The 57,671-nt window shown below is 35.4% G+C and carries 46 protein-coding genes (2 of these 46 cut by a window edge); 13 read left to right on the top strand and 33 right to left on the bottom strand.

Annotated features, from left to right (window positions below; genetic code table 11):
- A protein-coding gene (locus tag ACODSI_RS09465) for an aminopeptidase P family protein (RefSeq protein WP_488916602.1) crosses the window boundary here: on the top strand, positions 1-308 show its end. 985 nt of this gene lie to the left of the window's left edge; 308 of the gene's 1,293 nt are visible here — the last part of the coding sequence; the start codon falls outside the window, past its left edge; its stop codon occupies positions 306-308.
- A 127-nt stretch (positions 309-435) separates the two neighbouring features.
- Here the strand turns inward: ACODSI_RS09465 and ACODSI_RS09460 are convergent, their stop codons facing one another.
- Positions 436-828 (bottom strand): DUF1398 domain-containing protein, encoded by a 393-nt coding sequence (locus ACODSI_RS09460; protein WP_488916601.1) that lies wholly within the window; start codon positions 826-828, stop codon positions 436-438.
- Between the two features lie 194 nt (positions 829-1,022).
- Between ACODSI_RS09460 and ACODSI_RS09455 the strand changes: the two genes are divergently transcribed.
- Positions 1,023-1,805 (top strand): alpha/beta fold hydrolase, encoded by a 783-nt coding sequence (locus ACODSI_RS09455; protein ID WP_488916600.1) that lies wholly within the window; start codon positions 1,023-1,025, stop codon positions 1,803-1,805.
- Positions 1,806-1,913: 108 nt separating this feature from the next.
- Here ACODSI_RS09455 and ACODSI_RS09450 read toward each other — a convergent pair whose 3' ends face one another.
- The 5 genes from ACODSI_RS09450 to ACODSI_RS09430 form a co-directional block, all read right to left on the bottom strand.
- A complete protein-coding gene (locus ACODSI_RS09450) occupies positions 1,914-4,670 on the bottom strand; it encodes a PD-(D/E)XK nuclease family protein (RefSeq protein ID WP_488916599.1) in 2,757 nt (918 codons plus the stop codon).
- Positions 4,671-4,733: 63 nt separating this feature from the next.
- Positions 4,734-6,149, bottom strand: coding sequence for an OmpA family protein (locus ACODSI_RS09445; protein WP_488916598.1), 1,416 nt, complete (start codon positions 6,147-6,149; stop codon positions 4,734-4,736).
- 88 nt (positions 6,150-6,237) lie between these two features.
- Entirely contained in the window at positions 6,238-7,428 is a 1,191-nt protein-coding gene (kbl, locus tag ACODSI_RS09440; RefSeq protein WP_488916597.1) for a glycine C-acetyltransferase, read from the bottom strand.
- A gap of 33 nt (positions 7,429-7,461) precedes the next feature.
- Positions 7,462-10,605, bottom strand: a complete 3,144-nt coding sequence (locus tag ACODSI_RS09435; protein WP_488916596.1) for a UvrD-helicase domain-containing protein — start codon at positions 10,603-10,605, stop codon at positions 7,462-7,464.
- Positions 10,606-11,127: a GNAT family N-acetyltransferase gene (locus ACODSI_RS09430; protein WP_488916595.1), complete on the bottom strand. Its 522-nt coding sequence runs from the start codon at positions 11,125-11,127 to the stop codon at positions 10,606-10,608.
- 113 nt (positions 11,128-11,240) lie between these two features.
- Here ACODSI_RS09430 and ACODSI_RS09425 point away from each other — a divergent pair, with 113 nt between their 5' ends.
- Complete coding sequence (locus tag ACODSI_RS09425; RefSeq protein WP_488916594.1) at positions 11,241-11,846, top strand: superoxide dismutase; 606 nt, start codon at positions 11,241-11,243, stop codon at positions 11,844-11,846.
- 411 nt (positions 11,847-12,257) lie between these two features.
- Here ACODSI_RS09425 and ACODSI_RS09420 read toward each other — a convergent pair whose 3' ends face one another.
- The 5 genes from ACODSI_RS09420 to purN all read right to left on the bottom strand — a co-directional run bounded on the left by ACODSI_RS09420 (position 12,258) and on the right by purN (position 17,236).
- On the bottom strand, positions 12,258-14,156 hold the full coding sequence (locus ACODSI_RS09420) for an amidophosphoribosyltransferase (RefSeq protein ID WP_488916593.1): 1,899 nt from the start codon (positions 14,154-14,156) through the stop codon (positions 12,258-12,260).
- Positions 14,157-14,288: 132 nt separating this feature from the next.
- Positions 14,289-15,212: a PfkB family carbohydrate kinase gene (locus ACODSI_RS09415; protein ID WP_488916592.1), complete on the bottom strand. Its 924-nt coding sequence runs from the start codon at positions 15,210-15,212 to the stop codon at positions 14,289-14,291.
- Positions 15,213-15,300: 88 nt separating this feature from the next.
- Entirely contained in the window at positions 15,301-16,059 is a 759-nt protein-coding gene (locus ACODSI_RS09410) for a polysaccharide deacetylase family protein (RefSeq protein ID WP_488916591.1), read from the bottom strand.
- Between the two features lie 95 nt (positions 16,060-16,154).
- Entirely contained in the window at positions 16,155-16,634 is a 480-nt protein-coding gene (gene rnhA / locus ACODSI_RS09405) for a ribonuclease HI (protein ID WP_488916590.1), read from the bottom strand.
- Between the two features lie 41 nt (positions 16,635-16,675).
- A complete protein-coding gene (gene purN, locus ACODSI_RS09400) occupies positions 16,676-17,236 on the bottom strand; it encodes a phosphoribosylglycinamide formyltransferase (RefSeq protein ID WP_488916589.1) in 561 nt (186 codons plus the stop codon).
- Positions 17,237-17,402: 166 nt separating this feature from the next.
- Here purN and ACODSI_RS09395 point away from each other — a divergent pair, with 166 nt between their 5' ends.
- The 7 genes from ACODSI_RS09395 (at position 17,403) to ACODSI_RS09365 (ending at position 24,058) form a co-directional block, all read left to right on the top strand.
- A complete protein-coding gene (locus tag ACODSI_RS09395; protein ID WP_007137004.1) occupies positions 17,403-17,639 on the top strand; it encodes an acyl carrier protein in 237 nt (78 codons plus the stop codon).
- A 177-nt stretch (positions 17,640-17,816) separates the two neighbouring features.
- Positions 17,817-19,070 carry a beta-ketoacyl-ACP synthase II gene (gene fabF / locus ACODSI_RS09390; RefSeq protein WP_488916588.1) on the top strand — a complete coding sequence of 418 codons (1,254 nt, stop codon included), beginning with the start codon at positions 17,817-17,819 and terminating at the stop codon, positions 19,068-19,070.
- Between the two features lie 6 nt (positions 19,071-19,076).
- Positions 19,077-19,820, top strand: coding sequence for a ribonuclease III family protein (locus ACODSI_RS09385; RefSeq protein WP_488916587.1), 744 nt, complete (start codon positions 19,077-19,079; stop codon positions 19,818-19,820).
- A gap of 113 nt (positions 19,821-19,933) precedes the next feature.
- Positions 19,934-20,422 carry an IPExxxVDY family protein gene (locus ACODSI_RS09380; protein ID WP_488916586.1) on the top strand — a complete coding sequence of 163 codons (489 nt, stop codon included), beginning with the start codon at positions 19,934-19,936 and terminating at the stop codon, positions 20,420-20,422.
- Between the two features lie 5 nt (positions 20,423-20,427).
- Positions 20,428-21,858: a pyruvate kinase gene (gene pyk, locus ACODSI_RS09375; RefSeq protein WP_488916585.1), complete on the top strand. Its 1,431-nt coding sequence runs from the start codon at positions 20,428-20,430 to the stop codon at positions 21,856-21,858.
- A 111-nt stretch (positions 21,859-21,969) separates the two neighbouring features.
- Complete coding sequence (locus ACODSI_RS09370; protein ID WP_488916584.1) at positions 21,970-22,656, top strand: Bax inhibitor-1/YccA family protein; 687 nt, start codon at positions 21,970-21,972, stop codon at positions 22,654-22,656.
- 169 nt (positions 22,657-22,825) lie between these two features.
- Positions 22,826-24,058, top strand: coding sequence for a GDSL-type esterase/lipase family protein (locus tag ACODSI_RS09365; RefSeq protein WP_488916583.1), 1,233 nt, complete (start codon positions 22,826-22,828; stop codon positions 24,056-24,058).
- Between the two features lie 59 nt (positions 24,059-24,117).
- Here the strand turns inward: ACODSI_RS09365 and ACODSI_RS09360 are convergent, their stop codons facing one another.
- The 3 genes from ACODSI_RS09360 to dinB all read right to left on the bottom strand — a co-directional run bounded on the left by ACODSI_RS09360 (position 24,118) and on the right by dinB (position 28,477).
- The gene (locus ACODSI_RS09360) at positions 24,118-25,596 is read right to left on the bottom strand and encodes an MBOAT family O-acyltransferase (protein ID WP_488916582.1); all 1,479 of its coding nucleotides are present in this window, start codon (positions 25,594-25,596) and stop codon (positions 24,118-24,120) included.
- A complete protein-coding gene (locus tag ACODSI_RS09355) occupies positions 25,593-27,149 on the bottom strand; it encodes a hypothetical protein (protein ID WP_488916581.1) in 1,557 nt (518 codons plus the stop codon). Before ACODSI_RS09355 ends, ACODSI_RS09360 begins: the two co-directional genes overlap by 4 nt.
- A gap of 245 nt (positions 27,150-27,394) precedes the next feature.
- On the bottom strand, positions 27,395-28,477 hold the full coding sequence (gene dinB, locus ACODSI_RS09350) for a DNA polymerase IV (RefSeq protein ID WP_488916580.1): 1,083 nt from the start codon (positions 28,475-28,477) through the stop codon (positions 27,395-27,397).
- 63 nt (positions 28,478-28,540) lie between these two features.
- Here dinB and ACODSI_RS09345 point away from each other — a divergent pair, with 63 nt between their 5' ends.
- Positions 28,541-29,008: a CYTH domain-containing protein gene (locus ACODSI_RS09345; protein WP_488916648.1), complete on the top strand. Its 468-nt coding sequence runs from the start codon at positions 28,541-28,543 to the stop codon at positions 29,006-29,008.
- A gap of 1 nt (position 29,009) precedes the next feature.
- On the opposite strand, the gene ACODSI_RS09340 is transcribed toward ACODSI_RS09345, so the two are convergent.
- From ACODSI_RS09340 to uvrC, 13 genes are all read right to left on the bottom strand, one after another.
- Positions 29,010-29,501, bottom strand: coding sequence for a septal ring lytic transglycosylase RlpA family protein (locus tag ACODSI_RS09340; RefSeq protein WP_488916579.1), 492 nt, complete (start codon positions 29,499-29,501; stop codon positions 29,010-29,012).
- 112 nt (positions 29,502-29,613) lie between these two features.
- Positions 29,614-30,036 carry a hypothetical protein gene (locus tag ACODSI_RS09335; protein WP_488916578.1) on the bottom strand — a complete coding sequence of 141 codons (423 nt, stop codon included), beginning with the start codon at positions 30,034-30,036 and terminating at the stop codon, positions 29,614-29,616.
- 104 nt (positions 30,037-30,140) lie between these two features.
- A complete protein-coding gene (locus ACODSI_RS09330; protein WP_488916577.1) occupies positions 30,141-32,990 on the bottom strand; it encodes a TonB-dependent receptor in 2,850 nt (949 codons plus the stop codon).
- Between the two features lie 216 nt (positions 32,991-33,206).
- A complete protein-coding gene (gene pgi / locus ACODSI_RS09325; protein ID WP_488916576.1) occupies positions 33,207-34,850 on the bottom strand; it encodes a glucose-6-phosphate isomerase in 1,644 nt (547 codons plus the stop codon).
- A 120-nt stretch (positions 34,851-34,970) separates the two neighbouring features.
- Positions 34,971-36,194, bottom strand: a complete 1,224-nt coding sequence (locus ACODSI_RS09320; protein ID WP_488916575.1) for a peptidoglycan DD-metalloendopeptidase family protein — start codon at positions 36,192-36,194, stop codon at positions 34,971-34,973.
- A 16-nt stretch (positions 36,195-36,210) separates the two neighbouring features.
- Positions 36,211-37,137: a tryptophan 2,3-dioxygenase family protein gene (locus tag ACODSI_RS09315; RefSeq protein WP_488916574.1), complete on the bottom strand. Its 927-nt coding sequence runs from the start codon at positions 37,135-37,137 to the stop codon at positions 36,211-36,213.
- On the bottom strand, positions 37,138-37,911 hold the full coding sequence (locus tag ACODSI_RS09310; protein WP_488916573.1) for a DUF3108 domain-containing protein: 774 nt from the start codon (positions 37,909-37,911) through the stop codon (positions 37,138-37,140).
- 300 nt (positions 37,912-38,211) lie between these two features.
- Positions 38,212-39,372, bottom strand: a complete 1,161-nt coding sequence (gene hppD / locus ACODSI_RS09305; RefSeq protein WP_488916572.1) for a 4-hydroxyphenylpyruvate dioxygenase — start codon at positions 39,370-39,372, stop codon at positions 38,212-38,214.
- 14 nt (positions 39,373-39,386) lie between these two features.
- Positions 39,387-39,821: a CCC motif membrane protein gene (locus ACODSI_RS09300; protein ID WP_488916571.1), complete on the bottom strand. Its 435-nt coding sequence runs from the start codon at positions 39,819-39,821 to the stop codon at positions 39,387-39,389.
- Between the two features lie 16 nt (positions 39,822-39,837).
- The gene (locus ACODSI_RS09295; RefSeq protein ID WP_488916570.1) at positions 39,838-40,995 is read right to left on the bottom strand and encodes a homogentisate 1,2-dioxygenase; all 1,158 of its coding nucleotides are present in this window, start codon (positions 40,993-40,995) and stop codon (positions 39,838-39,840) included.
- Positions 40,996-41,220: 225 nt separating this feature from the next.
- Positions 41,221-42,684, bottom strand: a complete 1,464-nt coding sequence (locus ACODSI_RS09290) for an APC family permease (RefSeq protein WP_488916569.1) — start codon at positions 42,682-42,684, stop codon at positions 41,221-41,223.
- Between the two features lie 81 nt (positions 42,685-42,765).
- On the bottom strand, positions 42,766-45,081 hold the full coding sequence (locus tag ACODSI_RS09285; RefSeq protein WP_488916568.1) for a patatin-like phospholipase family protein: 2,316 nt from the start codon (positions 45,079-45,081) through the stop codon (positions 42,766-42,768).
- Positions 45,082-45,093: 12 nt separating this feature from the next.
- Complete coding sequence (uvrC, locus tag ACODSI_RS09280; RefSeq protein WP_488916567.1) at positions 45,094-46,893, bottom strand: excinuclease ABC subunit UvrC; 1,800 nt, start codon at positions 46,891-46,893, stop codon at positions 45,094-45,096.
- Positions 46,894-46,998: 105 nt separating this feature from the next.
- On the opposite strand from uvrC, the gene ACODSI_RS09275 reads away from it, so the two are divergent.
- A complete protein-coding gene (locus ACODSI_RS09275; RefSeq protein ID WP_488916566.1) occupies positions 46,999-47,586 on the top strand; it encodes a 5-formyltetrahydrofolate cyclo-ligase in 588 nt (195 codons plus the stop codon).
- Here the strand turns inward: ACODSI_RS09275 and ACODSI_RS09270 are convergent.
- From ACODSI_RS09270 to gdhA, 6 genes are all read right to left on the bottom strand, one after another.
- Positions 47,558-48,208 (bottom strand): lipoprotein signal peptidase, encoded by a 651-nt coding sequence (locus ACODSI_RS09270; RefSeq protein WP_488916565.1) that lies wholly within the window; start codon positions 48,206-48,208, stop codon positions 47,558-47,560. The two genes, ACODSI_RS09275 and ACODSI_RS09270, sit on opposite strands and share 29 nt — an antisense overlap.
- A gap of 89 nt (positions 48,209-48,297) precedes the next feature.
- Positions 48,298-48,678, bottom strand: coding sequence for a TraR/DksA family transcriptional regulator (locus ACODSI_RS09265; RefSeq protein WP_488916564.1), 381 nt, complete (start codon positions 48,676-48,678; stop codon positions 48,298-48,300).
- A gap of 7 nt (positions 48,679-48,685) precedes the next feature.
- Positions 48,686-52,087: an isoleucine--tRNA ligase gene (gene ileS, locus ACODSI_RS09260; protein ID WP_488916563.1), complete on the bottom strand. Its 3,402-nt coding sequence runs from the start codon at positions 52,085-52,087 to the stop codon at positions 48,686-48,688.
- A gap of 121 nt (positions 52,088-52,208) precedes the next feature.
- Positions 52,209-52,922: a DNA repair protein RecO gene (gene recO, locus ACODSI_RS09255; RefSeq protein ID WP_488916562.1), complete on the bottom strand. Its 714-nt coding sequence runs from the start codon at positions 52,920-52,922 to the stop codon at positions 52,209-52,211.
- Positions 52,923-52,945: 23 nt separating this feature from the next.
- A complete protein-coding gene (gene porZ / locus ACODSI_RS09250; RefSeq protein ID WP_488916561.1) occupies positions 52,946-55,282 on the bottom strand; it encodes a type IX secretion system anionic LPS delivery protein PorZ in 2,337 nt (778 codons plus the stop codon).
- A gap of 125 nt (positions 55,283-55,407) precedes the next feature.
- Positions 55,408-56,751 carry an NADP-specific glutamate dehydrogenase gene (gene gdhA, locus ACODSI_RS09245; protein WP_488916560.1) on the bottom strand — a complete coding sequence of 448 codons (1,344 nt, stop codon included), beginning with the start codon at positions 56,749-56,751 and terminating at the stop codon, positions 55,408-55,410.
- A 262-nt stretch (positions 56,752-57,013) separates the two neighbouring features.
- Here gdhA and ACODSI_RS09240 point away from each other — a divergent pair, with 262 nt between their 5' ends.
- Positions 57,014-57,671: the 5' portion of a THC0290_0291 family protein gene (locus tag ACODSI_RS09240; RefSeq protein ID WP_488916647.1), read on the top strand. Its footprint extends 131 nt past the window's final position; the window shows 658 of its 789 coding nt (coding positions 1-658); its start codon is at positions 57,014-57,016; its stop codon lies beyond the right edge, outside the window.

The raw sequence follows: 57,671 nt of genomic DNA, 5'->3' as shown, positions 1-57,671 counted from the left end.
TAGGTTTGGGATTGATTGATAAAGCCGATGTTCAAAACGAGAATCCGGATTGGCCAGCCTACAAAAAATATTTTATGCACGGCACGTCGCACCACATGGGATTGGACACGCACGATTACGGATTGCTACACGAACCAATGCAAGCCAATATGGTATTTACCGTTGAACCTGGAATTTACATTCCGGCAGAAGGTTTCGGAATTCGTATTGAAGATGATATGGTGATTCAAGAAAAGGGAGAAGCGTTCAACTTGATGCGCAATATTCCGATTGAAGTGGAGGAAATTGAATCGATTATGAATTCTTAGTTTAGAAAAAAGATACAAGAAGAAAGAGAAAAGACGGTTTACGAAAGTGAGCCGTTTTTTTTATTAAAACACAGATTCAAGAAATTATAATAATTTTTAAAATTTCTAGAATCTGTGTTCCTGAAAATTATACAGAAGGTATCGTTTCAACAACCATTTCATTTCCAGCTTTGTCGTAATAACTGCAAGTCATTGTATCCATTACCACAATCCATTTTTCTACACCTGATTTGGCACAGTCGTTAAGGAAAGTCATGTAATCGGTTTTGCCTTGTTGGTGAATCTTTAAATCAGATTTGAATTGCTCGATGTTACTTTCGTTTGCAATCACTAACGTTTCAGAAAAACCTTCAGAGGAAATTTTAAAATTGCCTTTCCCGAAATAATTGGTGTGATTATCAAATACAAAAGTTTCAAAAGATGCAACACCAAGCGCCATAATATCTTGCATGTATTGTGGGAAATCGGCACCGCTTTTTACTTTGGAATGGGCGTCGTGGATTTGTTGGAGGGTAAACATAATTTAAGAGAATAGAAAATTGATACTTGACAATAGACTTCGCAAAAGTAATTTGTTTTTTGAACAACAATATGAGAAATTTTAAAAATTATTATAATTTATTGTATTAGCGTTTGCTGTTTATAATAGCATTACAAAGAAGATTGTGAAAAAAATAATTCGTGAATTCGTGGTTTAAATCTATTTTTGCAACCATGAAAACCACCATCTTCAAAAACACCAAAATATCCTACAGCGAGCAAGGCAAAGGGACGGCTGTAGTGCTCTTGCATGGCTTTTTAGAAAACCAATTGATGTGGGAGGCCTTTGTGCCTGAGTTTTCAAAGAAGTATCGCGTAATTACCATCGATTTATTGGGTCATGGGCAAACCGAGTGTTTGGGCTATGTGCATTCGATGGAAGACCAAGCTGATATGGTGTATCAGGTGTTGCATGAATTGAAAATTAGAAAAGCCATTTTGGTTGGGCATTCGATGGGTGGCTATGTGGCGTTGGCTTTCGCCGAATTGTATCCAGACAATATGAAGGGTTTGGTGTTGCTGAACTCTACTTCTCGTGCCGACAGTGACGAGCGCAAACTCAATCGCGATCGTGCCATAGTAGCTGTAAAGCAAAATTATTCGGCGTTTGTGCGCATGAGTATTGCCAATTTATTCAGTGAAGACAACCGCGAACGCTTAGCGGAACAAATAGAACTCGTAAAATTAGAAGCCCTAAAAACACCGTTACAAGGTGTCGTTGCTGCTTTAGAAGGTATGAAAATTAGAAACGATAGGGAAGTGATTTTGCACTTTGCACCCTATCCGATTCAACTAATTTTAGGTAAAAAAGACGGCGTTTTAATTTATGAAGACAACCTCGAACAAATTGAAGGCACCAAGGTAAAACTTACGTCATTCCCTGACGGACACATGAGTCATCTTGAAAACAAAAAGCAATTGATGAAGGTGTTGTTGGAGTTTTTTAAGACAATTTAACCGCAAGGATGCAAAGAAAAGCGCAAAGTTCACAATGATTTTCTTTATTTTTTTAAAGTTCTATTATTTCCTTTGCGGACTTTGCGAAAAAACCTAACGCCTTTGCGGTTAGGCCTTTTCTTCAAAAGCCATATCCACATCAAGTATTTCACTCAATAAAACCACAATTTCTTCTAGATAATGCTCCATAATTTCACTCGAAATGACATTAGTTTCTTCTTTATCTACTTTAAAAGTAAACGGTAAAAATCCGTTTTTTAAGTTTTTAAACGAAATGATTCCGGCTTCAATTTCTAACCCTTTTGCTTCAGGTTCGTACATAAATGCGTAAGCAAGAATTTGTATGATTTTGTCGTTTTTGATGTCTTCTGTTAAACCGTTCCACGATTTTAAAGTAACACTTGGTTTATCTACTTTACCCGTTTTGTAATCGATGATTCTGATTTTGCCGTTTCGGTTTTCAATACGATCCACATTTCCTGCAATTTTTACTGGAAAGGGCAAATTGGGATGTTCTAGTGTGCGTTCCAAATGGTGTTCAAGTGCAATAATCTGAATTTGATCACCGTTTTGAATCGAATCTAATTCCAATTTCAAAAAGTTAAGTACGTTTCGTTTGGCTACTTCATAGGCTAACAGATTTCTTCCTTTTTTGATATCTCCTTCTTTGTATACTTCTTTGAATTGTTTCAACACTTCTTCATCGATGTTTTTGATAGCAATTTTTAAATCATTTTCTATTAAAATTTTATCAATAAAAGGCTTGTATAATTCCTCTAAAGCACCATGAATAATGGTTCCGAGTGTATTCACTGCAATATTTTCCTCGACTTCATCGGTTTCTGAAATGCGTAAAATACGTTGAAAATAAAACTGAATCGGATTTCGGATATAGGTTGTTAATGACGAAGGCGAAAATCCTTTTTCGGCAATTTCTTTCAATCGCAACAAAACACTTTCCGATTTTGGGACTAGAATAGGTTGGTGTGCAATTTCAGGCACATCGGCATTATACGTTTGAAAGTTCAAGTGGTGTTTGGGTTGTTTTTCAACTTCCAATTGCGTGATAAATCGGCTTTTCTCGCCAGCATCTAAACCTTCACTATCCGAATTATACAGCAAATACACGTTTTTAGCCCGTTGCAATAAATGATAGAAATGATAGGTATAAATGGCGTCTTTTTCTTTATAAGTAGGCAATCCCAATTCGCGTTTCACATCATACGGAATGAAAGAATTCATGCTTTTACCTGCTGGAAACTTCCCTTCGTTTACCGATGTGATGATTACCGTTTCAAAATCGAGCACACGGCTTTCGAGAACTCCCATGATTTGTAATCCGTTCAGCGGTTCTCCTTCAAAAGAAACCTCAGCCACGTCAATTACTTGTTTGTATATAGCATATAGCGTATCGATAGAATCAATATTTTCGTGTGAAGAAAAATAAGAATTCAACTGATTAATGACTTTGAAAATAGAATATACAAAGGCGTTTGTGATTTTTTCTTCTTCATTGTCACGACTCAAATTCGACTTAATAATCAATAAAATATGTGATAAATTTTCAAGAACTTGCACCGAATTAGTATCCCATTTTTGAAACAACAATTGGAATAGTTCATTCTGATTTTCTTGCAATTCCAGTATTCGTTTTTGAAGAATAAAGGTGTAATTATTTTGGTTGATGCGATTGACTAATTGTGAGGCATTGACGAAAGGTTCTATGAGTGGATGTGTCAAAATATCCAACACATCTTTGTAATACAGCACATAATTTGAAGCATTTCTTGACAAAGCGTTGGTGTGCATTTTGAACAATTTGGCCATTAAAAGTTGGGCAGGATTGTTTTTACTTGAAAATCCCATCGTGATGTTTAAGGCATCAACATTGTTGGGAAGCGAATACAAAATAGGCAACAGCAAGCTTTCTTCACCCAACACGACTGCTACATTTTGAAGTTGGCCATTATGGTCGTTACTGTGTTTTTCTACAATATCACCCACTATTTTGGCTTGACCAATAGATTTTGGTGTACCAATAACTTGAATGTTTTTCTCTTGTTGGTACTCGGTTGTAATCCACTCGTAGGGATGTGTTTTATAATAAGGCCACGTTGACTTAAATCGGCGTTGAAAAAGCCCTGCATCGTGAAAGGTATCGTTTAAAAACGTTTCATCGATATCCCAATATATTTTGGCTTTATCGATAGCTAAAAGGTGTTGTACTATTTTTTCTTCCGCTTGATTAAGGGCATTAAATCCGGCAAAGACAAAGCTTTTTTCTTTTACTGATTCGGAAAAATGATTCAAATTATTAACAGCTTCTCTATAAATTAAGCCTTGATAACCCATCCCTTTTTCTAACAAATAATTGTACAATGAATAATAATATGATGGCAGTTTTTTCCAAAAAACTAGATAGTTTTCTATGAGTTCGGTTCGTTGATCAATATCGACCGCCCAATGTTCAATTTCTTTAATATTTTCTAAATATTTTAAGACTTTATCGGGTTCTAATAAATAACGGTCAATTTCGTTAAAGTCTTGAAGTAAGGTTTTGGCCCAATTGGCAAAGGTTTCAAACGATTCCGCATCCTTCTCCGTAATTTCTAAATAAATGGTATAGAATTCAAACAAAAGTTCGACATTATCTATGGAACGAATTCTGGAAATATTCTGAACAAAATCTTCTATACTGATAATTTCGGGAGCTAATATGGTTTTTTGAGATTGCTGTTTTAAAGCATCCAAAAGAAAAACTTTAGCTCTTCTATTAGGTAAAATAATTACCGTATCAAACAATGAATCGGAATACTCATTTAAAATAACGGTTGCAATTTTTTGAAGAAACGTTGGATTTGCCATAGTATAAAAATAAAAAAACGTCCCGATAAATCGGGACGTTTCTTGAAAATATTTTAGAAGAAATTATTTTACTAATTTCACTTCAACTCTTCTGTTGTTAGCTTTACCAGCTTTAGTTTTGTTAGTATCAATTGGTTTAGATTCACCATAACCTACTGAAGATAATCTTGAAGCTGCAATTCCGTGCTCAACTAAGTAAGCTTTAACTGCACCTGCTCTGTCTTCAGACAATTTTTGATTAGCTGCATCTTTACCATCAGAATCTGTGTGACCTTCGATAGAGAAGTTAGCAGTTGGATACTCTTTTAAGATAGCTGTGATAGCTTCTAATACTGGGTAAGTTTGTTTTTGGAAAGAAGCTTTAGCCGTATCAAACAAGATTGTTTTAGCGTAATCATTTAATTTTTTGATAGCTTCTTCAGTAACTTCTGGACAACCTTGATTAGCTACAGTTCCAGCAACATCTGGACATTTGTCATCTTTGTCAAGAACTTTATCGCCATCTCTATCTGGCCAAGGACAACCACCGTTTTCTTTTGGACCTTTAACTTCTGGACATTTGTCAGCTTTATCAGCAATACCGTCACCGTCAGCATCTGGACAACCATTCAATGATTTTAAACCAGCTACGTCAACACAAGCGTCGTCTTTATCTTGAACTCCGTCACCGTCTGTATCAGGACATCCATTGAATTGAGCTAAACCAGCTTCTGTAGGACAAGAATCATCTTTGTCAATAATTTTATCACCATCTGTATCTGGACAACCTTTAAATTCTAAAGTTCCTTTATCATTTGGACAAGCATCATCATTATCATAGATTCCATCATCGTCAGAATCTTTAGCACCAAATTTGAATGTTAAACCTGCAAAGTGTTGCATATGAGAAGCAACATCTACATTAGCAACTCTAGCGTCGTCGAAAGAATGTTTGTAAGTTGAAGAGAATGATAAACCAACTTGTTTAGTTAACCAAAAAGTCAATCCTAAACCACCATTAATAGTACCAGCTGAAGCATCACCAACCCAAGTGTAACCTCCACCAATATGAGCAGATGGATCAAACACTTTAGATTTGATTAAGTTCATGAAGCTGTATTTCACTACTCCATCAACACTGTAATACATTAAATCACCAGGATTTGTAACTGGATAATCACTTGTATTTGTTGTAGCGTCGTATACTCTTTCACCAACAAATTTGTTGATTTTGTTAACAGATCCTGTAACACCGAAAGAGAAATTGTCTCCTACATATCTTGAAATATTCAAAGAAGATACTGAAGGAATGATACTCCAATATTTTTTTGCATCAAAATATTGAGAAAATTGTTCTTTTACACTAGAAGCAGCACTAACTCTACCTCCGTCTATTGCGTTTGCACCAAACGAAATAGCCCATTTGTTGTTGCTGTCTTGTGCTTGAGAACTTAATCCGATAAGCATCAATAAAGCAAATAATTTGTTAAGATGTTTCATACTTAATTTTGTTAGATTATAAAGATATAATGGTGCAAAAGTAACACCAATAAATGAATTATCAAAATCTTGTAGTTAAAATTCTACATTATATGATTTTAAGGGACTTACCTACTTCCGTAAAGGCTTCAATTGCTTTATCCAAATGCTCTTTTGTATGAGCTGCAGAAAGTTGCACTCTAATCCTTGCTTTATCTTTTGGAACCACTGGATAAAAGAATCCGATTACGTAGATTCCTTTTTTCAAAAGTTCATCGGCCATGATCTGAGAAAGTTTGGCATCATACAACATAACTGGTACAATAGCCGAATCACCATCAATAATATCAAGCCCTGCCGCTTTCATACCTGCTTTAAAATAGTTGGTATTCCACTCTAACTTGTCTCGAAGCGTGGTATCTTTTTCTAATAATTCAAACACTTTAATTGAAGCCCCAACAATGGCTGGCGCTAACGAATTGGAAAACAAATACGGACGCGAACGTTGACGTAAGATTTCAATCACTTCTTTTTTTGCTGTAGTATATCCACCCATAGCGCCTCCCAAAGCTTTTCCTAAAGTTCCAGTAATGATATCTACACGTCCCATAACACCTTTAGCTTCCAGGGTTCCTTTTCCAGTTGCACCAATGAATCCAGCCGCATGACATTCGTCTACCATCACTAAAGCATCATATTTATCGGCTAAATCACAAATTTTATCCAATGGAGCTACCAATCCATCCATTGAGAAAACGCCATCGGTTACAATTAATTTAAAACGATGACCTGCTTCGGTTGCTTTAATCAATTGTTGTTCTAAATCTTCCATATTGGAATTTTCATAACGATAACGCGCCGCTTTACACAATCGAACACCGTCAATAATGGAAGCATGATTCAAACTATCGGATATAATGCAATCTTCTTCGCCCAATAAAGGTTCAAAAACACCACCATTAGCATCAAAGGCTGCAGCATATAAAATGGTATCTTCTGTTCCGTAAAAATCGGCTATCTTTTTTTCTAAGGTTTTGTGAATGTCTTGAGTTCCACAAATAAATCGCACCGACGACATTCCGAAACCATGCGAATCTAAAGCATCTTTGGCCGCTTGAATCACTTCGGGATGTGACGATAATCCTAAATAATTGTTTGCACAAAAATTTAAAACCGTTTCGCCGTTAACCGTAATTTCGGCACCTTGTGGCGAGGTAATGATGCGTTCTTTTTTAAAAATACCGTTTTGTTCAATGGTATTCAATTCGTTTTGCAGGTGTTGTTGAATTTTTCCGTACATGTTTATTTTAGTTTGTTTTGTTCTTGTTTGCGTCTACAAATTTACAATTTCAATTCCTTCTCCAATATAAACCAATGTTTTTTTAACTACTTTATATCCCATATCCTCAATCGCAATTTGATACTGTTCTAATTGTTGCTGGTATTTAGGCAAATGCGAACCTGTTTTGTAATCTAACAAATAGATTTCGTTTTTTTTATAAAGCACCATTCTATCGGGCTTTACCAAATTGCCTTCTTTTTGAATGATGGTTTGCTCATTCAGCACTTTGGTTCCGAGGGCAAAAAAATCAGATAAATCATTGTGACCGACTATTTCGTTAATCGTTTTTGCGACTTCTTCTTTTTGCGAAACCACAATTAATCCGTTTTCAATGGCTTTTGTAATGGCCAAATCGATATCGTTTTTAGTTTTTACAAACGACAAAATTTCGTGAATGGTATTTCCGTATTCAATGGCGTTTTGTTGTTTGGTATTCCACATCACACTTTCTCGTTGGGCAATTTTGATGTTTTTCGGATTTAATGTTGAAGCCACTTGTGGAATAACTTCGGTGTTTTTTTCTGTTTGTTCGTCGGTCGATAGTTTTGCAGTTTGACCAAATTCGTACAGGAATTTTGTTTCTTCAAATCCTTTATCGTGCAAAAATTCTATAAAAAATGACGATAAGTTGTTAGGCAAACTTCCGTCTTTTTTGATATTCATACTAGAAATAATGTGCAATTGTTCTTCGGCACGCGTCAAAGCCACATACAACACATTAATACTGTCTAATAAATCTTCTTGTTTTTTCTGACTGTAAACTTTTGAAGCTTCTTCGCCATAACTTTCCACTTTACTGCTTTTGTCTACCAATGCTTTGGGCAATCCTATTACATCTTCGTCGGCGTTGAGCCATATTTTTTCTTTCGGACTTCGACTAAAATCTTCTTCCGCAAACGGAAAAATCACCACCGGAAATTCCAATCCCTTCGATTTGTGAATGGTCATAATACGCACGGCATCGTTTCCTTCGGGCGACGGAATGCTGAGTTTTTCACCGTTTTTATCCCAATACGAAAGAAAATCGGATATTCCTGCTTGATTTTTAATATCGCGCTCCAAAACAATATCCAAGAAATATTGCACATAAGCATTGCGTTTTTTTATCGGAATTACTTTAGAAATAATAATTTCAGCAGCTTCGTACAACGATTTTTTCCGATTGTTTTCAAACGAAAATTCCAATCCAAATTGAGTCAGCCACACTTGGAAATCCTTTTCGTTTTTTTGTTCAATTCCTTGAAAAATAAAATCGTGAACAGGTAATGTATCTTGCTGGTTATTGGCTAAATAATACAAAAAATTAGCTTTAGCCTCAAGATCGTTGTTATTTTTCAAATAACGTAAAATTTGAATGATGCACTGCACTTCCGACGACGCACCAATCAACAAACTTTCGGATGACAAAATCGGAATGCCGTTTTCAGTCAAATAATTAGCAATGTCGGTTCCTTGCGATTTTTTTCGGGTTAAAATCACAATGTCTTTGTTCTTGAAACCATTCGATTTAGCTTTTTCAATGATGCGAAGTGTGGCTTCTAAATACAATTCGTTTTTATCGACATTTTCTTCTTCATTTTCAACCACCTCAACTTTGGGAAGAAAAGAAATCGATACCAATCCGCCTTTTTTATTGTTGGTTTTTTGACGGCTGTGATTCAGATACAAATCTTGATAGTCTTTATTCTCAAATTCTTTGGATAAAAACTGAAAGAAGTCGTTGTTGAACTCAATTACTTCCGAGTAACTTCTCCAGTTGGTGTCTAATTGTTCCAATTTTTTGGCAACATTAAACGGATTTTGATCTTTACTCAATTCGATAAACTGTTCAGCTTTTCCGCCACGCCATCGATAAATGGATTGTTTGGGATCGCCAACCAACAGCAACGAACCTCTTTCGCCTTGCAAATCTTCACTTACCAGCGCATTGTCAATTAGCGGAATCAAGTTTTGCCATTGCATTTCCGACGTATCTTGAAATTCGTCAATAAAAAAATGCTTGTAACGTTCGCCCAATCGCTCGTAGATAAACGGTGCCGGTTGGTTCTGAATTTGTTCGTTAATCAACTTATTGAATTCTGCTATCGAAAGAATGTTTTGGTCTTTTTGGATTTTCGTCAATTCATTACTAACCGTATTCAATAGCGAAAGCGGCGTGATATTTTTTAAAAATGCGTCGTAAAAATTGCGTTTTTCAAATTTGTTGTAAATCGATTGTAATAGTGACAATAATTCGGGAATAACACTTTCTATTATAGCACCATCTTTAGCCGTTTTGTTGATTTTGACATCTTCAAATTCGTGGTAGGTTTTATTGTTTGGATTAAATTTTCCTTCTTGAATGCTGATTAAATGTTTTGGAAAATATCCGCCAGAAAACGATTTTACATCGATACCGTTTTTTTCAATGAGCAACAAGGCTTCGGTAGCCAATTCAATCGTTTCAGAAGCTATTTGTTCTGAAAGTTCGGTCAGTTTGTTTTTGATTTCAACAAATTCGGCGATGGTTTTGTTGTTAAAATGAGTAATTTCTTCCCGATTGTTTTCATTTAAAATCAATCGACCAGTATCCATAATTTCGCGCGAAACATCCCAACTTTTATCGTCATCGGTTTTTTCCATCGTGAAATCAACCAGTAAATTGGTCAGCGTCTCATCTTCGCCAGCTTGCGCAATAATAGCATCTACGGCTTCGGTTAACAAATTTTCGGTATCTAGCGAAACTTCAAAAGTAATGGGCAAATTCAAATCGTGTGCAAAAGCACGAATGACTTTATGCGTAAATTTATCGATGGTAGAAATGTCAAAAGCAGCATAATTGTGAATGATGTTCTTGATGATGCTTTTAGCTTTGACTTGAATATCGTGCAGACTCAATTGGGTTTCTGCATTGATAACTTGCATCAACTCTAACGCTTTATTGGAAGGGTCTTCTTGGGCAAACTCCGATAAATTTTCCACCACACGACTTTTCATTTCATGCACTGCTTTGTTAGTAAACGTAATGGCAAGAATGTTTTTATACGCATCATTTTTATTGGATAATAGAATATTTTTTAGATATTCTTTTACCAAAGTATAGGTCTTACCCGAACCAGCCGAAGCGTCGTATAGCGTGAATGCCGTTTTTTGCATTTAAGTTTTATTAATTCGATAAATATAATTCAATTTAGAATCTTCTCCGTAATACGTCACTTCAATTTCATCAACTTTTATGGCTCCAATTTTTTCGATGGCTTTTTGAGAACGAATGTTGTGGGCTCCAATATGAAAATAAATGGTGTCCACATACTGAAAAGCATAATCTATCATGAGTTTTTTCAAAGCTTTATTGTATCCTTTTCCCCAATATTTTCTGGCGATAAAAGTGTACCCAATTAATATTGAATTATCTTTTTCATCATAATCATAAAAACGGCTGCTGCCCACAGGCTCGTTGGTTTGAGTATCTCGAATAAAAAAAGCGCCTTTCGATTCGATAGCACCTTGAAAGAAATTTTGAAAAACAGCTCGTTGGTATCGCAACTTATTGGGATGTTGCTCCCAAAGCAGCTCGTCATTAGCCACTTGATATAAGGCTTCAAAATCATTTTCTTGAAGCGGAATTAGTATGATCCATTCGTTTTGTAAATGATTCGGTTGAAGCTCAAATTTCATAGCGTTTAGCGATAGGTTTTGTCAATAGAATTATGTAAAAAAAGTATTTTCTTTTACAAAGATAAATGTATAAATTTGAAATCAATTTTAGTATTAACTTAAACAAAAATATCATGGCTTTTGAATTACCACAATTACCTTACGCTTACGATGCGTTAGAACCACATATTGATGCACGAACAATGGAAATTCACCATTCAAAACATCACAACGCTTATACCACCAACTTAAATGCTGCTGTAGCAGGAACTGATTTGGAAGGAAAATCTATAGAAGAAATTCTTAAAAACTTAGACCTAACCAAAGCAGCTGTTAGAAATAATGGTGGTGGATTTTACAATCACAATTTATTTTGGACGGTAATGTCACCAAACGGTGGCGGTTTACCAACAGGCGAATTGTTAGCAGCAATTGAAAAAGATTTTGGTTCGTTTGACGAATTCAAAGCAGCTTTCGCAAAAGCTGGAGCTACTCAATTTGGTTCAGGTTGGGCTTGGCTTTGCGTCAAAGATGGAAAATTGGAAGTTTGCGGAACTCCTAATCAAGACAACACATTAATGCCAGGCGTTGGTTGTGGTGGAACTCCAATTTTAGGAATGGACGTTTGGGAACATGCTTACTACTTGCATTATCAAAACCGTCGTCCCGATTACATTGAAGCGTTCTTTAATGTAATCAACTGGAATGAAGTTACCAGAAGATACAACGAAGCAAAATAAGTAATTTTAAAATAGCAAAAACCCGTTTGTGTGTGCAAACGGGTTTTTTTGTGTGTGAATTTTAAAAAGACGTTCGCAGTTACGAACGCCTTTTTGCCCCAAATCTACCATAAACTTAACCTACTAAATTCTATGGTATTACAAACTTAAAGTTAAGTTGAAGTTATCGTGTTGAAAAAAATGAAATATATTGGAATACTGGTCAAATGATAGTAGAATTTATCATTTTGAAAGTGAATGAGATATAAAATAAAAAAGGTGAAATTTCTTTCACCTTTTTTGCCCCAAATCTACCATAAACTTAACCTACTAATGCTATGGTTCACCAAAGATATATGCACATGTAATCGACTGCAAAATAATATTGATGAATTACAATAATAATCGATAAACTACACGTTTTGAGAGTTTTTAGTACGCTCTGGCGTCTTTACCTTCGTAAAAATTCATAAAAGCACGGTTTACAACACGGTTTCCGCCTGGTGTTGGATAGTCACCAGTAAAGTACCAATCGCCTAAATTTTTAGGACAAGCTAAATGAAGATTATCTACCGATTGAAATATGATTTTGACTTCGGCTTTAATATCGTCAGAGGTTAATAATGTTGCTATTTTATCGGATATTTCTTTATCGGTAAAAGAGGAATATATTTCGGTAACATAATTCACCACATCGGCATCTTTGAGATGTTCTTGCGTTTTACATTTTTTATATACTTCTTCTACGATATGATATTGGTTGCGCTCTTTCAAAAGGGCAATAGCCGCTTGAAAAGCTACTAATCCTTCCAATTTTGCCATATCAATACCGTAACAATCAGGATAACGAATTTGCGGTGCCGATGAAACCACTACTATTCGTTTTGGATTCAATCGGTCCATCATTTTGATGATGCTCATTTTTAATGTAGTACCGCGCACAATGCTGTCGTCAATAATTACTAAATTATCTTTAGGCTTGATTACGCCATAAGTTACATCATAAACGTGTGCTACTAAATCGTCACGACTACTATCATCGGTAATGAAGGTTCGTAGTTTAGCATCTTTAATGGCTATTTTCTCGGTTCTTATTTTTACCGAAAGGATTTCCTCTAACTTTTCTTTGGTTAAGGTTTTTCTATTCGTTAAAATAAACTGATTCTTTCTTTGATTCAAGAAATCATTAGCTGCTTCGACCATGCCATAAAAAGAAGTTTCTGCTGTATTCGGAATATAAGAGAAAACCGTATTATCCGTATCATCTTCAATAGCTTCCAAAACTGCTGGAAGAATCAATTTTCCTAGTTCTTTTCGTTCTTGATAAATTTCAGCATCACTTCCTCTAGAGAAATAAATGCGTTCAAACGAACAGGCTTTTTTAACCGTTGGAACGATAATTTCTTCTTCAGTAACCGTTCCGTTTTTCTTAATGATCAAAGCATTTCCAGGCTGTAGTTCTTGCACTTTTTCAAAAGGCACGTTAAAAACCGTTTGAATCACTGGTCGTTCTGAAGCTACTACAACAATTTCATCATCTTCATAAAAATAGGCTGGTCTAATCCCAGCTGGATCTCTAAATACGAAGGCATCGCCATGACCAAAAAGTCCAGCCATCGCATAACCACCATCCCAACCTTTGGAAGCGCGTTTTAATATTTTGGCAACAGGTAATTTTTCTGCAATTACTGGAGACGCTTCTCTTTTGGATAAGCCATTATTTTTACATTCTTGGTACAAATCAGTTACTTCATCATCCAAAAAGTGTCCGATTTTTTCCATTACGGTAACGGTATCGGCCATCTCTTTAGGATGCTGCCCCAATTCGACTAAACTATTGAAAAGTTCTTTAACATTAGTCATGTTGAAATTTCCAGCAACAATAAGATTTCGGTGCATCCAATTGTTTTGACGCAAAAAGGGATGTACACTTTCGATGCTGTTTTTTCCAAAAGTTCCGTAACGAACGTGTCCTAAAAACAATTCTCCAATATAAGGAATATTGGCTTTTTGAAGCGCTACATTATCGGCATATTCTGGATGAGCAGCCATTTCTTCGTTTACGCGTTCATTAATTTGTTTGAAAACATCTTGAATCGCTTGTGCATCGTTTGATCGAACGCGACTGATGTATCGTTCGCCTGGCTCAACATCCAATTTTATGGATGCAAATCCGGCACCGTCTTGACCGCGGTTGTGTTGCTTTTCCATAAGAAGATACATTTTCTGTATTCCGTAGAAAGCCGAACCGTATTTTTCTTTATAAAATTCTAACGGTTTTTTTAATCGTAAAAGTGCAATTCCACATTCGTGTTTGATTGCGTCGCTCATTGTAGTTGTAGTTATTTAGTTGTGTATTGTATTTGACACTAATTTTCACCTATTTTTTTAATTATTCTAATCTGTGTAATTTGTGTTGTATTTTAAACAAAAATGCCCCGAAAATTTCGAGGCATAAAGTTATTATAATTCTATATCAAATTGTGTTAAAGACTTGAATAGTTTCAAGCGGTTTTTCACTTCAGCTTCTGTCAATTCTAACATTCTTTCGGTTCCGAATTTTTCTACGCAAAACGAAGCCAAGTTAGAGCCTTGAATGATGGCTGTTTTCATCGTTTCAAAAGAAATGTCTCCTTGTTGGGTAATGAATCCTGCAAAACCACCTGCAAAGGTATCTCCAGCTCCAGTTGGATCAAAAACATCGGCTAAAGGCAATGCTGGTGCGAAGAAAATATGTTCGTTATGAAAAATTAATGCTCCGTGTTCTCCTTTTTTAATGACTACATACTTTGGTCCCATAGTATGAATTTTTGCCGCTGCTTTCACTAAAGAATATTCCCCAGACAACTGACGCGCTTCTTCGTCGTTAATGGTAATTACATCAACGCGTTTGATTACGTCTAGTAATTCTGGTAAAGCGCAATCCATCCAAAAGTTCATAGTATCTAAAACTACTAATTTTGGTTTCTCGGTCATTTGATTTAAAACACCTGTTTGCACAATTGGATGTAAGTTTCCTAACATCACTACATCGGCATTTTTATAATTTTCTGGAACAATTGGATTGAAATCAGCCAACACATTTAATTCGGTAGCCAAGGTATCTCTTGAGTTCATATCGTTATGGTAGCGACCGCTCCAAAAGAAGGTTTTTCCGCCTTTAACCACTTCAAGACCTGAAATATCAATATTTCTTGCCGTTAATAAGTCTAAATATTCTTGAGGAAAATCATCTCCAACTATCGAAACGATAGCCGATTGTAATTTAAAATGAGAAGCCGAAAGTCCGATAAACGTACCTGCACCACCTAATATTTTATCTGTTTTTCCAAAAGGCGTTTCGATAGCATCAAAAGCAACCGTTCCTACTATTAAAAGTTTGTTCATTTGTATGTTTTCAAATTAAAGGCGCAAAGATACATTTTTAGTTTAAAACTATAAAAAAATTGACTACGGAATAAATTCTTATTCAAGCCTAATCCTGTCCTTTTATACTATACAAAGGAAAATCTTTGAGTTGTACAAAGCGATAGCCTGCTGCTTTAAGTTTTGGAACTATTTTTTCTAAGGCTTCAAAGGTATTCCATTGCGGATGATTCATGTGCATGATGATGATTGCACCCGGTTTAACATTCTTCAACACATTTTCTTCAATTTCATTGGCTGGCGTAAACGGAACTGCATCGCCCGATAATACTTGAAAACTAATAGCTTGAATATTTAATTTTCGAGCCATTTTAGCACACGCTTCATCAATAAAAGCCGTTGCCGAACGATAAAATTTGGGTTTATGGTGTGTAAGTGCTTCTATTTTTCGGGCATTGGCTTCAATTTCATCAAAAGCATCGCCAACCGTTGCTGTGCCGTGAATTCCATACTCGCTTTCACCATCAATAGAACACGGTTTATGATCGAATCCATGATTTTCTATTTCAAAGTTTTTCTCTTTTGATAATGACAAAAAGGTTTCAAAATGTTCATCTATCCATCTTCCTGTTACAAACAATGTGGCTGGAATATTTTCTTTTTGCAAATAATTTATCAATTCCTGATCAAAACCAGTACCTTTTTCTCTTCCACAAGCATCGAAAGTAAAGGCGATTATTTTGTCAGTAGTTTTGATATCTTCATCAACATCTTTCACAAATTCTCCCCAATTTCCTGGGCTAGAATGCATGTATTCTTCAGTAATTTTTTTTCTTAAAGACACATAACTAGTGTCTTTATTAAGCATTTTGAGAAAGTTTTTATTTGAAAAATAGTGCGCATTTTGAGCAAAACAAACGCTAGAAATGAAGATTGCTGTAAATAAAAGTCTTTTTTTCATCATTACAAAAGTTTAGAATCTACGTTTTCATAAAAAGCATCCACAGACAAATTGGGTAAACCCGAAGCATACACAGCTAATTGATCGCAACGTTCGTTTTGCGGATGGTTGTTGTGTCCTTTTATCCATTTGAAATCGACTTGGTGTTTTCGATACACTTTTAAAAAGCGTTTCCACAAATCGGAGTTTTTCCTGTTGGCAAATCCTTTTTTCTCCCAACCCAATACCCATTTTTTTTCTACTGAATCCACCACATACTTCGAATCGGAAATTACTAAAACCTTCATGTTTGGATTTTTGAGTTTTTCCAAACCTACAATCACTGCTAATAGTTCCATTCGATTGTTGGTTGTCAATCGAAAACCTTCGTAAAACTCTTTTTTATGTGGTGTGCCTACTAATTCCATGACCACACCATAACCTCCGTTTCCGGGATTTCCTTTGGCAGCGCCGTCGGTGTAAATGTGGACTTGGTGAGACATAGAAAGTACGAAGTTAGAAGTACAAAGTACGATGTGAATAATTAAGTTAAAAGATTTTCAATTACTTCAGGGAAATATTGGTGCTCTAAAACGTGGATTTTATCGGCAATTTCTTCGGCTGTTAAGCAATCTTGTATGTTGACTGATTTTTGAAAAATGAATTCACCTTCGTCATAATGTTCGTTTACATAATGAATGGTAATACCCGTTTCTTTTTCTTTATTTTCTAAAACCGCTTGATGCACGTGCATTCCGTACATGCCTTTTCCGCCATAATTGGGTAATAAAGCTGGATGAATATTGATGACTTTATTAGGATATGCAGCAATGATGTGTTCAGGAAATTTCCATAGAAATCCAGCTAAAACAATCAAATCCGGCTGAATTTGTTGCAATTGTTCCAACACTTTTCCTTCGTTTAACTCTAGACGGTTGAAAAGTTGAGTGGGAACTTGTAATTTTTTAGCTCGATCTAATACTTTAGCATTCGGATTGTTAGTAAATATTTCGACTACTTTAGCCTGTTCTTTTTCTTTAAAATGCAAAACAATTTTTTCGGCGTTAGAACCCGACCCAGAAGCGAATAGTACTATTTTTTTCATCGAAGTTGTTGTAAATTTTACACAAAAAAAAGAATAATAAATCAGATAAAAGAGTTCTTTGTGAAATAAATTTTTTAATTTCGTGGTCACATTTATTAACTAAAAGGTGGTTTTAAGATAAAGTTTTTTATTTTTGCCAACAATTTAAATTTTAAAATTAAAGATTATGTCAGACATTGCATCAAGAGTTAAAGCGATTATCGTAGACAAATTAGGCGTTGACGAGAATGAAGTTGTAACAGAAGCAAGCTTCACAAACGATTTAGGAGCTGATTCATTAGACACTGTTGAGCTTATTATGGAGTTCGAAAAAGAATTTGATATTCAAATTCCAGACGACCAAGCTGAAAACATTGCTACTGTAGGTCAAGCTATTTCTTACATCGAGGAAGCAAAAAAATAATAAAATAAATAACCCGTATGCTTCAATTGTGTACGGGTTTTTATTATTTTTTAAAAAAATTAGACTATTTTTGATTGAATTTCAATCACTCCATATTGAAATACCCTTGTCTCTTTAAGCTCAAATTATAAAGAAAACAGGGTATTATTTGTTTAAAATACTATTAAAAAAAATTATATGCAATTAAAGCGTGTTGTTGTAACTGGTCTTGGAGCATTAACTCCTATTGGAAATTCCATCCAGGAATATTGGGATGGTTTGGTAAATGGAAAAAGCGGTGCTGCTCCAATAACATATTACGATACTGAAAAGCATAAAACCAAATTTGCTTGTGAAGTAAAAAACTTCAATATTGAAGATTATATGGATCGCAAGGAATCGCGCCGATTGGATAAATTTTCTCACTATGCTATTGCCGCTAGTGACGAAGCCATTAAAGATGCAGGTTTAACCGACGACAACGTAAAGAAAAATCGCGTTGGAGTAATTTGGGGTGCCGGAATTGGCGGTTTAGAAACGTTCCAAGAAGAAGTAATGTATTATGCTAAAGGCGATGGAACTCCAAAGTTCAATCCGTTTTTTATCCCAAAAATGATTGCCGATATTGCTCCTGCTCACATTTCAATGAGAAATGGCTATATGGGTCCGAATTACACTACGGTTTCTGCTTGTGCATCCTCGGCCAATGCGATGATTGATGCGTTCAATTATATTCGTTTAGGAATGTGTGATGTTATCATTACAGGTGGTTCTGAAGCTGCGGTTACTATTGCTGGTATGGGTGGATTCAACTCGATGCATGCCTTATCCACTCGAAATGAAACACCAGAAACGGCTTCGCGTCCTTTTGATGCTACTCGTGACGGTTTTGTTCTTGGGGAAGGTTCTGGGGCTATTGTTTTAGAAGAATACGAACATGCGAAAGCACGTGGTGCTAGAATTTATTGTGAAATTGGTGGTGGCGGAATGTCGTCTGATGCCTATCACTTGACGGCTCCTCATCCTGAAGGAATTGGAGTAATTGCTGTAATGGAAAACACGTTGCGTGATGCAGGTATGACTCCAGAAATGGTAGATCACATTAATACTCACGGAACTTCAACACCTCTTGGTGATGTTGCCGAATTGAAAGCGATTAGTCATGTTTTTGGAGATCATGCTAAAAACATCAACATCAATTCAACCAAATCTATGACTGGTCATTTACTTGGAGCTGCTGGTGCTATTGAAGCTATTGCTGTAATATTAGCAATGCAAAATGGTATTGTTCCTCCAACAATCAATCATACTGTTGTGGACGAAAACATTGATCCATCATTGAATCTGACTTTAAATAAAGCTCAAAAAAGAGATATCAAAGTGGCTATGAGCAATACTTTTGGTTTTGGTGGTCACAATGCTTGTGTTTTATTCAAAAAATTAGAAGACTAAGTTTTCATGCGATTACTTAAGAAAATATTTTCCAAAAATTCCCGTCCTATCGAAGGCGGGAATTTTTTTGTTGCTATTGAAAAAATAATCGGATTCAAACCCATCAATCTTAAATATTACGAAAAAGCGTTCACACACCGTTCTTCTAATAAATTGGATGCCAATGGAAATCCGTTGAACTATGAACGCTTAGAATTTTTAGGAGATTCGATGTTAAGTTCTGTAATTGCAGCCCATCTATACAAAGAAGCACCACTTGGAGACGAAGGCTATTTGACTAAAATGCGCTCTAAAATTGTAAGTCGGGAACACTTGAACGAATTGGGCAGGGACTTGAACTTAGTCGACTTAGTTGATAGCAAAGTCCCTTCTTCTCATTTTGGAGAAAACATCCACGGAAATATTTTTGAAGCATTAGTAGGTGCTATTTTTTTAGACAAAGGTTATGCAGGTTGCGAGGATTTCATCCGAAAAAAAGTTATTGTACCTTATGTAGACATTGCTAAATTGGAAGGAAAAGTAATCAGTTATAAAAGTCTCGTTATTGAATGGTGCCAAAAAGAGAAAAAAACCTTCAACTTTGATGTTTTTGACGATAATGGTAACGATGGCCAACGCTTTTTTGGTGTTAAATTGAGTATTGATGACAAAGTAATTGCTAAGTCGAGAGCTACTTCTAAAAAGAAAGCCGAAGAAATTGCTTCCAAACGAGCTTATTTTGCATTTCAAGAAAAAATTAACAAAAAATAATTGAAATTCTCAAAAACTACAACGTTTTCGTTTATAAAATAACGTTAATGTAATCTTCGTTAGGTAATTCGAACGTGTAGAAACACTATATTTACAACTTATTTTGGCACTAAATGGCTATTCATAAAGTATATATTGAAGAATTTGAAGAGGATGATTTTCACATCATCGCCATTCACACTTCATTAGAAGATTATCGATTGGCCTATTTTATAAATCGTGAGATTGCAATTCGTTTGTCTAAAAACGACAACGACATTCAGTCGCAAGTTAAAGGCGGAAGAGCCTCTTTTGCACGATTTACATTTGAAGACCATGAAAATGACATTAAATGGAATTTAGTTCAGAATAAAAATGAAGTGGAAGGAATAGAAAATACAATTTCTCAAGATTTATTTTCTAATTCTAAAAACACATTTTCATCTACAGCCTACTTATTGCCAGAATACAAAAAAGTAGATTTCTTCTTAAAAATAGAAAATGCTGAAAAAGAAATAAACATTGCTGAAATTGTTTCAAAAATAAGCACCATCGACAGTATAAGCATGACTTATAATGTGGATAAAGAAAAAATAAAATCGAAAAATAATTTAATTTTTTAATAAAAATGTCAACAAGAAAAAAGACTAAAATTGTAGCCACACTAGGTCCTGCTTGTAGTTCAAAAGAAGTCATTAAAGACATGATTGATGCAGGAGTAAATGTATTCCGTATCAATTTTTCTCATGCAGATTACACTGATGTAAAAGAGCGCATCGATATCATCAGAGAATTAAATCAAGAATATGGTTATACCACAGCGATTCTTGCTGATTTACAAGGCCCAAAACTTCGTGTAGGAGTGATGAAAGAAGATGTAGTTGTAAACCCTGGCGATATCATTACGTTTCAAACTGCCGAGGACGTTCCTGGAACCAAAGAACGTGTTTACATGAATTATAAAGAGTTTCCTAGAGATGTAAATCCGGGAGAAAAAATTCTTCTTGATGATGGTAAATTAATGTTTGAAGCCCTTGAAACTAACGGATCGACAGAAGTTGTTTGTAAAGTTATTCAAGGCGGACCCTTGAAATCTAAAAAAGGAGTAAACTTACCTAACACTAAAGTTTCGCTTCCTGCTTTGACTAAAAAAGACATTAAAGATGCTCTTTTTGCCATTGAACAAAAAGTAGACTGGATTGCACTTTCATTTGTTAGAACGCCAGCCGACTTAGAAGAATTACAAGATTTAATTGCTAAAAATTCGGAACATAAAATTCCGATTGTAGCCAAAATTGAAAAACCAGAAGCGGTAGAAAATATTGATAAAATTGTAGCCTTCTGCGACGGTTTAATGGTGGCTCGTGGTGATCTTGGAGTTGAAATTCCGGCACACGAAGTTCCGTTAATTCAGAAAAAATTAATCCACAGAGCTAAAACAGCACGCATCCCTGTAATTGTGGCCACCCAAATGATGGAAACGATGATTACAAGCTTAACGCCAACACGTGCTGAAGTAAACGACGTTGCCAACTCGGTAATGGATGGTGCTGATGCGGTGATGTTGTCTGGGGAAACTTCTGTTGGAAATTACCCAGTACAAGTTATTGAGAAAATGACGCAAATTATTGAAGCGGTAGAAGATTCTCCACTTATTCAAGTGCCTCAAAATCCGCCTCACGTTAGAACCAAACGTTTTATTACTAAATCAATTTGTTATCACGCGGCTACTATGGCCAATGATATTAAAGCGAAAGCTATTTCCACATTAACCAATAGTGGCTATACAGCTTTCCAAATTTCAGCTTGGCGACCATCGGCTCATATTTTAGTATACACTTCGAACAAAAGAATATTAACACAACTTAATTTACTTTGGGGCGTTAATGCATTTTACTACGATAAATTTGTGAGCACCGACGATACTGTAGACGACATCAACCTTATTGCTAAAGAAAATGGTTTTGTAAAAAAAGGTGATATGTTGATCAACCTTGCTGCAATGCCTGTTGTGGATAAAGGAATGGTAAATACATTGCGAATTTCGGAGATAGAATAAATCGCCGTTAAAATAAATCTAAAGGATTATTAAAGTACGTTAAATATTTTAGTAATCCTTTTTTCGTTTCAAAAGAAGGAGTATATTTGAAGTACTTAAAATTTATTTATTATGGATAATCAGAACTTTTTAGTTTCAAGTGCTACCGACCTTGAAAAAGGAACTTTTTATAAAAAAACGTACCAACATTTAGCTGTTGCTATCTTAGCATTTATGTTAGTAGAAGCTGTTTTACTAAATACAGTACCTTTTGAAGTTATCGCATGGATGCTTAGTGGAAAATTCATTTGGTTGTTTATTATTGGGTTATTTTGGTTAGGAACTATGTTATCAAACAATCTAGCATTTCATCCTTCAAGACAGAAACAATATCTAGGTTTGGGATTGTATGTGGTTTTAGAAGCAATTATCTTTTTACCCATGATAGCAATTGCAGTATCTTATTCTGGTAGTGAAATGATAACCCAAGCAGCTGTTATAACATTATTCATGTTTACGGGATTAACCGCTGTTGTTCTTTTTACAAAAACTGACTTTTCATTCTTAAGAACCATAGTTATTGTGGGTGGATTTGTTGCGTTAGGAGCCATCGTTGTTGGCGCAATTTTCGGATTTAATCTCGGACTTTGGTTTTCTGTTGCAATGGTAGTTTTGGCTTCCGCAAGTATACTTTATCAAACAGATCAAATAAAAAATCAATTTGGAACAGACCAATATGTTGGAGCATCAATGCAATTATTTGCCTCTGTAATGTTATTATTCTGGTATGTTTTACGAATCTTAATGAGTAGAAAATAATTTTTCAAAAATAAAAAATTACTAAAGCCGTTTACAATTTGTAAGCGGCTTTTTTGTTTAACACAATTTCCAATCTGAATTGTTTTAAAAAAACTATCTTTGAACCCTTTTAAAATTTACCCTTCAACCAAGGTATTGGTTTGGATGAAGTCATAGAAATTACATTTAAATGTTAACTACTAAATCGCTTTTTGCCTTTATTTTGATGTCGCTTTTTGCGATGCAAAGTTCTGCGCAACACATGCAATATTGGTCGTTTAACAAAATAGATTCGACTTCTTATAACAAAATTAATTACAACAAAAACACGTTAGAAAATCCAAATTCGCTATACCCGCTTTTAGCCAAATTGTATAAAATCAAACATTTCAGCACCGAAAATGCAGTGTTTGTACATATTGGTGATTCGCACATACAAGCAGACATTGAGACTTCTGTAATTCGAAATGAATTGCAAAATTACTTTGGAAATGCCGGTCGTGGCTTAGTTTTTCCGTATCAAGTGGCCAAAACCAATGCGCCGTCTGATATTATCTCGAGTTCTAAAAGCAGTTGGAAAAACAATCGCGTAGCACGAATAGACACTTTAATTTCTTGCGGCGTTTCTGCTTTTGGCATTGAATCGCAAAGTATCAGTCCTGAATTTTCTATCGAACTACGCTATATAAATGGCTATAAAGACTATTTTGATAAAGTAGACTTGTTTATGGGTGGCAAAGTTTCTGAACTATTTTTGGAATACAATGACAGTTTAGCGGAAAATAATTGTTATCCTGTTTCACCTGAATTTGCCCAATTCCGTTTAAAATCGAACACTTCTGGATTTCGACTAACCTTTCCTACTACCGACACCATTCAGTTTTATGGTGCCTCATTAGAAAAAACAAACGTTGGCGGCATTATTTACCACAGTATTGGTGCCAATGGCGCTAAATATTCTGATTTTAATAAAACGGTGCGTTTTTGGAAACAATTGGACAAACTTAAAGCCGACTGTTATATCGTTTCGTTAGGAACTAATGAAGCGCAAGACCCAAATTTAACTGGAGATGCATTTCTAGTGGATGTGAAAATTATGGTGAAAAAATTACGTCAAATTTCGCCCGATGCTTGTATCATTCTCACCACACCGCCTGTTTCTTATTATAAAAAACACCGACCCAACCAATCGTTAGAAGTCATCACGAACGCTCTGATTGATTATTGCAATCAAAACAACTTAGTCTATTGGGATTTATTCAATACTAGCAAAGGACTGGAAGGTGCTAAAACATGGAAAGCCACTCAATATTTACGCTCCGATTTAGTCCATTTTTCTCGAGAAGGCTACATTTTGCAAGGCAATCTTTTTGTAGATGCTTTTGTAAAAACTTGGAACGATTTTTTGTGCAAGAATTATTGATTTCACTGATAATCTTGGTGAACTTCCTGAAAAAATTACGCCTTTGCGGTTAAAAAAATCTAAAACTGCAAATAGATTGGCATTACTGGTTCAGCGCTTTTAAAGAAGGAATACAGGGCGATGAACCCCATCATCACAATGACATAATAAATCAACGGAAAACGTTTTTGCGTTTCAATTACTTTTTCTGGAAAACTGTCTGGAATTAAATGTATCAAATAGCCAATTACAATCATAATGATTACATATTGGTAGTTTACAAAATACTCGTAGGCACCATCTAAGGTGAATTGATAAACAATTTGATGTATAAATTGCATCGCAACTTCTAAGCTACTTGCTTTGAAGAAAATCCAACAAAAACACACAAAGTGGAACGTGATTACCCCAAAAACAAAGTTGGTAATGAACTTCGGTAAGATTTTAATTCTTCCGAAAAGTGTCGTCCAAAGTTTATTTATTGCTAATCCTATTCCGTGTAAAGCGCCCCAAATAATGAAGTTCCAACTGGCACCGTGCCAAAAACCACCGATTAGCATGGTTAAAAACAAATTCAAATTGGTTCTGAACTTTCCTTTACGGTTACCACCCATTGAAATGTATAAATAATCGCGCAACCAACTCGATAACGAAATGTGCCATCTTCTCCAAAACTCACTCACCGATTTACTTTGATACGGCGACATAAAGTTAGGTGGAATCGTTATTCCCATCCATTTGGAGATTCCAATTGCTACATCACTATAGCCACTAAAATCGCAATAAATTACGATTGCATATCCGTATAACGCGACCAAACATTCCATACCATTGTGGAGATTGGGTCCGTCAAAAACATAATTCACTAAGTTGACAGAAATATAATCGGAGATGATCAGTTTTTTGATTAAACCCGTAACGATTAAATAAAATCCTCTGGAAAAATCAGAATCGCTTACAAAATACTCTTTCTTTAATTGCGGAATGAAGTCTTTCGCTCTTACGATGGGTCCCATCACTAATTTTGGAAAAAACGACAAGAACAACATATAATTCACAATGCCTTTCTCGGGCTCGATTTCGCCACGATACACATCAATCGTATAACTTAGATTTTCAAAGGTGAAAAACGATATTCCAATAGGCAATAGAATATGAAGCGGATCAAATTTTAGTTGCGAAAAATTATTGATAATATCGATGAAAAAGTCGGTATACTTAAAGTAAAACAATACACCTAAATTAATGACAACACTCCAAAACAAATAAAACTTTTTGCCTATTTTCTTCTTGGCATTGAATATCAAATTGGAAATTCCGTAATTAAAAAAAGCCGAAAGAATCACAATTCCCACAAAAGCACCACTAGCTTTATAGAAAAAATAAAGCGAAAATAAGGTTAGAACAATAGCTCTGTGTTTGTAATTTTTTCTAAAAAGATAATAGCACAAAATAAACGCCACCAAAAAGTATACAAAGAAACCATTGTTGAACAACAACGGATTGTGCGCATCATACAGCAGCTGATTCAAAACACTATTCCAATCAATATTTATCATAGTGTATCAACTTTTTTCTGAGTGGTTTTTTGAATCGTTTCTTTGGGCGCAACAACTTTAACTTCCTTTGGCTTGGAACCGTCTGGTTTGGCCGTTGGAACTTTTGGTGTATCTATTTTTTTAGCAATCGTTTCTTTGGCAATTACCTTAGGTTCTATGGGTTTTGGCACAATTGCTTTTGGAGTAACAATAGGCTTATGTGCTTGTTTTAACTTTAACGCTTTATTGTAATCATTGATTATAGCCTTAAAAATAGTTTTAGATACCGCTTTAGCACCTCTAAAATTAAAATGAATATAATCCTTATTGGCATATTGAACGGTGCTGTCCGCCCATTTAACAATAGTTCCATTGCCACCAATTGATTTATAAAAATTATAAAACGGAATGTCGTTATCATATGCCAATCGCGCTTGGGTTTGAATTAACGAATCAATGCCAACTGCCGTTTTCCAAGTGCCATCATAATTAAACGCTCTGTCGGAACAACTGAACAACAAAAACTCCGTATTAGGCATGTTGTTTTTGAATTTTTTCAAAACCGGACGCATACCGCGGTAATAGTAGTCGTAATTGGTGTCGTTGGGCTTGAACAACAAATTCACACCATATTGAAACACAATCAAGTCGTAATAACCCGATTGACTCAATTCTGCTAATAAATTGCTGTTTAATTTTTTCAATTCCACACCAGTAATGCCTCTAAAAGAAAAATTATCCAATACAATGCCCGATTGGGGTTCAGAGCTCAACCCAAAAATCGGTGTTTTTTTAGAAGAAACCGTAAACTTAGCCTTGTTAGAAGCGCCACTTCCCACCAACACGCGATTGAATTCTTTGTTGGCTGGATACTTTCGAACCGAATCGTTTATTTTTACCGAAATCGAATCGCCTTTACCATAAAGCAGCCATTTTTGTGTGATTTGCGTGCTGTTTTTTCGAACATTATCTCTAAAATCGATGTCTAAATTATTGCTGAAAAACGAATAACCCGAGAAAAATAACCCAGCATTGTGATCTTGTTTCTTAAAATTATCGGTAGCTACATCGCCAGTGGTAAAGACTTTGGCGGTTCGTCTAAAATCGGACGAAACTGAGCTAATAGGCACATAACCTACTCCTTTTTGCGCTCCAAAATAATTTTGAAGTTGTTCCCGAATGTCTTGCGTAATAAAATCGCCTTCAATCTGACTGTCGCCAAACCATGCAATTCTAATTTTTACGTTCTTTCCTTCCGATAAAGCAATAAGTTTTTCATTAAATCGCTGCAATGCCGGCGACACAGTATCAGCGTTAAAACGCACTAATGTGCCTTTCTTTTCGTAGGCATCAAAGTCGTTCATGGGCAAATTATCTTCCGAATACGTGATGCCCGAATGGTTCTTTTTATGTGGATTTTTTTTGGTTTTATCCTTCACTAAAATGTCTGAAAGTAAGTTGACATTTTTAAAATATGGATAATACACAATGAATTGCTCTGAAAAGGCAGACAACAACAACTGAATACTAGTGACTACTAAGATTAAGGTAATTACTTTTTTGCTATGGTTCATTGAACTTTTCGAGTTATCAGTTGCTTTAAAACCGCTTGATTTCATGTGTTAAGCGATTGTAAATTCCACGCAAAAGTATAAAAAAGCTGTTGTGTTTTGTTTTTTTGTTAAAAATTATTTTTTAATTCATTTTGAGCGAATGGTCTGGTTCTTTTTGCCATCCTTTTTCCCGCTTTCCACGCCGCACGGCGGACTGTTCTAATCGGGGCTAAAGAGTAATGGTCTTTTGTGAAGTTAATCGATTCTTAAAACTCAAACTTCAACTGCACCACAACGGTTTTTTTGACTTCGGTGTTTAAATTGTTTAACGAAATCCCGAGTAACCGCACCGATTCTTTCATCCGTTCTTGGTACAATAATTCTTTGGCGGTCTCTAGCAATAATCCTTTATCAGCTATAAAATAAGGCAGTGTTTTACTTCGGGTTTGGGTGGTAAAATCACTGTATTTTATTTTCAAGGTAACCGTTTTACCCGAAATGTTATAGCGTTTCAATCGCTTTTCGAGTTCGGCAGCAATGCGTTCTAAACGTTCCAACATAAAAATTTCGGACGTCAAATTTTCGTTAAACGTATGTTCGGCCGCCACTGATTTGGAAACACGGTTGGGTTTTACTTCACTGTGGTGAATGCCGCGTACAATGTTGTAATAAAATCCGCCACTTTTGCCAAAATGATGCTCGAGGTATTCTCTTGATTTCGATTTCAAATCTTTGCCGGTAAAGATACCGTGTTGGTACATTTTTTCTTTGGTAACCTTACCAATACCGTAGAATTTTTTAATGTCTAAATTTTCTAAAAAAGCTTCTACCTCATCTGGAGTTACAGTTTTTTGACCGTTGGGTTTGTTGTAATCACTGGCAATTTTAGCTACAAATTTGTTGACTGATATTCCGGCAGAAGCGGTGAGTCCGACTTCCTCAAAAATACGTTTACGGATTTCTTGCGCTATTAAACTGGCACTCGGATTTCCTTTTTTGTTTTGAGTCACGTCTAAATAAGCTTCGTCCAACGACAAGGGTTCGACCAAATCGGTATAGTCGTAAAAAATCTTTCTAATTTTATTCGAGATTTCCTTGTAGCGGTCAAATCGTGGTCGTACAAAAATAAGTTCTGGACAATTTCGCTTGGCCTGAATTCCGCTCATGGCACTGCGCACCCCAAATTTTCGAGCTTCATAACTGGCTGCAGAAACCACACCACGCACTTCGCTTCCGCCAACGGCCAATGGTTTCCCTTTGAGTTCGGGATGGTCCATTTGTTCTACCGAAGCGTAAAAAGCATCCATATCAACATGGATAATTTTGCGTTGTTTAATTTCATCTGACACAATACAAATTTAGTTTTTTTATTGCATTAGGAAATAGTATTTTTGAAGCAAATAGACAGTATTATGGTTGAAATTGAACGCAAATATTTAGTGACTTCATTAGCTTTTAAAGACGAAGCTTTTGCGCAAAACGACATTGCACAAGGCTATTTGAATTCCAATCCAGAGCGAACGGTGCGCATTCGAGTAAAAGGTGAAAAAGGATTTCTTACAATCAAAGGAATTGGGAATGAAAGCGGTGCCTCACGATTGGAATGGGAACAAGAAATTCCGCTTGACGATGCTAAAACACTTCTAAAATTGTGTGAAAAAGGCGCTATTGAAAAAACCCGTTACGAAGTAAAATCGGGAAACCACATCATAGAAATAGACGTATTTCACGGTGCTAATGAAGGCTTAATCATGGCCGAAATCGAGCTTGAAAACGAAAACGAATCCATAAAAAAACCCGATTGGTTGGGTACAGAAGTAACAGGCGACCAACGTTATTATAACGCTTACCTTAGTTTACATCCGTTTAAAACGTGGTAATTTATTTTTGTAATACTTCTAAAGTTACTTTAATATAACCCATACCGCTACTGGAAGCAATGGTATAAAATGCTTTGCGCGACAAATCAATATCTCTACCTCTTACGAAGGGTCCACGATCGGTAACCTCAACGACAACTGTTTTTCCGTTGGCTTCATTGGTTACACGAACTTTAGTACCAAATGGCAATGATTTGTGTGCAGCGGTTAGTTTGTTTTTATCGTACACTCTACCACTAGCCGTTCTTCTGCCGTGAAAACGATCGGCATAATAGGAGGCATGTGCACTTTTTTTAAGTACTTTAAATTTGCCTTGAAACTCAGCGATGGTATCGATAACCATTGTTTTCTCGGCCGAAGTGTTTTTTCTTGAGATAGTATCTTTACTCACTTTTCGTTGATTTTGCTTTGCTGGCATTAGTGTCTGTGCAAAAAAGACACCTCCTACCAACAAGGCAATAAGAAAGAATACTATCGATATTCGTTTTTTCATTTTTTTAGATTTGGAATTGATTTTACAAAAATAATGCCTTACAGGAATTGCATCTTGTAGAATTGCTTTTACAAACAGATAAAAAAAGTATTGTGCTTAAAGTTTTATTTTACTAAAACCACAAATGCCATGGAATTCTTGATAAAACTAAGACCAATCCTAAGCCATAAAAAACGGTAATTGCTTTGAATTTAGCGCCATTATCAGCTGCTTTTTTATGTTTCGACCAACCGATAGTTATAAGTGCAATGGCAATAATATTAACTAATGGGTGCTCAACGGCTGTTAATCGTAATGTAGCGTCTTTCATTTGGCTTAAACTTTCTTTTCCTAATGGTGAAACGAAATATAAAACCAATCCAATCACTAATTGTATGTGAGTAGCAATTAATCCGAATAATGCTATTTTACGATCTTTGGCAGTAAATTCTTTTTTAGAAGACAAGCCAATAGCCGAATTAACGACCACTACAACCAATAAAAAAAGTGCTAAATATGCCCAACCTGAATGTGCTTTTTGAAGAATATGATACATAGAAATTTAATTTTTGTTGAAACAAATATAGCTAAAAAAGAATAAAAAAACCTCATCCGTTTTGAATGAGGTTTTTAAAATTAATTTTAAAGAGACTTAAAATCTTAGAAATTATAGCTTAACGTAAAGTTCCAAGTTCTACCAAAACCAAAGAAAACATTGTTTGCTGTGGCGATTCCTTTATAAACAGCTCCAGCTTGTTCGTAGGTTACGGCTGGCGTAGATCCTGAAGCTGGCGTTTTAATATCACTTGCAAAAATGTTAGACGTTGATTCGGCGATAAAAATTTTATCCAACACGTTGTTTACATTCCATCTGAAATTTACCGAGTTTGATTTGTCTTTCCCAACCAACATTTTATAAGAGAATCCAGCATCAACGATACCAAATGCAGGCAATTCTAATACGCCTTTGTTCAGTTCCGATTGAAAGTTAGTTGGTGACATGTTGGCGTAATTTCTTTCAGTATATCTATAATTGGCGTCTACTTTTACTCGTTTTACAATTTCATAAGTAGCACCAATAGAAGCCGTAGTTTGTGGTGCATTACCCACTTTTACTCTATCTAAATACAACGTTTTTGCTACAGCATCATTACCGAAAGCATCGTTGGTTACCGTATATCTAGTAGACGATGCGTTTCCATCGTAGTGGTAATCACCAACAGAAACCATTCCGTTCAACACCAATTGGTTGAAAGGTTTGTAATTCATATCAATTTCAACACCTTGATGTGTTTCATTAATTCCAGCAAAAGAAAAATACCCATTTGGATTTTCTAACGTTGTTGCGTTAGGATTTCCTGGTGTTGGTGCAGGTATTGTACTAACGTCATTTACCGTTTGAAATCTATCTTTCCAAGTTGTGCGGTATACATTCAAATTTGCATTGAATTTTGACGAACGGAAACCATATCCTAATTCAACACCTAAGATTTTTTCATTCGTTAAATTACTGTTTACGAAGTTTCTGTTATTAGGATAAACCGCATTCATAAAGGGTTGTTTTGAGTAATAACCTGAGTTTACAAATACATTATTATGCTTATTTATATTATAATTCAAACCCGCTTTTACATTACCTCCCAATATTTTCTTGAAACTTGTTGCTTGATCACCGCTAGCGTCTGTAAATCTGAAATAATCAATTCTTTTGTATCCTTGCTGCGAAACGGCACCTTGAATGAAAGCTGTTAGGTTGTTTTTAGAATACTCTAATTGTGTAAACGCGCCCAACCAATTTACTTTACTGTCGTTATTGTAATTCACTTTTGTTTGATAGCTGGTATTCCAAAATGGGTTAAGATTTGGCAATGCCTCATAAGTATTGTAAACAATATTTGGTTGTGGAGCATTGATGTTACCGTTGGTAGCTGATAATAAATCTTTGTAACCAGCTGCTCCTAAATTATCATTTACCGTTTGAAAGTGAATTCCTCTATAGGTTCTCATATCAAGACCAAAATCCAAAGTAAAATCTTGAGTAAGTTTGGTGTTTAAACTTGCCACACCTCCATACCAGTCGTGAGAGTTAGTAGACGCTATTTTAGAAAATCCATTAGTAAGATCGTTAGAAGTACTCGAATAGTTGATGTATTCACCATTAGTTAATGATCTTGGTGCTGTTGTAGTTCCAATTGTAATAGGCAATTGTCCCGTATTCCAAGCTTGAATTTTATCTACATTTAGAGTACCATCGGTATTTCTAAATAAGTCGTTTGTGTATTGCAACCCTCTTGCTACACCATTGGCACTGGTTCCACCACCACGACCCCAAGAGCCATATAATACGGTAGAAAATTTCATTTTTTCAGAAATTTTATAATCCCAGTTCAAAGAAGCTACAGGTTTGTGATAATAGTTGGTCCTAAAGTTGTAGGCTTGTCCGTTCAAATAACCTGCATCCAAATTCAATCTACGGTCTGGATCACCATCAACACCATATTTTAAATATTGAGCTATTGTTGGCGCTGTACTTCTTTGGTTGTGCCATTGAGGCGCACCAGTAAACGTAAATTGAACATCGTTTTTCTTATTGATCTCATAACCTAAAGCGATGTAATAATTACCGCCTTGAAATTCTGTTCCTCTAGCATATTCACTACCGCTCGTTTGACTGATCAAAACCGATGCCGACAAACCATTTTTCATTTTACCAGTATTGTAAGCTGCATTGGTTTTGAAATAATTGTTATTTGCTACGCTTGCAGAAACGGTTCCACCTTCTTTCATATCAGAAGTTCTGGTAATAACGTTGATATTTCCTCCAACTGCCGCATTAACGATTTTGGAAGAACCCAATCCTCTTTGTACTTGTAATGCAGAAGTCACATCGGATAATCCAGCCCAGTTACTCCAAAATACAGCACTGTTTTCCATATCATTTACTGGAACACCGTTAATCATAACAGCGATATTCTTTTGGTCAAATCCACGAATAACCACTCTTGAATCTCCAAAGCCTCCTCCAGCTTTAGATGCATATACAGAGGGTGTATTGGCTAATATTTCTGGAAACTCTTGATTTCCTAATTTTTGCTGAATTTCTGCAGCTTTTAGTGTAGACACCGCCACTGGTGTTTTTCTGTCTTTAGCCACATCAATTACAGTACTTTTAATCACTATTTCTTCTAATTGATTAGCGTCTGAAGCTAATTTGATGATTCCTAAATCAACCGTTTCGCCATTTTTTACAGAAAAACTTATTGTTTGTGTTTTAAAACCAATGTACGAAATCACCAATTGACCTGAAGACGAACTCGTATTTAAGGTAAATTTTCCATCACTATCCGTTGAAGTTCCAATTGAAGTTCCTTTAACAGCAACATTTACTCCGGGTAAAGCTCCTGATAAATCTGAATCAAGCACAGTTCCTTTAATTTTTCCTTGAGAAAACATTATTGTTGTCATCAAAAGAAACAGTACTGAAAGTACGCTTTTTGTCATTTTTTTCATTTTGTTGTGTGTTTAAATATTTGATTGCAAAATTCCTATATTTCTATCTTTTAGGTGTTAAGCCAATGTTAACAAAATGCTTTTTCTTGATGTATTATCAATAAAATCCCTGTATTAAAAATAATATTGAATTATCGATAACGTTTTAGTAAAATCAACAAAAAAACCTCAAACAATCATGCTTGAGGTTTTTTTTTATAAATTTAAAGTAGTTTCTTATTTGTTATTCAAGAAATGTTCTAGTAAAAAGTTAGTAGAGCTATCGTGGTTTTTCACTTTCTTAGACTCAATTTCATCTAAAATAGAATTCGCTAGTTGCTTTCCTAATTCGACACCCCATTGATCGTAACTAAATATGTTCCAGATAATTCCTTGAACAAAAATTTTGTGCTCATACAAAGCCACTAAAGAACCCAACGATTCTGGTGTTAACTTTTGAATGAGAATGGTATTGGTAGGTTTGTTTCCTGTAAAAACTTTAAAAGGTTTTAAGTAATCCGCTTTTGCTTTATCAACACCTTGTTTATCAAATTCATCTTGAACTTGTTCGGCAGTTTTTCCATTTAACAAGGCTTCTGTTTGCGCAAAAAAGTTAGACATTAACTTATTATGATGATCTTCATCTCCATACAACGGTTGCACATAACCAATAAAATCGGTCGGAATTAATTTGGTTCCTTGATGAATTAATTGAAAAAAAGCGTGTTGCGAATTAGTTCCCGGTTCACCCCAAATGATGGTGCCTGTTTGGTAATTCACTGGTTTTCCGTCTCTACCAATACTTTTACCATTGCTTTCCATAATGCCTTGTTGTAAGTAGGGCGCCAATTTTTGTAAATATTGTGTATACGGAATTAACGCTTCACTTTCGGCACCAAAGAAATTGTTGTACCATATGCTTAGCAACGCTAAAATTACTGGAATATTTTTCTCAAATGATTCTTTTTTAAAGTGTTCGTCCATTTGATTGGCTCCTTTCAATAATTGATCAAAATTATCAAATCCAACAGCTAAACTAATAGACAATCCGACAGCACTCCATAACGAAAATCGACCGCCAACCCAATCCCACATTGGAAAAATATTGTTGGCATCAATTCCGAACTCGGTTACTTTTTGAATGTTGGTTGAAACTGCCACAAAATGTTTGGCAATATCTTCTTGTTGTGCCGCTTTTAAAAACCAAGTTCGAATGGTTTCCGAATTGGTCAATGTTTCTTGGGTTGTAAACGTTTTAGAAACAATTACAAAAAGGGTCGTTTCTGGATTAATTTTTTTGATTACTTCATTCACATGATCACCGTCTACATTGGAAACAAAGTGAACATTCAAGTGATTTTTATAATATTGCAACGCCTCTACAACCATAGCCGGCCCTAAATCGGAACCGCCAATTCCAATATTTACAATATCTGTGAATGGCTTGCCAGTATATCCTTTTCTTTCACCAGAAGTTACTTCTTTTGTAAATTTTTCAATGCTTCTTTTTACTTCAAAAACTTCTGGCATTACATTTTTTCCATCAACTAAAATAGTGGTTGATTCTGGAGCACGTAAAGCTGTGTGAAGTACAGCACGATTTTCGGTTTGATTGATTAGGTCTCCGTTAAAATATTTGGCAATAGCCTCTTTTAAATTAACTTCTTCTGTTAGCTTTAAAAGTAAGTCTATCGTTTCTTGATTGATGTTATTTTTAGAATAATCTACTAAAAAATCATTCCATTGAATGTGGAATTTTTCTGCTCTGGTGGTATCATTTTGAAACATTTCTTTGATGGAATTGTGTTCCATTTTAGAAAAATGATTGTTCAAATTTTCCCAAGCATTTGTAGTTGATGGATTTGTGTTTTGTAAAGCCATTATTTAATTTTTGAAAAGCAAAATTAGATAAAAGATTACAGATTTAACCAAGAGCATCCCATTTTATCATCTAAAAAGTTATGCAAACGTTGTAGTTGTGGAAAACTTTTACCGTTAAAATTATTTTTTGAATGTAACTTCAGCAACGCTGTCCAATTGTTGCTTTAAAGGACGGATTTGCTCTTTAAATCTTGGCAGATTTCGACTTTCCATGGCTTGAGAGTTGGGCAATTTCAATTTGAGGGCATCTACTTGAACGCCATTTTTCCAGAAACGATAACACACATGTGGACCAGTTGCCAAGCCAGTACTTCCTACTTTACCAATAATTTGACCTTGTTTGACACGTTGCCCACGACGCACCAAAATTTTAGACATATGTAAGTATTGGGTTGAATAGGTTTTGTCGTGCTTAACCTTGACAAAATTTCCATTACCTGCCGTATACCCTGCTTGTTCTACAACCCCAGCAGCCGTGGTCATTATAGGCGTTCCTGTTGGAGCAGCATAATCAGTTCCATTGTGGGCTTTCCATTTTAATTGTACCGGATGGAATCTACTTTTAGAAAAACGAGAGGTTATATTGACAAATTTTAATGGTGCTTTTAAGAAGAAATTCTTCAGTGCTTTACCGGTTTCATCATAATAATCTGTTTTACCATTTCGTTCTTGAACAAAAGGGAATGCATAAATTTTCTGCCCTTTGTATTCGAAAAAAGCGGCACGCAAACTATCTACACCGTCATAAATGGTATCGTTGATGTATCGTTCTGTAAAGCTTAAAGCAAATTTGTCACCTTTTTTAGATTTGAAGAAATCGATAGACCAGGCAAACACTTTGGTCAATCTTCCCGACAAAGTTGGATCGACTTTCATGCTACGCAAAGTTTTGGTTAGAGGCCCAGTCAATTCTCCTGCAATAGTTCTAACTTTAAAGGTAAGCGGTCTAGATTTTTTAAATCCAACTATAGAATCGGTTAAATCAACCAAGTAATAATCAATTCGATTGGGTTGGTAAATTAAATATTGAAGTTTGTTGTATTTGTCTTTAGAACGCAAACACACGTAGGTCTTTTTAAATCGTACACTCGTAGGAAAAGAATCTTTGATAACTCTAATAATATCGGCAGCTTTTTTCCCGTTAAGGTTTTGTTTTTTTAGAATTTTTTCAAAAGTATCTTGACTTTGAATGGTATCGTAATGCACATTAAAGTCATCGAAATGAAAACCAAAATCTACAATGGGTTTTTGAGGCTCAACGTCTTCAATAACAAATTCTTCTTGTTGTTTTTTACAAGAATACAATGCTACTAAAACCAATAAAATTAATGTTATTTTTCTCAATATGAGTCCTTTATTTTTAACAATCTTCACCCCAATTTTTCAACTCTTCCTCACTCCAAAGTTCGGGAAAAAAGATTCTTCTTTGGTATTTTGGATGCATGTATTTTTTCCAATCACTGCCACCAGTAGCTTCTCCAGAACCTTGACCACTTTCAATATATTTTTTGGCAGCGTTCAAATGTCCCATGACCCAAGTAATGTTTACTGTTTTATCGTAATGACGCATAGCTGCTATTAAATCGGAATTTTTTTGATCTTCCTCTGGAAGTTGTTTGAATTTTCTCCAAATGTTACTGGTATTGTATTCTTCCATATAACGCAAGAATTCGTCTTTGTATTTTCTTTCAAACTCTAGAATCAAATACGATTTCTCACCTGTTTTGTAATCTTTCCCAGCAGCTTGCCAATATAAATGTTCAAAAGCATGAGAATACGGTGTATTTCTATCTATAGTTGCTCTAAATCGATAATCAATTAGGTTGATTAAATCGGTTGATGAGAATTCAATTAATCTATATTGAGCACTTTGAAATCCACTGGCTGGCGTTAACGTATTTCTAAATTTCATGTATTGATCTACTTCCATTCCATCACCCATAATATCAAATGAAGTGGTTAGCATGTCAAAATAGCGACTGATTCGCATCAAACGATCGGTAAAAAATTTGGTTTCTGGTTTTTCGCAATGACAGACTTGTTTGATTTCCCAAAGTATCATTTTAAACAACAACTCATTAACTTGATGGTACATTATAAAAACCATTTCATCAGGCAATGTGGTACGTTGCGTTTGAAGGTTTAATAAAGCATCGGTTTGGATATAATCCCAATACGTAATGGGTTTAGACCAAAGTAATCCTTCGAGATGGGTTTCGGTTTTTTGATTGATCGCGTCAAATTTTTGTTCTAATTCCTCAATTAAATGAGTGGTTTCTGAATTCATTTAGTCAACTTTAATTGTAAATGGATTGGCTAATCCTTTGAAAGATTCTAGATCTGCTTTTAAAGAACCCACAGCCAAACTTGCTTTAATCCTTAATGGTAATTTATTGTCGTCGTCTGATATCCAAACGGTTAAACTTTCTTGCTCTTTAAAAACCCTTCCTGACTGCACCAAAGGTCTAAAAATCATGCAAGGAACGGTACCAAATTTAGTATCTAAATCTTCTCTTCCGATGAATTTTAACTTAAATTTTGTGGTTTCGTCATCAAAAAACATATCGATTGCAATAGATTCGCCTACTTTCAATTTATCTACATTAGGATGGTTTCTAAGATAGTAGAAGGTAGAAACAATATCTTGTACATTTTCTGGCGTAGTAAACGTTTTATTGGTATCGTTTTTATAATCTTTTACTAAGATAGTATTTTTATCCTGATTGAAGAAGCCTTCTTGGTTTTTTGTGTAGCCTCCTTCATCAATTTTTCTTACATATTGATACGGTTTTCCGGTAACTTTATCAAAATAAGACTCATAGTTGTCTTCAACCTTAAAGAACCATTTTGACATTCCTGTAGTGTAACCTTTACCAATGGCATGGTATACTTTTTTATTGTTTTTGGTTGCCTCTTTAACTTCCAGTGTGGCATAACCAGCGGTAACTAATCCGTAGTGAATTCTGAACTTAAACCATTCGCCAACTTCAAAAGCTGAAGACTTGTTAGAATCAAAACTTACGGTCAAAAAAAGTAACCCAATAATTATAATCTTTTTCATTTTAGTATACTTTATATGTTTAATTGGTAACCGTATTACAATTTTTGTTCCAAATGTATTAAAACAAAAAAACTCCGTCAAATATTGACGGAGTTTTTATGCTATTAACCAACCAAAAAACTATAAATTATGAAAAACTTATATAAAAATTAAAGGAAACCACTCCTTTTCTTTTTGTGAGTACAAAGATAGTACTGTTTTTGATTTATTCTCAATAAAAAATTAACTTTAACATATTTTTATTAAAAATGTCGGTACTACAACGTTGTATTTTGATGATTGTTTAATAAAATGTGAAAATTATAACGTCCCTCTCAATGCTTGTTCGCGTTCAATTGATTCGAAAAGGGCTTTAAAATTCCCAGCACCGAATCCTTTAGCACCCATTCTTTGAATAATTTCAAAAAATAAAGTTGGGCGATCTTCTACTGGTTTAGTGAATATTTGTAGCAAATACCCGTCTTCATCAGCATCAACTAAAATAGAAAGTTCTTGTAATTTTTTGATATCTTCTTTCATCATATCCATGTGAGACCCTAATCTTCTTGGAATGTCGTCATAATAGGCTTGTGGCGGTGGTGGCAAAAACTCGACGCCACGTGCTTTCAAACCAGAGACGGTTTTGATAATATCATCGGTTGCCACAGCAATATGTTGCACACCTGGGCTTTCATAAAAATCTAAATACTCTTCAATTTGTGATTTTTTATTTCCTTTGGCAGGTTCATTTATAGGAAACTTAATTCTTCCGTTACCATTAGACATTACTTTACTCATCAGAGCTGAATATTCGGTATGAATTTGAGTGTCGTCAAACGAAAGAAAATTTTCAAATCCCATCACGTCTTCGTACCATTTTACCCATTGATTCATTTCACCCCAGCCCACATTACCCACCATGTGATCGATGTATTTTAGCCCAAGTGCTTCCGGATTGTAGTCGGAGTTCCATGCTACAAATCCGGGTAAAAATATTCCGTTGTAATTTTTGCGTTCTACAAAAATGTGAACGGTTTCGCCATAAGTGTATATTCCTGAACGAATCACTTCTCCGTGTTGGTCTTTTTCAACCGTTGGTTCCATAAACGATTTAGCACCGCGTTTAGTGGTTTCTTCCCAAGCCGATTTGGCATCTTCAACCCAAAGGGCTACTACTTTAACACCATCACCGTGTTTTTTCAAATGCTCATTAATTGGTGAACTGCTGGTAAGTGGTGTCGTCAAAACCAACCTGATTTTGTCTTGTTTCAAAACATAGCTTACCGAATCTCTAGATCCGGTTTCTAATCCTTTGTAGGCATGCGATTGAAATCCGAATGCCGTTTTGTAATAATGTGCCGATTGCTTTGCGTTACCGACATAAAACTCTACATAGTCAGTTCCTAAAAGCGGAAGGAAATCTTGTGCTCCTTCAAATATTTTTTCTAGTCCGTAATCAACGGATTTTATTTCTTTTGACATAATTCTGTTTTTTATTACTTCACAGCTGTAGAATCAACACGAATAGAATCGACCGAAATTACTTTTGGTTGTACCGTATCATTAATTTCTACTTGATGTGGAGCTTCTTTTGATTTATAATATTGTTCTAAAATCTTTTTTGATAAATACTGCCCTTGAAATGCGAAGAACACTAGTGAAATAAGAATTAAAATTGAGCTCAAAACCACCCCAATAATGCAAACTATTTTTCCTGCATTAGCATTACCTCTGCTTTCAGAAATATAATTTTCGGGATTCAAATAGAATTCATTTAAGCTTTTATTTGCCGAAACTAATCCTACTATGGAAAGTGCTAATGAAATTATTGCTAAAAAACCGCAACAACAACCTGATATCACTATAACCAAACTTACAATTCCGAGAACTAATGCCGATGGGTCAGCAGACAATTTATTTTTTATAGTCACTTTCTATATTTTTTTATTATTCTAACCACGATTTATAATACTTCCCGTCATCTATTCTCATTGCCTCTTCCGTAACCATTAAAGGACGAAAAGTGTCTACCATAACGGCTAATTCTTCGGTTACCGTTTTACCAATACTGCGCTCCATGGCGCCTGGTGCTGGTCCGTGAGGAATTCCTTTAGGATGTAATGTAATGTGTCCTTGCTCTATATTATTGCGTGACATAAAATCGCCATCTACATAATACAAAACCTCATCAGAATCGATATTGCTGTGGTTATAAGGCGCTGGAATTGCTTTAGGATGGTAATCGTAAAGCCTTGGGCAAAATGAACACACTACAAATGTTGCGGTTTCAAATGTTTGATGCACTGGTGGTGGTTGGTGCACTCTACCAGTAATAGGCTCAAAATTATGAATGGAAAACCCATACGGAAAATTATAACCATCCCATCCTATAACATCAAAAGGATGCGTAGCATAAACCACCTCATGCATCATTCCTTCTTTTTTAATTTTGATGAGGAAATCACCTTTTTCATCGTGCGTTTCTAATTCGACTGGTAATTTAAAATCGCGTTCGCAAAACGGCGCATGTTCTAAGTGTTGTCCCGATTCGTTTTTATATCTTTTTGGAGTATAAAATGGCGAAAAACTCTCAACATAAAACAATCTATTTTCAGTTGTTTCAAATTGAATTTGATATATGATTCCGCGTGGTATAATGAGATAATCACCATACTCAAAGGCAATATTACCCATCATGGTTCGTAAAACACCTTTGCCTTTATGAATAAATAGCATTTCATCGGCATCGGCATTTTTATAAAAATATTGCGTAAGCGATTTTCGTGGTGCCGCCAATCCAATAGAGCAATCTTTATTGACTAACATGGCTTTTCGACTGTCCAAAAAATCATCTTTAGGCTCTACTTCGAAACCTTTTAGCAATAGTGATTTGATATTTTTATCAATGGCTATTTTAGGTTCGACCGAATAGGAGTTCACAATTTCTTTTACTTGTGTGGGCCGATGGGTGTGGTATAATAAGGATGAATGTCCGTGAAAACCTTCTGTTCCAAAAAGCTGTTCGTAATATAAATCGCCGTTTGGTTTTTGGAATTGCGTGTGTCGTTTTTGTGGAATATTTCCGAGTTTATGATATATTGGCATGTTCTTTTTATTTAAATGTTTGAAATTTGAACGTTCTACAACCTTCATTCACAATCAAAAAGAAGCATCTCTCATTCAGGATTTCTCTTGATAAGGTATTTTAAAAGAATTAATAGGTTATCCCATGGTTTCATTATTACAAATATCGTAAAAAATTTATAAAAAAAATCCAAAAGTGTCATTTTATACACCTTTGGATTTTATATGTTTAAACTCGTTTACTGTTTATTCTGGAGTATTCAATTTTGCTTTTCTTTTTCCGTAAACCAAGTATATAAAGACCCCGATTACTAACCAGCCTAACGATAACATTTGGGCGTCAATACTCAAGTTTATCATTAAATAAGTATTAATTACAATTCCACAAGTAGCAATTACTGGCAAAAATGGCACTTTAAAAGGTCTAACCAAATCTGGTTGTTTTTTTCTCAAAATCCAAACCGCAATACACACCATTGTAAAGGCAAATAAAGTCCCAAAACTAGTCATGTCGGCCAATTTGTTGATTGGAGTAAAAGCAGCAACAACAGCAATAACTCCACCTAAAATTAATAAGTTCGTTTTTGGCGTTCCTGTTACCCCATGAATTTTTGAAAACACTGGTGGAATTAATCCGTCTTTAGACATTCCCAAGAAAATACGAGATTGTCCCATAATCATTACCATTAGTACCGATATTAATCCTATCGTTGCTGCTATGGTAACCACATAACCAGCCCAAGCTTGTCCGGCAATATCAAAAGCATAAGCTACAGGCGCTTTAATCGCTTCTGGATATTTACCCATTGGATTAAAATCACTAAAATTCATCATTCCTGTTAACACTAACGACACTAATATGTATAAAAACGTACATACTAATAACGACGTAATAATTGCAAAAGGCACATCTTTTTTAGGATTGATTGCTTCACCTGCTTGAGTCGAAACTGCGTCAAACCCTACATAGGCGAAGAAAATTGCTGCTGCACCAGAAATAACCCCTTTTATTCCATAAGCCTCATGAGATTTACCAACATTGTCAACAATATTTGTCGCTTCTGGAATAAATGGATGCCAGTTGGCAGTATTAATAAAGAAAGCTCCTGCTATAATTACGAATAATACAGCAGATACTTTAAGCATTACAATTAAATTATTGGCTTTAGCAGCACCTTGTGTTCCTCTTACTAATATGGAAATTACAAATAAAACGATACAAAAAGCAGGTAAATTCATAGAAAACCCTTCACCGGTATAACTTGCAGGATCACTGGTTAGCCAATCGGGCAAGTGCAATCCAAACATTTTTAAGAGTTTGTTAAAATAGCCCGACCACGACACTGCAACAGTCATAGAACCCATGGCGTATTCTAAAATTAATCCCCAACCTATAATCCAAGCGAAGATTTCTCCAATAGTACCATAAGCATAGGCATAGGCAGAACCTTCAACAGGCAATATGGAAGCAAATTCGGAATAACATAAAGCAGCAAAAACACAGGCAATACCAGCAATAATGAAGGAAACAGCCAAAGCTGGTCCAGCATGGTAATAAGCTCCAGTTCCTGTAAGCACAAAAATTCCTCCTCCAATAATAGCACCAATTCCTATCGCGGTAAGGCTCCATTTTCCTAGAACTCTTTTTAATTCACTTTTTTTCATATCTGCCTCAAAGGCCGATACCGGTTTTACTCTCCAAACTGACATATCTTTTATATTTTTAGTTTATTGTGTTCAAATATACTTTTTTTGTTTAATATTTATGAATAAAAAGAAATTTTATAGGATTTAGAACCAAAACCCAACATTAATCCAAAAAAATCCTTTTGGTAATTCTGGCGACCAAGAATATTTAACTTCAATAGGACCTAGTGCTGTTTCTAACCCATATCCGAAAGCATAACCAGTATATTTCGGTGTGGCAAGCCAATTTCCTGTGCTGAACAATTTATCTTCTGCATTGGCAATATTGGCCGAAAAATTGACGTGGTTTTTTTTATAAAATTCTACATCCAAAGTAGCTAATGATTTAATATAACCATCAGCGGCAATACTTAAAAAATCATACCCATAAAATGGTTTGAAATTATTAATCGTATTAAATCCATATCCGCCTAAGACAAAATCCAAGAAATGAACGCTGTTTTCTCCAAATGAAAATCCTGCTTCAGTTTGAAATCTCAGATTGATAAATTTGTAAAAAGTTCTTGTAATTCCGAATTCACCTTTCAAAATAGAAAATCTATTGAATTGATTGGTGTAATTGGTAGAATATAGATAGGTTTGTAAATCGCCATTAAAAAACCATCCTTTTTTAGGGAAATATTTATTGTCGAACGAATCGTATTTTAAGTATCCGAAAGCACTGGTATAATCACTATTTTCAAAAATTGGATTCGTATTTTCTAAAGCTTTAGACTTAATTTTAATGTGTTTCATTTCTAAACCTGCACCGATGAGAAACTTTTGCGCAAAAATGGTCTGCAAATAAGCTTGGTTGGTCAGATCAGAAAAATCTACATTTAAAGCATTGATACCGAATTGCGTAAATAAATTTCCATTATTAAAATCGGTAGTCACATTTCTATTGAATTGATTGAATCGAGATTTGAATCCAAAACTAAAATAAAATCCGTTGTCAATATAATAATCTAAATTATACCTAAAATTATCCCCAAGTCCCATATCTAATGATAAAACATCATTCCTAAAAAGTGATTTTTTTTGAGTTAGGTTGATTAATGCTGCACTTTTATACAATCCGTCGTAATGCAATCCAAACTTTATAAAGGTCTTGTTTTTACTTTCGGCAACACTCAAATCCAATTCATCTCCCGAATTAATAGCATTAATTTTATAATTTATAGAACTAAAATTTCCAGTTGCATTTAGGGTGTTGATTCCTTTTTTCAGTTGATCATAACTTATTTTAGAACCTTGTTTAAATCCGAGCTTACCAATGATGTAAGCACGGGTGTAATTTTTCACATCATTAATGGTAATTTGATCGACTTGCAAACTATCGTGCTCAACATTAAGTTGTTGAGTTTTATACTTATCGTTTTTAACGGCAATTTTTTTAAGTTCGTCAAATACGGTCATGGCAGCATCTTCGCCTTTTTTAACAATCTCACTACCCTTGTCAAATGAAATTACCGAATAATCTGAAATGTCTGGTTTTATGTAAATGTCGGTTTTTTTTATTTTTTCTTTCATGCCTTCAATCATTTGAAGGTTGGAGATTTGAACCAATATTTTAGTCGCTTCTCCAAGTGAGTTTCTATCTTTTAATCCGTCTTGCACATCAACACCAATGATAATATCAGCGCCCATTTTCTTGACTTCATCTATAGGATAATTGTTGGTTACCCCACCATCTATAAGCATTCTTCCCTCTATTTCAACAGGTGAAAAAAGCGTTGGAAATGCCGAACTTGCTAACAATGCTTGAGGCAAATACCCTTTGTTTAAAATAAGCTGTTCTCCAGTTTCAATATCAGTAGCGATGCACACAAACGGAATAGGAAGTTGATTAAAATCTCTTACATAGCGCACCTTATGAGTAAGTTTTGTAAGCAAATTGTAGTTATACAATCCTTTGGAAAGTGCAATAGGAACGCCAATAGTTAGCTTCTTAAACGGCAGTGCCATAGCATACAGTTCGTCGTTGCGTTTTTCATAAAAGCTTTTAGAAGTTCTGGGAATATAATCTTGTAAAAGTTCATCAAAATTGGTAGCTCTAAATATCGAATCGATTTGTGTTGCACTATATCCTGTGGCATATAAACCACCAACAACCGCACCCATACTGGTTCCGCCGATGTAATCAACTTTAACGCCTGCTTTTTCTAGCACTTTTAAAACACCAATATGAGCGAATCCTTTGGCACCACCACCCGTTAACACTAATCCGATTTTTGGTCGTTTAATAGAATCTTGGGAATAGGTATTTTGAGCAGAAAGTCCGAAAAAAACAACAAACAAACACAAAAGACGAAAACTGCTTAGCCCTGATAGTAACGAAAATCCTTTTTCTTTCTTTTTTGGAAAGAAAAAGATTGAAGTGAATAGCAGGAAAATGGATTGCAAGTAAGCCTTAATCATTCGCTTCCAAAATTAATTATCGATTTTATGGTAAAAGTCGGAAATTTTTTTGGCTTTTGATGCACCCACAACCTCAGAAATTTCTTTTTCGGTGGCTAATTTCAATCTTTTAACACTTTTAAAATGTTTTATTAAAGTGAGCATTGTTTTTTCTCCAATTCCAGGAATGGTTTCTACAGACGAATTGAGTGCCGATTTGCTGCGCTTGTCACGGTGAAAGGTAATCCCAAATCGGTGTGCTTCGTTGCGCAAAAACTGGATGACTTTGAGGGTTTCCGATTTTTTATCGAGATACAACGGCACCGAATCGCCGGGATAAAACAATTCTTCTAATCGTTTGGCAATGCCGATAATGGCAATTTTTCCGCGCAATCCTAAATCGTCAATGCTTTTAAGTGCCGAAGATAATTGCCCTTTTCCACCATCAATGATGATGAGTTGTGGCAACGGTTGGTTTTCGTCTAACAATCGTTTATATCTTCTGTAAACCACTTCTTCCATAGAAGCAAAATCGTTCGGGCCTTCTACGGTTTTAATATTGAAATGACGGTAGTCTTTTTTGGATGGTTTTCCGTCTTTAAAAACCACGCAAGCCGCCACAGGATTGGTTCCTTGTATGTTGGAGTTGTCAAAACATTCGATGTGGCGCGGTTCTACCGAAAGGCGTAAATCTTTCTGCATTTGCGCCATAATGCGATTGGTATGGCGTTCAGGATCTACAATTTGAATTTGTTTTAATTGGTCTAAACGGTAATATTTAGCATTTCGCTCGGACAATTCTAGAATTTGTTTTTTGTCGCCGAGTTGTGGTACCGTAACCTTTATGTTATCACCAAAATCTAACGGAAATGGCAAAATAATTTCTTTAGAAAGTAATTTAAATCGTTCGCGAAGTTCAACCACCGCTAATTCGAGAAGCTCTTCGTCGGATTCATCTAATTTCTTTTTGAGTTCTAACGTATGCGAACGAATGATGGCGCCGTGAGCAATTTGCAAAAAATTGACGTAAGCAACCGCTTCGTCGGAAATGATAGAAAATACGTCGATGTTGGAAATTTTCGGATTTAAAACGGTGGAACGTGATTGATAATTTTGGAGAACTTCTATTTTTTCTTTGATTTGCTGTGCTTCTTCAAACTGCATATTGGCGGCAAATTCTTGCATCTTGGACTTAAAATCGCGTAAGCTTTCTTTGAAATTTCCTTTCAAAATTTCGCGAATGGCATTGACTTGGATTTGGTAGTTTTCGGCTAGTTCGTATCCTTCGCAACCGCCTTTGCAATTGCCAATATGAAATTCTAAACAGACTTTAAATTTGCCTTTATCGATGTTAGCCGGACTCAAATCGAAGTTGCAGGTACGCAACGGATACAAGCCTTTGATTAACTCTAAAATGGTATTGACCGTTTTAAAATTAGTGTACGGCCCAAAATATTCGGAGCCGTCTTTAATCATTCTTCGCGTGGGAAAAATTCTAGGAAATGGTTCTTTTTTGATGCAAATCCACGGATACGTTTTATCATCGCGCAACAACACATTATAGCGTGGTTGCAGTTTTTTTATTAAGTTATTTTCTAATAAAAGTGCGTCTTGTTCCGATGAAACTACGATGTGTTTGATCTCAACAATTTTGCGAACTAATACATTAGTTTTGGCATTGTCGTGGACTTTATTAAAATAAGAAGAAACTCTTTTTTTTAGGTTCTTGGCTTTTCCAACATAGAGAATTTTTCCGTCTTTATCATAATACTGATATACTCCGGGATTATCGGGTAAGGTTTGTATTTGAAGTTCTAGAGATGGATTGGTCATTTTTTAAGAAATAGAGAAAAGAACATAGATTTCTGTAATTTTCTTCAAACAAATTTAACTTTAAATTCGACACGAAACAAATTGATTTTTTGCTACTTTTACGCTATGCTTAAAAAGGAATTGCGTTTTAAATACAAAGAATTACGAAAATCACTGTCTCAAGAAGAAATTGAATCCAAAAGTTTGGCTATCGCTAATCGATTATTGCAGTTGAATATTTGGGATAAAGTCTATTATCATTTGTTCCTATCCATTGAAGAACAAAAAGAAATTAACACCGAATTTATTCTTCAAATTTTAGCGGGTAAAGACAAAGAAATTGTGGTTTCTAAAAGTGATTTTGCTACCTCAAGCATGACGCATTTTCTTCTTACAGACAACACTAAATTCAAGAAAAACGAATACAACATTCCAGAACCTATTGATGGTTTGGATGTGCCTGTCGCAAAAATAGATGTAGTATTTGTGCCTTTATTAGCCTTTGATTTACAAGGAAATCGAGTAGGTTATGGCAAAGGATTTTACGATAATTTTTTACGGAATTGCAAACCAGAAACCCTAAAAATAGGATTGTCTTTTTTTGAAGCAGAATCAATCATTGAAGACGTATCCGAAAATGATATTCAATTGGATTATCTAGTAACGTCTGAAAAGGTTTATGATTTCACTCCTCTTCGTGATCCAAAACAGTAGAATAGGTTACCATTTTCTTCTTTGGAGTATGAGCAAAGGCTTTTTTGTTGAAGAAGATCAAAATTCCGACACCGGTTGAAATGGCAAAATCCGCAACATTAAAAATGGCATTAAAAAACGTAATTTTTTGTCCACCCAGAAATGGCACCCAGCTTGGCATCATATAATCTTCAATAAAAGGAAAATAAAACATATCCACCACTTTACCATGAAACCAAGTTCCGTAATGGTTTTTTGGAAAGAAAGTGGCCAGATGGTTGTGGCTGTCGTCAAACATTACTCCGTATAAAACCGAATCGATGATGTTTCCTAATGCGCCAGCAAAAATTAAGCAAATGGCTACTAATAAATATTTTGATTTTTCTTTTCTAGTCGAATCCCAAAGCCAATACCCAATGGCTGCGACGGCTAAAATTCTAAAAACAGTAAGAAATAATTTTCCGTATGAACCCGGAATAACGGTTCCCCAAGCCATTCCTTCATTTTCGATGAAAAACAATTTAAACCAGCCGAAAACCTCAACTTGTTCTCCTAAAACAAAATTCGTTTTTACAAATACTTTTGAGTATTGATCGATAACTAATATCAAAAAGATTATGAATGCCGAATTTCTGAGTTTCATATTTTTGGTTTTTGGTGGTGCAAAAATAGTATTATTTTTCTAAAAAAAACGCTCCTTTTGGAGCGTTATATTCTGAATTACAAATGTAATTAGCGTTGCATGTTCTTAGCCTCAATACTCATTGTAGCATGAGGAACAATTTTCAATCGTTCTTTACCGATTAATTTACCTGTTACTTTGCAAATTCCATACGTTTTGTTTTCAACACGGAACAAAGCATTTTTCAAATCACGGATAAATTTTTCTTGACGAATAGCCAATTGCGAGTTTGCTTCTTTACTCATCGTTTCACTGCCTTCCTCAAAGGCTTTGAAGGTAGGAGAAGTATCGTCTGTACCGTTATTCAAATCATTCATATAGGCACTTTTAATCAATTCTAGATCTTGTTGTGCTTTCTCTATTTTCGCTAAAATAATTTCTTTGAACTCTGCTAAATCAGCTTCTGAGTATCTCAATTTTTCATCTACCATCTTTATACTATTTTGAAATTAATATCATTGTTTTTATATCGTCAAACTCAATTTCTATACCATTTTGAACCGTATCAGCAAAATGTAGCTCTTGCGTTAATGTTTCATCTTTGATATAGTTTTCGTTGTTTCTGATAGCTTGCTCTAGAGCACCACTTCGTTGCAACTGCACTTTAATTTTATCGGTTACTTCAAATCCTGAATCTTTTCTGATGTTTTGTATTCTATTCACCAATTCTCTGGCAATCCCTTCTTGTTTCAATTCCTCAGAAATGGTAATGTCTAACGCCACAGTAATTCCGTTTGCATTTGCCACCAGCCAACCTGGAATATCCTGAGAAGTAATTTCAACATCTTGGGTTGTTAAAATTATACTTTTTCCTGAAATATCAAGTGTTAACTCACCTTTGGTGTCAATTTCGTTGATTTGATCTTGTGAAAACTTTTGTATCTCACTAGAAATCAACCCCATATCTTTTCCAAAACGTGGTCCTAAAGCCTTAAAATTAGGTTTAATTTGCTTCACTAAAACACCCGATGCATCGTCTAAAAGTTCGATTTCTTTCACGTTCACTTCGGCTTTAATTAGGTCAGAAACCGCCTCAATTTCTGCACGTTGATTTTCGTCAAGTACAGGAATCATAACCTTTTGCAACGGTTGACGTACTTTTATCATTTCCTTTTTACGAAGTGATAAAACGAGTGAAGAAACCGTTTGCGCTTTCATCATTTTGCTCTCCAACGATTTATCAACAAAGTTTTCAACCGAAACTGGGAAATTTGCCAAGTGAATACTGGTAAAATCCTCGCTTCCAGTGGCGTTAACTAAATCACGATACAATTGGTCCATAAAAAATGGCGCTATCGGAGCCGAAAGTTTGGCCACATTTATCAAGCACGTATACAAGGTTTGATAAGCCGCAATTTTATCCGTTCCATATTCGCCTTTCCAGAATCGTCTTCTGCACAAACGAACGTACCAGTTACTTAAATTTTCCTGAACGAAATCAGAAATAGCACGAGCCGCTTTGGTTGGTTCGTAATCAGCATAGGCTTCATCAACTGTTTTTATCAACGTATGCAATTCGGATAAAATCCAACGATCAATTTCGGGTCTTTCGCTTAATGGAATTTCAGCTTCAGCATATTTGAAACCGTCAATATTCGCATACAAACTAAAGAACGAATAGGTGTTATATAATGTTCCGAAGAATTTTCTACGCACCTCGGCAACGCCTTCAATATCAAATTTTAAATTATCCCACGGATTGGCATTGGCAATCATGTACCAACGAGTAGCATCTGGACCGTATTCAGCCAAAGTGGTGAATGGATCAACAGCATTGCCTAAACGCTTCGACATTTTTTGTCCGTTTTTGTCTAGAACTAATCCATTGGAAACTACATTTTTATACGCAATTTTATCAAAAACCAAGGTTCCGATGGCGTGTAACGTATAGAACCAACCACGAGTTTGATCGACACCTTCTGCAATAAAATCAGCAGGAAATGCTTTGTTTTCGTCTATTAAATCTTTATTTTCAAATGGATAATGCCATTGTGCATAAGGCATCGCACCCGAATCGAACCAAACGTCAATTAAGTCACTTTCGCGTTTCATAGGTTTACCCGATGGTGAAACTAACGTAATGGCATCTACAACATTTTTATGCAGATCAACCAAGTTGTAGTTTTCCTCGCTCATGTTACCAATTTCAAATCCTTTGAATGGATTTTCAGATTGAAAACCAGCTGCAATTGATTGTTCGATGGCATTATACAATTCTTCTACCGAACCAATTAACACTTCTTCCGTACCGTCTTCGGTTCTCCAAATTGGCAACGGAATTCCCCAATAACGTGAACGCGATAAATTCCAGTCGTTGGCATTTTTCAACCAGTTTCCGAAACGTCCCTCTCCAGTTGCTTTTGGCTTCCAGTTGATCGTATCGTTCAAATCAAACATGCGTTCTTTGATTTCGGTTACTTTAATAAACCAAGAATCTAATGGGTAATATAAAAGTGGTTCATCAGTTCTCCAGCTGTGTGGGTAACTGTGAACGTATTTTTCGACTTTAAACGCCTTATTTTCTTCTTTTAATTGAATAGCAATTTCTACATCGGCAGAGCGCTCTGGAGCAGTTCCAGCGTCGTAATATTCATTTTTAACATATTTTCCAGACAAATCACCCAACCCTTGAATGAATTTTCCTTGCAAATCTACCAATGGCACTGGGTTTCCATTTTCATCTAAAACCAACATTGGTGGCACTTCTGGCGTTGCTTCTTTGGCCACTTTGGCATCATCGGCACCAAAAGTTGGCGCAGTGTGTACAATTCCGGTTCCGTCTTCGGTAGTCACAAAATCGCCTGCAATTACTCTAAAAGCATTTTCAGGATTTTGATACGGCAAAGTCAATGGCATTAATTGCTCGTAACGAATTCCGACTAAATCAGCACCTTTACATTCCGTAATTATTTTATAGGGAATGTTTTTAGCTCCTGCTACAAAATTCTCGAAATCAGATGCTTCAGTAGATTCAAAAAATCCTTTTGCAAATTGTTTTCCAACAAGGTTTTTAGCCAAAATCACTTTTACAGGAAGAAACGTATATTGATTGAACGTTTGAACCAAAACATAATCGATTCTAGGACCTACGGTTAAAGCGGTGTTACTTGGCAACGTCCATGGTGTAGTTGTCCAAGCTAAAATATGAATGTCGCCAAAACCTTGTAAAAAGCTTGGTAATGTTTCTGATTTCGTTTTGAATTGCGCTACCACGGTTGTATCCGTTACATCACGGTAACTTCCAGGTTGGTTCACTTCGTGCGAAGATAATCCAGTTCCGGCTTTTGGCGAATACGGTTGAATGGTGTAGCCTTTGTATAGTAAATCTTTGTTGTAAATTTGTTTCAACAACCACCAAACGCTTTCCATGTATTTGGATTTATAAGTCACATACGGATCTTCCATATCAACCCAATACCCCATTTTTTCGGTAAGGTCGTTCCAAACGTCCGTATAACGCATTACGGTTCGTTTACACGCTTCGTTGTATTCTTCTATCGAAATGCTTTTACCGATGTCTTCTTTGGTGATGCCTAACTCTTTTTCAGTTCCCAATTCTACAGGTAAACCGTGTGTATCCCAACCGGCTTTTCGCTTTACTTGGAACCCTTTTTGAGTTTTATAACGACAAAAAATATCTTTAATCGCACGTGCCATTACGTGGTGAATTCCAGGCAACCCGTTTGCCGAAGGTGGGCCTTCAAAAAACACGAATGGTTGGTTTCCTTCACGAGAAGTTACCGATTGTTCAAAGATGTTATTTTCTTTCCAAAATTTAAGGGTTTCTGATGCCACCGTTGGCAAGTCAAGTCCTTTGTATTCAGTAAATTTTGTGCTCATTTTGTCGTATTCTTAAATCAGTTTGCGAAAGTAAGGAATTTTGATAAAAGAGAATAGAAAATAGATAAAAGAGAATCGACTTTTGCCGAAAATTTAGAAAGAATTGTGATTTTTTATGTTTTTAAGAAAAAACTTCCTTTAAAACCTCTAGAGATTTTGGTTTTTTGAATCCGTCGAGGTGAATCGAATAGTAATCCAATAAGATTTTTAATAGCATTTGACGTTCAATTCCAGCGAAGACTTTTTGATTGGAGTCGAATTTTAATTGGATTAATTTTTTAAATAAAAAAGTTTCATGTTCGTTCAAACAACTGGTTCCTTGAAAAGGCGAAAAAATTCCTTCGCTCATTTCGAAAAAATTGAAAGCTGTTTCCGAAGAATCAGGATAAAACCCTAGAAATTTAGTGATTTCCAACAGCAATATCAAATGAAAATTAGCCGTTTCATCATGTGTGTCTAGCCAGAGTAAAGCTGTTTCAAGAAACGTAAATAAATCTTGGTTTTTCTCTTCTTCGTGGATGCTATGATGCAACATTTCTGAAATGAAAATTACAATAGTACTCTTAAAAACATCGGTGTTTATGGTGCTAAAAGCCGTTGCTAATTTGATTTCTTTAAAATGTTCTAACGTTCCTTTATTCTTATGATTGGCCTCAATTTCAAGTAGGGTTAACGGTTGAAAATAGGCGATTTTTTGATTGCTTTTTTTTCCCGAATAGGCACTAGGAACGAAATAACTTTTTAGCCCATCCGATTGGGTAAAACATTTTACAATCAGACTTTTTTCTTGATATCGAAGTGCTGAAATGACGATGGCTTTGGTTTTTACCAACATGGTTTTGGATTTTCTAATTGAAATTACCGAATAATCATCACTTTTTTCACCGTAGTATCGATGCCATCTTGAGCGGAAATCAAAATCATGTATACACCAGAAGCCACACGATAATTTCCAAAAGCGGTGGTATCCCATTCGATGGTTCCGCCTTCGGAAGTGGTTTCGTATACTAAATTGCCTTCAATATCCGTAATTTTTACGATCGCTTTATTGGTTAGATTGGATATTTTAACGGTTCCTGAATACTCTGGACGCACCGGATTTGGGTAGACATAAACGCCGCTTAAATCATTGCTTGGCTTGGTAGCAGTTCCTTTAAATGAAACCAAACCTTTGTCGGTGGCAAAAAAAACTTCACCTGAAACGGAATCAATTTCAATATCATTCACGTTATCACTGGGTAATGGTGAATTTTCTTTAGTGAAATGATGAATGGTTTCTTGACCATTGGACGAAACTAAGTAAACCCCTGAATCGGCAATAGCAACCCATTTTCTGTTGGCACCATCTACCGCAATATCAATGATAAACTGTTGGTAAAATAACTCTTGAGCTAGATCATTTTCAAGGATAATAATAGCTTTAGATTGGATTTCGGTTTCAGAAATAAAAGAATCTACGGAAGGAATAATTCGCAATCCGCCACTGGTTCCAATCCACAATTGATTTTTGTTGTCAACAGCAACACATCGAGCATCATCGGTAGGAAGATTTCCAGAAGTTCCCGATTTTATATTGATGATTTTATTGCTGTAATTTTCATTAAATCCAATGAGACCAATAATATTAGTTGGAATCCATTTGGTGCCGTTTTTATCTACTACTGGAAGTGCGTAACTCGTTTGCAACAAATCGCTGGATTGTAATGATGTGCTAAAATCGTATGATTGCCATTGTCCGCCACTACGCAATACTTTTAAAGGATTGGTTAGAAAATTATTGGTCATCCATAAATCGCCATTTTTGTCAAACGCTGGTCCATTAACACGAATATCAACATAGGCTGGATTAGGTGGTGATAACGCTAACGACTGTAATCCGTCTGTTCCAGTGTTGGTGTTGTTATACAGTGTGGTGGGTACTTCATTGTCTACTTTTAAAAGTCCCGAAAAATAAGAACTCACAAAAAATTGCTTTTCATTTTTAGGATTAAAAGTAATGTTGGAAAGTGATTTGGCTCCAAACAAATTAGCATACGGAATCTGGCTCCAACCAGTAGAATCATATTTGCTAATTGAATATTCAAACAACCCATATGGTGGTTCTGTGTTATAAGGATTATATACTTTATTGTATTTTCCGTACAAAGCCCAAAGTGCAGCACTTGATTTTTTAAGTCTAAAAATCTTATTTCGAACTGGTCCATCGGGTTTGATAAAATCAAAATTTGTAGGATTGGTGATTGGTGAGGAAAGAACACCAGCTTCGTTTGTACCTATATAAATAATTCCATTAATAACTGTAGCACAAGTAAACGTCACTGGAAGCGTGGTTACTTGACTACTCTGTATATGAGTCGTTTGCACTAAAGCTGTATTAAAAATATAAACGTGATTTAGTGTGGTTACTATTAAAAGATTATCGCTTGTTCTAATATCGACACCTGTTTCGGGTAATTGAAAAAACGACACATAAGACGTACCGTTGAATCGAACTAAAGCATTATCGGTTCGCAGGGCTATAATTTCTGTTCCAAAGGCTGTTATTCCGTTCCATTCGTATCCGGATTGGTCAATCCATTGGTTGTAATCGTCTAAAAATTGATTGGACAAATTGGCCCTTCTGATGCCGCTTCCAAAAGAATTTCCTTTGGTTGCCGCGTAGATAAATCCGTTGCTAATACACGTTTGTTGCACTGAAATAAAAGTCCCCTGAGGCCCCATATAATAAGTGTCTCCAAATTCAAAGGTGGTTAAATCGAAAACGGTAATTCCGTAATCACAAGAAATATACAGTTTGTTATTATATTCTAGAAAATGATTGATACGCTTGATTAAAGGCGAAACTGGAACCTCATCCAGAATTCCTTTTTTATACAAAATAGTACCATCTTGATTGACCACTAGAAGCAATCCGTTCTGATTTCCAACAAATGTTTTGTTAAAAGTATCACTATGGTATAGTGCTGTTATGGTTTCAGCTTCCAAACCATCAACTGTAGTGGTGGTTTTTATGTCGTTGGTAACAAGATTTTTAGCAAAAAAAGCGTTTTCTGAAGACGCATAAATGTTTTGGGTAGATTCACTTACATCGGTAATTTGACTGTACGAAAAATAGCCTTGCCACAATTGGTTGTTTTGAGCAAAACTCACACAAAAATGAAACAATAGTAGGATGTATAAACTTTTCTTCAGCATTTTATCAAAAATATAGTGCAACAAATATAGTATAAAACGCAATTATATCTGTTTTCATATAAGGCAATAAAAAAACCTTCTTCCTAAAAAGAAAGAAGGTTTGACTATAAATATAGATTGTTTGTTTACACAATTCCTTGCGCTAACATGGCATCGGCAACTTTTACGAAACCTGCAATGTTGGCTCCTTTTACATAGTCAACATACCCATTAGCATCAGCACCATATTTCACACAAGCCGCGTGAATGTTAGCCATAATACCTTTAAGTCTGTCGTCAACTTCTTCAGAAGACCAGCTCAAACGCAATGAGTTTTGTGACATTTCAAGACCTGAAGTAGCCACACCACCAGCGTTAGACGCTTTTCCTGGAGCAAATAAAATTTTAGCATTTAAGAAAACGGTAACCGCTTCTGGAGTAGAAGGCATGTTAGCTCCTTCAGCCACACAGATACATCCGTTAGCCACTAAAGTTTTTGCTTCCTCTTCGTTCAATTCATTTTGAGTTGCACAAGGTAAAGCTACATCACATTTTACTTCCCATGGACGTTTTCCAGCTACGAACTTAGCATTTGGATATTTCGTTACATAATCAGAAATTCTACCGTAATTTACGTTTTTGATTTCCATTACGTAAGCTAATTTTTCTGCATCAATTCCGTCAGCATCGTGAATATATCCAGATGAATCAGACATTGTAACAACTTTTCCACCCAATTGTGTTGCTTTTTCTGTAGCATATTGCGCTACATTTCCTGAACCTGAAACCACAACTGTTTTTCCAGCAAAACTATCGCCTTTAGTAGCCAACATACTTTGTGCAAAATACACATCGCCATATCCTGTAGCTTCTGGACGGATTAATGATCCTCCAAAAGAGATGCCTTTTCCTGTTAAAACTCCAGTAAATTCATTTCTTAATCTTTTATATTGACCAAACATGTAGCCCACTTCTCTTCCTCCAACACCTATATCTCCTGCAGGAACGTCGGTATCAGCACCAATATGTTTTGACAATTCGGTCATGAATGCTTGACAGAATTTCATGATTTCGTTGTCAGATTTTCCTTTTGGATCAAAATCAGAACCTCCTTTTCCACCACCCATTGGCAATGTAGTTAAACTATTTTTGAAGGTTTGCTCGAAAGCTAAAAATTTCAAAATGCTTAAATTTACAGATGGATGAAAACGAATTCCACCTTTGTAAGGACCTATGGCAGAGTTCATTTGGATTCTGTACCCTCTGTTTACATGCGTTTTTCCAGCATCGTCAACCCATACCACTCTAAACATAATTACTCTTTCTGGCTCGACCATGCGCTCCAAAAGCATTTTGTTTTGGTATTTTTTATTTTCCTCAATAAAAGGAATAACTGTTTCGGCAACTTCTTTCACTGCCTGCATAAATTCTGGTTCGTTGCCGTTTCTTTGTGCAACTAAATCAATAAATGCGTTAATACTTTGTGACATAAATTATAATATTAATGTTTTAAGAAAACGTTTTCGTAATATCCGACAAATATACATTTTATTAAAATAGTGGCACAACTTTTTTTATATTCTCATTATTTTTATGTTTATCTTAACTTTTTTTAAGGATACTTAAAATTAATAGTTGGTTTTAAAACTATTTCTGCTTTTTTTCGTATATAACCAAGTATTTTTTTATTTTATTTTATTAGTGAATGATGTTTTTATATATTTGTCGAGAATTGAATTAATCTGTATGAAAATGACCAAGTATTTTATTGTTACGCTATTGCTTATGTTAGGTTTTACCAACAGAGTATCTGCACAATTCGGTTTTTCGCATGAAATTGGAGGCATTGTTGGACCTGTTGCTTTTCAGTCTGATTATGGTGAAAGACATGATTTTTCTACTAATGCCGGAAATACAGGTTATGGAATTGGACTTATTCATTACTTAAATTTTTCGTACAGAGCAGAATGTAGTTGTTATACTCCTGAAACATATTTTAATGACCACTTCAAATTAAGAAGTGAATTGTCTTATAATAAAACCGATCTGCAGAATTTCGGACAATGGGTTGACCCAAAAAAAACCTCTTTAATGGCAAACCAATTGCGCGCTATGAGAGGAAGTACGGCAGTAACCAATATTGGAATGCAACTGGAGTTTTTTCCATACAGCATTAGAGATTTCACTGCTAATATTGGGAGCTTTGGTCCTTTTATTAGTTTAGGAGGTCAATTTAGTTTTTTTAAACCAACTGCTTATTCTGAATTAGGGCCAGGATTAGGGCAATTACCAACAGTTACTCCTATAAAATATTTAGGTGCTTTTGATGTTAAAGGCGGAACCACTTGGTCTGTAGTGACAAGTGTTGGAACGCGTTATAAATTAACACCTCTTTCTGATTTAATGGTAG

The organism is Flavobacterium sp. FG139, from assembly GCF_057809695.1.
The sequence above is the reverse complement of the archived record's forward strand: the minus strand, read 5'-3'. Positions and strand labels throughout refer to the sequence as shown.

Excerpts from the sequence above, each read along its gene's own strand:
- ACODSI_RS09340 (WP_488916579.1), bottom strand. The coding sequence starts at position 29,501 with ATGAAAAAACGAATATCGATAGTATTCTTTCTTATTGCCTTGTTGGTA.
- ACODSI_RS09345 (WP_488916648.1), top strand. The coding sequence starts at position 28,541 with ATGGTTGAAATTGAACGCAAATATTTAGTGACTTCATTAGCTTTTAAA.
- ACODSI_RS09385 (WP_488916587.1), top strand. The coding sequence starts at position 19,077 with ATGCGATTACTTAAGAAAATATTTTCCAAAAATTCCCGTCCTATCGAA.
- ileS (WP_488916563.1), bottom strand. The coding sequence starts at position 52,087 with ATGAGCACAAAATTTACTGAATACAAAGGACTTGACTTGCCAACGGTG.
- rnhA (WP_488916590.1), bottom strand. The coding sequence starts at position 16,634 with ATGTCTCACCAAGTCCACATTTACACCGACGGCGCTGCCAAAGGAAAT.
- pyk (WP_488916585.1), top strand. The coding sequence starts at position 20,428 with ATGTCAACAAGAAAAAAGACTAAAATTGTAGCCACACTAGGTCCTGCT.
- hppD (WP_488916572.1), bottom strand. The coding sequence starts at position 39,372 with ATGTCAAAAGAAATAAAATCCGTTGATTACGGACTAGAAAAAATATTT.
- ACODSI_RS09370 (WP_488916584.1), top strand. The coding sequence starts at position 21,970 with ATGGATAATCAGAACTTTTTAGTTTCAAGTGCTACCGACCTTGAAAAA.
- ACODSI_RS09460 (WP_488916601.1), bottom strand. The coding sequence starts at position 828 with ATGTTTACCCTCCAACAAATCCACGACGCCCATTCCAAAGTAAAAAGC.
- ACODSI_RS09330 (WP_488916577.1), bottom strand. The coding sequence starts at position 32,990 with ATGAAAAAAATGACAAAAAGCGTACTTTCAGTACTGTTTCTTTTGATG.
- ACODSI_RS09265 (WP_488916564.1), bottom strand. The coding sequence starts at position 48,678 with ATGGTAGATGAAAAATTGAGATACTCAGAAGCTGATTTAGCAGAGTTC.
- ACODSI_RS09290 (WP_488916569.1), bottom strand. The coding sequence starts at position 42,684 with ATGTCAGTTTGGAGAGTAAAACCGGTATCGGCCTTTGAGGCAGATATG.
- pgi (WP_488916576.1), bottom strand. The coding sequence starts at position 34,850 with ATGGCTTTACAAAACACAAATCCATCAACTACAAATGCTTGGGAAAAT.
- ACODSI_RS09360 (WP_488916582.1), bottom strand. The coding sequence starts at position 25,596 with ATGATAAATATTGATTGGAATAGTGTTTTGAATCAGCTGCTGTATGAT.
- ACODSI_RS09415 (WP_488916592.1), bottom strand. The coding sequence starts at position 15,212 with ATGAACAAACTTTTAATAGTAGGAACGGTTGCTTTTGATGCTATCGAA.
- ACODSI_RS09285 (WP_488916568.1), bottom strand. The coding sequence starts at position 45,081 with ATGATTAAGGCTTACTTGCAATCCATTTTCCTGCTATTCACTTCAATC.
- ACODSI_RS09275 (WP_488916566.1), top strand. The coding sequence starts at position 46,999 with ATGCTTAAAAAGGAATTGCGTTTTAAATACAAAGAATTACGAAAATCA.
- ACODSI_RS09310 (WP_488916573.1), bottom strand. The coding sequence starts at position 37,911 with ATGAAAAAGATTATAATTATTGGGTTACTTTTTTTGACCGTAAGTTTT.
- ACODSI_RS09445 (WP_488916598.1), bottom strand. The coding sequence starts at position 6,149 with ATGAAACATCTTAACAAATTATTTGCTTTATTGATGCTTATCGGATTA.
- ACODSI_RS09455 (WP_488916600.1), top strand. The coding sequence starts at position 1,023 with ATGAAAACCACCATCTTCAAAAACACCAAAATATCCTACAGCGAGCAA.
- ACODSI_RS09410 (WP_488916591.1), bottom strand. The coding sequence starts at position 16,059 with ATGCTTAATAAAGACACTAGTTATGTGTCTTTAAGAAAAAAAATTACT.
- recO (WP_488916562.1), bottom strand. The coding sequence starts at position 52,922 with ATGTTGGTAAAAACCAAAGCCATCGTCATTTCAGCACTTCGATATCAA.
- ACODSI_RS09420 (WP_488916593.1), bottom strand. The coding sequence starts at position 14,156 with ATGAGCGACGCAATCAAACACGAATGTGGAATTGCACTTTTACGATTA.
- ACODSI_RS09435 (WP_488916596.1), bottom strand. The coding sequence starts at position 10,605 with ATGCAAAAAACGGCATTCACGCTATACGACGCTTCGGCTGGTTCGGGT.
- ACODSI_RS09355 (WP_488916581.1), bottom strand. The coding sequence starts at position 27,149 with ATGAACCATAGCAAAAAAGTAATTACCTTAATCTTAGTAGTCACTAGT.
- ACODSI_RS09450 (WP_488916599.1), bottom strand. The coding sequence starts at position 4,670 with ATGGCAAATCCAACGTTTCTTCAAAAAATTGCAACCGTTATTTTAAAT.
- ACODSI_RS09425 (WP_488916594.1), top strand. The coding sequence starts at position 11,241 with ATGGCTTTTGAATTACCACAATTACCTTACGCTTACGATGCGTTAGAA.
- ACODSI_RS09315 (WP_488916574.1), bottom strand. The coding sequence starts at position 37,137 with ATGAATTCAGAAACCACTCATTTAATTGAGGAATTAGAACAAAAATTT.
- uvrC (WP_488916567.1), bottom strand. The coding sequence starts at position 46,893 with ATGACCAATCCATCTCTAGAACTTCAAATACAAACCTTACCCGATAAT.
- porZ (WP_488916561.1), bottom strand. The coding sequence starts at position 55,282 with ATGCTGAAGAAAAGTTTATACATCCTACTATTGTTTCATTTTTGTGTG.
- ACODSI_RS09335 (WP_488916578.1), bottom strand. The coding sequence starts at position 30,036 with ATGTATCATATTCTTCAAAAAGCACATTCAGGTTGGGCATATTTAGCA.
- ACODSI_RS09380 (WP_488916586.1), top strand. The coding sequence starts at position 19,934 with ATGGCTATTCATAAAGTATATATTGAAGAATTTGAAGAGGATGATTTT.
- ACODSI_RS09365 (WP_488916583.1), top strand. The coding sequence starts at position 22,826 with ATGTTAACTACTAAATCGCTTTTTGCCTTTATTTTGATGTCGCTTTTT.
- purN (WP_488916589.1), bottom strand. The coding sequence starts at position 17,236 with ATGAAAAAAATAGTACTATTCGCTTCTGGGTCGGGTTCTAACGCCGAA.
- ACODSI_RS09295 (WP_488916570.1), bottom strand. The coding sequence starts at position 40,995 with ATGCCAATATATCATAAACTCGGAAATATTCCACAAAAACGACACACG.
- ACODSI_RS09270 (WP_488916565.1), bottom strand. The coding sequence starts at position 48,208 with ATGAAACTCAGAAATTCGGCATTCATAATCTTTTTGATATTAGTTATC.
- ACODSI_RS09430 (WP_488916595.1), bottom strand. The coding sequence starts at position 11,127 with ATGAAATTTGAGCTTCAACCGAATCATTTACAAAACGAATGGATCATA.
- fabF (WP_488916588.1), top strand. The coding sequence starts at position 17,817 with ATGCAATTAAAGCGTGTTGTTGTAACTGGTCTTGGAGCATTAACTCCT.
- kbl (WP_488916597.1), bottom strand. The coding sequence starts at position 7,428 with ATGTACGGAAAAATTCAACAACACCTGCAAAACGAATTGAATACCATT.
- ACODSI_RS09395 (WP_007137004.1), top strand. The coding sequence starts at position 17,403 with ATGTCAGACATTGCATCAAGAGTTAAAGCGATTATCGTAGACAAATTA.
- gdhA (WP_488916560.1), bottom strand. The coding sequence starts at position 56,751 with ATGTCACAAAGTATTAACGCATTTATTGATTTAGTTGCACAAAGAAAC.